At 61.9% G+C, this 57,048-nt stretch carries 54 protein-coding genes and 2 riboswitches (2 of these 56 cut by a window edge); of the genes, 6 read left to right on the top strand and 48 right to left on the bottom strand.

Annotated features, from left to right (window positions below; all coding sequences use genetic code 11):
- The 12 genes from napA to cbiE form a co-directional block, all read right to left on the bottom strand.
- Positions 1–1,848 carry the 5' portion of a periplasmic nitrate reductase subunit alpha gene (gene napA, locus RGQ15_RS11820; protein ID WP_311160428.1) on the bottom strand. The gene continues 660 nt to the left of window position 1, outside the view, so 1,848 of the gene's 2,508 nt are visible here — the first part of the coding sequence; the start codon lies at positions 1,846–1,848; its stop codon lies off the left edge, out of view.
- A 5-nt stretch (positions 1,849–1,853) separates the two neighbouring features.
- Positions 1,854–2,102, bottom strand: a complete 249-nt coding sequence (locus tag RGQ15_RS11815; protein ID WP_311160427.1) for a chaperone NapD — start codon at positions 2,100–2,102, stop codon at positions 1,854–1,856.
- Positions 2,092–2,586, bottom strand: coding sequence for a ferredoxin-type protein NapF (locus tag RGQ15_RS11810; protein WP_311160426.1), 495 nt, complete (start codon positions 2,584–2,586; stop codon positions 2,092–2,094). Before RGQ15_RS11810 ends, RGQ15_RS11815 begins: the two co-directional genes overlap by 11 nt.
- A gap of 7 nt (positions 2,587–2,593) precedes the next feature.
- A complete protein-coding gene (gene napE, locus RGQ15_RS11805; protein WP_311160425.1) occupies positions 2,594–2,791 on the bottom strand; it encodes a periplasmic nitrate reductase, NapE protein in 198 nt (65 codons plus the stop codon).
- Between the two features lie 320 nt (positions 2,792–3,111).
- Complete coding sequence (locus RGQ15_RS11800) at positions 3,112–4,386, bottom strand: solute carrier family 23 protein (protein WP_311160424.1); 1,275 nt, start codon at positions 4,384–4,386, stop codon at positions 3,112–3,114.
- A gap of 222 nt (positions 4,387–4,608) precedes the next feature.
- The gene (locus RGQ15_RS11795; protein WP_311160423.1) at positions 4,609–6,069 is read right to left on the bottom strand and encodes an alanine/glycine:cation symporter family protein; all 1,461 of its coding nucleotides are present in this window, start codon (positions 6,067–6,069) and stop codon (positions 4,609–4,611) included.
- 133 nt (positions 6,070–6,202) lie between these two features.
- On the bottom strand, positions 6,203–6,952 hold the full coding sequence (gene cobF, locus RGQ15_RS11790; protein ID WP_311160422.1) for a precorrin-6A synthase (deacetylating): 750 nt from the start codon (positions 6,950–6,952) through the stop codon (positions 6,203–6,205).
- 70 nt (positions 6,953–7,022) lie between these two features.
- The gene (locus RGQ15_RS11785) at positions 7,023–7,697 is read right to left on the bottom strand and encodes an energy-coupling factor ABC transporter permease (protein ID WP_311160421.1); all 675 of its coding nucleotides are present in this window, start codon (positions 7,695–7,697) and stop codon (positions 7,023–7,025) included.
- Positions 7,698–7,753: 56 nt separating this feature from the next.
- Positions 7,754–7,941: riboswitch (cobalamin riboswitch) on the bottom strand.
- Between the two features lie 48 nt (positions 7,942–7,989).
- A complete protein-coding gene (locus tag RGQ15_RS11780; protein WP_311160420.1) occupies positions 7,990–9,312 on the bottom strand; it encodes a cobyrinate a,c-diamide synthase in 1,323 nt (440 codons plus the stop codon).
- Positions 9,305–10,099, bottom strand: coding sequence for a precorrin-4 C(11)-methyltransferase (gene cobM / locus RGQ15_RS11775; RefSeq protein WP_311160418.1), 795 nt, complete (start codon positions 10,097–10,099; stop codon positions 9,305–9,307). Before cobM ends, RGQ15_RS11780 begins: the two co-directional genes overlap by 8 nt.
- On the bottom strand, positions 10,096–10,506 hold the full coding sequence (locus RGQ15_RS11770) for a cobalamin biosynthesis protein (RefSeq protein ID WP_311160417.1): 411 nt from the start codon (positions 10,504–10,506) through the stop codon (positions 10,096–10,098). Before RGQ15_RS11770 ends, cobM begins: the two co-directional genes overlap by 4 nt.
- A complete protein-coding gene (gene cbiE / locus RGQ15_RS11765; protein ID WP_311160416.1) occupies positions 10,461–11,660 on the bottom strand; it encodes a precorrin-6y C5,15-methyltransferase (decarboxylating) subunit CbiE in 1,200 nt (399 codons plus the stop codon). Before cbiE ends, RGQ15_RS11770 begins: the two co-directional genes overlap by 46 nt.
- Here cbiE and RGQ15_RS11760 point away from each other — a divergent pair.
- On the top strand, positions 11,659–12,411 hold the full coding sequence (locus RGQ15_RS11760; protein WP_311160415.1) for a cobalt-precorrin-6A reductase: 753 nt from the start codon (positions 11,659–11,661) through the stop codon (positions 12,409–12,411). The genes cbiE and RGQ15_RS11760 overlap by 2 nt on opposite strands.
- Here RGQ15_RS11760 and cobJ read toward each other — a convergent pair.
- Genes cobJ through RGQ15_RS11725 form a run of 7 tightly spaced genes read right to left on the bottom strand, consistent with a single transcriptional unit; the run spans position 12,384 to position 20,377 of the window.
- Positions 12,384–13,136, bottom strand: coding sequence for a precorrin-3B C(17)-methyltransferase (gene cobJ, locus RGQ15_RS11755; RefSeq protein ID WP_311160414.1), 753 nt, complete (start codon positions 13,134–13,136; stop codon positions 12,384–12,386). The two genes, RGQ15_RS11760 and cobJ, sit on opposite strands and share 28 nt — an antisense overlap.
- Positions 13,133–13,861 (bottom strand): precorrin-2 C(20)-methyltransferase, encoded by a 729-nt coding sequence (locus RGQ15_RS11750; RefSeq protein WP_311160413.1) that lies wholly within the window; start codon positions 13,859–13,861, stop codon positions 13,133–13,135. Before RGQ15_RS11750 ends, cobJ begins: the two co-directional genes overlap by 4 nt.
- A complete protein-coding gene (locus RGQ15_RS11745; RefSeq protein WP_311160412.1) occupies positions 13,858–14,487 on the bottom strand; it encodes a precorrin-8X methylmutase in 630 nt (209 codons plus the stop codon). The genes RGQ15_RS11750 and RGQ15_RS11745 overlap by 4 nt, the downstream gene beginning before the upstream one ends.
- Positions 14,488–14,490: 3 nt before the next feature.
- The gene (gene cobG, locus RGQ15_RS11740; RefSeq protein ID WP_311160411.1) at positions 14,491–15,654 is read right to left on the bottom strand and encodes a precorrin-3B synthase; all 1,164 of its coding nucleotides are present in this window, start codon (positions 15,652–15,654) and stop codon (positions 14,491–14,493) included.
- Positions 15,651–18,938 (bottom strand): cobaltochelatase subunit CobN, encoded by a 3,288-nt coding sequence (gene cobN, locus RGQ15_RS11735; protein ID WP_311160410.1) that lies wholly within the window; start codon positions 18,936–18,938, stop codon positions 15,651–15,653. The genes cobG and cobN overlap by 4 nt, the downstream gene beginning before the upstream one ends.
- 12 nt (positions 18,939–18,950) lie before the next feature.
- The gene (gene cobW, locus RGQ15_RS11730; RefSeq protein ID WP_311160409.1) at positions 18,951–20,006 is read right to left on the bottom strand and encodes a cobalamin biosynthesis protein CobW; all 1,056 of its coding nucleotides are present in this window, start codon (positions 20,004–20,006) and stop codon (positions 18,951–18,953) included.
- Positions 20,006–20,377, bottom strand: a complete 372-nt coding sequence (locus tag RGQ15_RS11725) for a DUF1636 domain-containing protein (protein ID WP_311160408.1) — start codon at positions 20,375–20,377, stop codon at positions 20,006–20,008. The genes cobW and RGQ15_RS11725 overlap by 1 nt, the downstream gene beginning before the upstream one ends.
- An 88-nt stretch (positions 20,378–20,465) precedes the next feature.
- Positions 20,466–20,670, bottom strand: a riboswitch (cobalamin riboswitch).
- Between the two features lie 39 nt (positions 20,671–20,709).
- Here RGQ15_RS11725 and cobO point away from each other — a divergent pair.
- Positions 20,710–21,318 (top strand): cob(I)yrinic acid a,c-diamide adenosyltransferase, encoded by a 609-nt coding sequence (gene cobO / locus RGQ15_RS11720; RefSeq protein ID WP_311160407.1) that lies wholly within the window; start codon positions 20,710–20,712, stop codon positions 21,316–21,318.
- Positions 21,319–21,350: 32 nt separating this feature from the next.
- Positions 21,351–22,796, top strand: a complete 1,446-nt coding sequence (locus RGQ15_RS11715) for a cobyric acid synthase (protein WP_311160406.1) — start codon at positions 21,351–21,353, stop codon at positions 22,794–22,796.
- Between the two features lie 14 nt (positions 22,797–22,810).
- On the opposite strand, the gene cbiB is transcribed toward RGQ15_RS11715, so the two are convergent.
- Genes cbiB through RGQ15_RS11700 form a run of 3 tightly spaced genes read right to left on the bottom strand, consistent with a single transcriptional unit; the run spans position 22,811 to position 25,135 of the window.
- On the bottom strand, positions 22,811–23,734 hold the full coding sequence (gene cbiB / locus RGQ15_RS11710) for an adenosylcobinamide-phosphate synthase CbiB (protein WP_311161083.1): 924 nt from the start codon (positions 23,732–23,734) through the stop codon (positions 22,811–22,813).
- An 11-nt stretch (positions 23,735–23,745) separates the two neighbouring features.
- Entirely contained in the window at positions 23,746–24,549 is an 804-nt protein-coding gene (locus RGQ15_RS11705; protein WP_311160405.1) for a GHMP family kinase ATP-binding protein, read from the bottom strand.
- 4 nt (positions 24,550–24,553) lie between these two features.
- Complete coding sequence (locus RGQ15_RS11700) at positions 24,554–25,135, bottom strand: histidine phosphatase family protein (RefSeq protein ID WP_311160404.1); 582 nt, start codon at positions 25,133–25,135, stop codon at positions 24,554–24,556.
- A gap of 1,235 nt (positions 25,136–26,370) precedes the next feature.
- On the opposite strand from RGQ15_RS11700, the gene RGQ15_RS11695 reads away from it, so the two are divergent.
- Together RGQ15_RS11695 and RGQ15_RS11690 are read left to right on the top strand one after the other, a co-directional pair.
- The gene (locus RGQ15_RS11695; RefSeq protein WP_311160403.1) at positions 26,371–26,934 is read left to right on the top strand and encodes a hypothetical protein; all 564 of its coding nucleotides are present in this window, start codon (positions 26,371–26,373) and stop codon (positions 26,932–26,934) included.
- A 268-nt stretch (positions 26,935–27,202) separates the two neighbouring features.
- Entirely contained in the window at positions 27,203–27,919 is a 717-nt protein-coding gene (locus tag RGQ15_RS11690; RefSeq protein WP_311160402.1) for a hypothetical protein, read from the top strand.
- Between the two features lie 633 nt (positions 27,920–28,552).
- On the opposite strand, the gene RGQ15_RS11685 is transcribed toward RGQ15_RS11690, so the two are convergent.
- The 3 genes from RGQ15_RS11685 to RGQ15_RS11675 form a co-directional block, all read right to left on the bottom strand.
- A complete protein-coding gene (locus RGQ15_RS11685; protein ID WP_409201319.1) occupies positions 28,553–29,872 on the bottom strand; it encodes a UvrD-helicase domain-containing protein in 1,320 nt (439 codons plus the stop codon).
- A 118-nt stretch (positions 29,873–29,990) separates the two neighbouring features.
- Positions 29,991–31,703, bottom strand: a complete 1,713-nt coding sequence (locus tag RGQ15_RS11680) for an ATP-dependent nuclease (RefSeq protein ID WP_311160400.1) — start codon at positions 31,701–31,703, stop codon at positions 29,991–29,993.
- Positions 31,704–32,113: 410 nt separating this feature from the next.
- Positions 32,114–32,767: a hypothetical protein gene (locus RGQ15_RS11675; RefSeq protein ID WP_311160399.1), complete on the bottom strand. Its 654-nt coding sequence runs from the start codon at positions 32,765–32,767 to the stop codon at positions 32,114–32,116.
- A gap of 1,276 nt (positions 32,768–34,043) precedes the next feature.
- Between RGQ15_RS11675 and RGQ15_RS11670 the strand changes: the two genes are divergently transcribed.
- Positions 34,044–35,357: a peptidoglycan-binding domain-containing protein gene (locus RGQ15_RS11670; protein WP_311160398.1), complete on the top strand. Its 1,314-nt coding sequence runs from the start codon at positions 34,044–34,046 to the stop codon at positions 35,355–35,357.
- A 137-nt stretch (positions 35,358–35,494) separates the two neighbouring features.
- Here the strand turns inward: RGQ15_RS11670 and RGQ15_RS11665 are convergent, their stop codons facing one another.
- The 23 genes from RGQ15_RS11665 to RGQ15_RS11555 all read right to left on the bottom strand — a co-directional run.
- A complete protein-coding gene (locus tag RGQ15_RS11665; protein WP_311160397.1) occupies positions 35,495–35,890 on the bottom strand; it encodes a hypothetical protein in 396 nt (131 codons plus the stop codon).
- Between the two features lie 90 nt (positions 35,891–35,980).
- Positions 35,981–36,577, bottom strand: coding sequence for a glycoside hydrolase family protein (locus RGQ15_RS11660; protein WP_311160396.1), 597 nt, complete (start codon positions 36,575–36,577; stop codon positions 35,981–35,983).
- A 64-nt stretch (positions 36,578–36,641) separates the two neighbouring features.
- Complete coding sequence (locus tag RGQ15_RS11655) at positions 36,642–37,238, bottom strand: hypothetical protein (protein WP_311160395.1); 597 nt, start codon at positions 37,236–37,238, stop codon at positions 36,642–36,644.
- Positions 37,239–37,251: 13 nt separating this feature from the next.
- Positions 37,252–38,133: a hypothetical protein gene (locus RGQ15_RS11650; protein ID WP_311160394.1), complete on the bottom strand. Its 882-nt coding sequence runs from the start codon at positions 38,131–38,133 to the stop codon at positions 37,252–37,254.
- A gap of 12 nt (positions 38,134–38,145) precedes the next feature.
- Positions 38,146–40,416 (bottom strand): hypothetical protein, encoded by a 2,271-nt coding sequence (locus RGQ15_RS11645; RefSeq protein ID WP_311160393.1) that lies wholly within the window; start codon positions 40,414–40,416, stop codon positions 38,146–38,148.
- Positions 40,416–40,703 carry a hypothetical protein gene (locus RGQ15_RS11640; protein ID WP_311160392.1) on the bottom strand — a complete coding sequence of 96 codons (288 nt, stop codon included), beginning with the start codon at positions 40,701–40,703 and terminating at the stop codon, positions 40,416–40,418. Before RGQ15_RS11640 ends, RGQ15_RS11645 begins: the two co-directional genes overlap by 1 nt.
- A gap of 15 nt (positions 40,704–40,718) precedes the next feature.
- The gene (locus RGQ15_RS11635; protein ID WP_311160391.1) at positions 40,719–41,252 is read right to left on the bottom strand and encodes a tail fiber assembly protein; all 534 of its coding nucleotides are present in this window, start codon (positions 41,250–41,252) and stop codon (positions 40,719–40,721) included.
- A 9-nt stretch (positions 41,253–41,261) separates the two neighbouring features.
- Positions 41,262–44,654, bottom strand: coding sequence for a phage tail protein (locus tag RGQ15_RS11630; protein ID WP_311160390.1), 3,393 nt, complete (start codon positions 44,652–44,654; stop codon positions 41,262–41,264).
- Between the two features lie 6 nt (positions 44,655–44,660).
- Positions 44,661–45,095 (bottom strand): DUF6950 family protein, encoded by a 435-nt coding sequence (locus RGQ15_RS11625; protein ID WP_311160389.1) that lies wholly within the window; start codon positions 45,093–45,095, stop codon positions 44,661–44,663.
- Positions 45,074–45,694, bottom strand: a complete 621-nt coding sequence (locus tag RGQ15_RS11620) for a hypothetical protein (RefSeq protein WP_311160388.1) — start codon at positions 45,692–45,694, stop codon at positions 45,074–45,076. The genes RGQ15_RS11625 and RGQ15_RS11620 overlap by 22 nt, the downstream gene beginning before the upstream one ends.
- Complete coding sequence (locus RGQ15_RS11615; RefSeq protein WP_311160387.1) at positions 45,691–46,323, bottom strand: hypothetical protein; 633 nt, start codon at positions 46,321–46,323, stop codon at positions 45,691–45,693. The genes RGQ15_RS11620 and RGQ15_RS11615 overlap by 4 nt, the downstream gene beginning before the upstream one ends.
- The gene (locus RGQ15_RS11610; RefSeq protein WP_311160386.1) at positions 46,320–48,596 is read right to left on the bottom strand and encodes a phage tail tape measure protein; all 2,277 of its coding nucleotides are present in this window, start codon (positions 48,594–48,596) and stop codon (positions 46,320–46,322) included. The genes RGQ15_RS11615 and RGQ15_RS11610 overlap by 4 nt, the downstream gene beginning before the upstream one ends.
- 14 nt (positions 48,597–48,610) lie before the next feature.
- Complete coding sequence (locus tag RGQ15_RS11605) at positions 48,611–48,859, bottom strand: hypothetical protein (protein WP_311160385.1); 249 nt, start codon at positions 48,857–48,859, stop codon at positions 48,611–48,613.
- 59 nt (positions 48,860–48,918) lie between these two features.
- Complete coding sequence (locus RGQ15_RS11600; protein WP_311160384.1) at positions 48,919–49,275, bottom strand: hypothetical protein; 357 nt, start codon at positions 49,273–49,275, stop codon at positions 48,919–48,921.
- A gap of 2 nt (positions 49,276–49,277) precedes the next feature.
- Positions 49,278–49,697, bottom strand: a complete 420-nt coding sequence (locus tag RGQ15_RS11595; protein WP_311160383.1) for a phage tail tube protein — start codon at positions 49,695–49,697, stop codon at positions 49,278–49,280.
- Between the two features lie 24 nt (positions 49,698–49,721).
- Positions 49,722–50,144 (bottom strand): hypothetical protein, encoded by a 423-nt coding sequence (locus RGQ15_RS11590; RefSeq protein ID WP_311160382.1) that lies wholly within the window; start codon positions 50,142–50,144, stop codon positions 49,722–49,724.
- The gene (locus RGQ15_RS11585) at positions 50,144–50,479 is read right to left on the bottom strand and encodes a head-tail joining protein (protein ID WP_311160381.1); all 336 of its coding nucleotides are present in this window, start codon (positions 50,477–50,479) and stop codon (positions 50,144–50,146) included. The genes RGQ15_RS11590 and RGQ15_RS11585 overlap by 1 nt, the downstream gene beginning before the upstream one ends.
- The gene (locus tag RGQ15_RS11580) at positions 50,479–50,829 is read right to left on the bottom strand and encodes a DUF2190 family protein (RefSeq protein ID WP_311160380.1); all 351 of its coding nucleotides are present in this window, start codon (positions 50,827–50,829) and stop codon (positions 50,479–50,481) included. The genes RGQ15_RS11585 and RGQ15_RS11580 overlap by 1 nt, the downstream gene beginning before the upstream one ends.
- A gap of 82 nt (positions 50,830–50,911) precedes the next feature.
- Positions 50,912–52,990, bottom strand: a complete 2,079-nt coding sequence (locus tag RGQ15_RS11575) for a head maturation protease, ClpP-related (RefSeq protein ID WP_311160379.1) — start codon at positions 52,988–52,990, stop codon at positions 50,912–50,914.
- Complete coding sequence (locus RGQ15_RS11570; RefSeq protein WP_311160378.1) at positions 52,983–54,479, bottom strand: phage portal protein; 1,497 nt, start codon at positions 54,477–54,479, stop codon at positions 52,983–52,985. Before RGQ15_RS11570 ends, RGQ15_RS11575 begins: the two co-directional genes overlap by 8 nt.
- Position 54,480: 1 nt before the next feature.
- Positions 54,481–54,681 carry a phage head-tail joining protein gene (locus RGQ15_RS11565; protein WP_311160377.1) on the bottom strand — a complete coding sequence of 67 codons (201 nt, stop codon included), beginning with the start codon at positions 54,679–54,681 and terminating at the stop codon, positions 54,481–54,483.
- Positions 54,681–56,864, bottom strand: a complete 2,184-nt coding sequence (locus RGQ15_RS11560; RefSeq protein ID WP_311160376.1) for a phage terminase large subunit family protein — start codon at positions 56,862–56,864, stop codon at positions 54,681–54,683. The genes RGQ15_RS11565 and RGQ15_RS11560 overlap by 1 nt, the downstream gene beginning before the upstream one ends.
- Positions 56,865–56,874: 10 nt before the next feature.
- Positions 56,875–57,048, bottom strand: the final stretch of a protein-coding gene (locus RGQ15_RS11555; RefSeq protein ID WP_311160375.1) for a terminase small subunit. The gene runs 516 nt beyond the window's last position; 174 of the gene's 690 nt are visible here — the last part of the coding sequence; the start codon falls outside the window, past its right edge; the stop codon is at positions 56,875–56,877.

The following is a 57,048-nucleotide window of genomic DNA, read 5'->3' as shown; positions in this document are numbered from 1 at the left end:
CTCGCGGATCTCGGTCAGTGGAAACTTGTCCACCTGACCGTTGGCAAAGCAGACCTCGTAGATCGTCTTGCCCTTGTATTCGGGATTAGCCTCCAAGATCTCGGCGGGCCAGACTTCGTCCGTGGTGAAGCGCTTCGAGAATTCGACCATCTGCCACATGTCCGATTTCGCATCGCCGGGCGCGTCGACAAGCTGGTGCCAGGCCTGGGTGCGCCGCTCGGCATTGCCATAGACGCCCTCTTTCTCGACCCACATGGCAGCGGGCAGGATGATGTCGGCGGCCATCGCCGTGACCGTCGGATAGGCATCTGATACCACGATCAGGTTGTCGGGATTGCGATAGCCGGGATAGGCTTCGCCCGAGCTGTTCGCGCTGGCCTGCAGGTTGTTGTTCACCTGGATCCAGTAGAAGTTCAGCACGCCGTCATGCAACATCCGGTCCTGCAGCACGGCATGGAAGCCGGGCTTGGTGTTCAGAAGCCCATGCGGCAGCTTCCACAGTTCTTCGGCATGCTTGATATGTTCGGGATTCGTGACCACCAAGTCGGCCGGCAGGCGGTGGGCGAATGTGCCGACCTCGCGCGCCGTGCCGCAGGCCGAGGGCTGGCCGGTCAGCGAGAAGGGCGAGTTGCCCGGCTCGGAAATCTTCCCGGTCAGAAGGTGGATGTTGTAAAGCAGCTGGTTCGCCCAGACCCCGCGGACATGCTGGTTGAAGCCCATGGTCCAAAGTGACATGACCTTCTTGTTGGGATCGGCATAGAGCGCGGCCAGCTCTTCGAGGAAGCCCGGTTCGACCCCGGTCAGCTTGCTGGTGTAGTCCAGCGTGTATTCCGAGACGAGCGTTTTGTAGGCCTCGAAATCTGCGGGCTCCATCTTGTCCGCGGTGGCGACTCCGGTCGCCTTCTGCTCAAGCGGGTGCTCGGGGCGCAGCCCGTAGCCGATATCGGTCGTGCCCTTCACGAAGGTGGTGTAATTGTCGACGAAGTCCTGGTTCACAGCGCCCTTCTCGATGATGTAATTCGCGATGTAGTTCAGGATCGCGAGATCGGTTCCCGGCTTGAAGACGATCGGGATATCCGCGAGATCCATCGAGCGATGGGTGAAGGTCGACAGCACCGCGCATTTCACCCCCGGCGTGCCGAGGCGGCGATCCGCAAGGCGCGTCCACAGGATCGGGTGCATCTCGGCCATGTTCGAACCCCAGAGCACGAAAGCATCGGCATGCTCGAAATCGTCATAGCAGCCCATCGGTTCGTCGATGCCGAAGGTCCGCATGAAGGCCACGGCGGCCGAGGCCATGCAGTGCCGGGCATTCGGGTCGAGATTGTTCGAACGGAAGCCAGCGCGCATCAGCTTGGTTGCGGCGTAGCCCTCGAGCACGGTCCATTGCCCTGAACCGAACATCCCGACGCCTTCGGGCCCCTTTTCCTTGAGCACTTCCTTCACCTTCGCGGCCATGGTGTCGAAGGCCTCGTCCCAAGTGACCGGTTCGAATTCGCCATCCTTGTCGAAAACGCCGCCGGACTTGCGCATCAGAGGTGTGGTGAGGCGGTCCTCGCCATACATGATCTTAGAAAGGAAATAGCCCTTGACGCAGTTCAGTCCCCGGTTCACCTCGGCCAGCATGTCGCCATGGGTGGCGACGACCTTGCCATCCTTGACCCCGACCATGACCCCGCAACCGGTCCCGCAGAACCGGCATGGCGCCTTCGACCATTTGATCTGCAAAGCCTCGACGCCCCCCGGCACGGGTTGCGCCAGAACCGAGGCCGGAAGTCCGGCCGCAGAAGCGGCAAGTGCAGCAGCATGTGCCTTCAGCAAGTTCCGTCTGGTCAGATCAAGACTCATCTTCTCTACTCCAGCTTCTCGGCATGTTCGAACACCATATTGGCGCCGAGAACTCCGTTGATCAGGTTGATTTGAGTAAGCTTTTCGCCAAGTTCGCCGCTGCTGCGACCTTCAATGGTGACGACCACCCTGCGTTCGTCGCGACCATGCACCTCGACATTCTGGTGCTGACCGATTTCCGCAAGCACGGCTTCCATGGCGCCCGGCATCACGCTGACAACCGCCGAGGACACATGCCAGACGTCATCCTTCATCCGAATACTCCCTTGGAATCGCGGTTATCGCCTGGCTGGGACAGGGCGCCACGCAGGCACCGCAGCCGTTGCAAAGCTCCGGATCAAGAACCGGCAGAAATGGACCGCCTATCCGCGGTCGCATCGAGATTGCCGCTTCGGGACAGGCATCGCGGCAGGTCATGCAGGTAATCCCCGCCCTGGCGAGACAATCGCCCGAGATGTCCACCAGATGCGCCATGAGGCGAGATTCGGAAAAGACCGGCTCGGGACAGACCTCGGCGCATTTGCCGCAGAAAATGCACTCGCCCATCTCGGGCAGCAGAACGACCCGCAGATCCCGCAATGCAAGAATTCGCTCGGGACAAACCTCAAGGCACTCGCCACAGCCCGTGCAGGACGCGACCGAAATCGGATCGACCCCGGGCGGCCTTGGCTCGAAGGGCTTCGGCTGCGCCCTGCCCTTCAGAAGCTGTCGGCGGGATATGCTGGCGGCGGCTGGCATATCCGGATCAGTGCCCGACCGATGGTGGGCCTGGTGGTCCTGCGAAGATTTGGTAGATCCAGATCAGGAACCCATAGCCCCCGACGAAAGCGACCGAAATGATCGGCCAGATCGCAAATGCCAGCAGCAAGAACACGGCCAACTCCCGTATCCGCTGTCCGCGAGAGAAATGATTTACCTGAGTTCTGTCGTGAGCGTCTGACAAGTCTACCCCCTTGGCACGGCAAATGGGTATTGGTCGAAAGCTTCAGTAACGAAACAACCATAGCAGCACGCGCACGAGCCGGAAAGGCCAATGTTCGCGAATATGTGTTGGCTGAACTTATCCAGCCAACTGGCAGCATATATGTCTAATTTGCATGTTTCCCGTGCCAGGCAAAGACCAGGTCTTCGATCGCTCTTCCAACCTTTGTGATCAGCTTTTCCGCGTGGGTCCTCCGCTTGCCGAGCGGATTTCGTCATCCGGAAATGAAAATGGCCCGCGCCTTTCGGCGACGGGCCATGACGGCCGCATGAGAGCCAGGCTTACCTTCGCACCATCCCCAGCAGTTGGTACAGGACCAGAGCGGCAAGGGTCGACGTGCCGATGCCACCCAAGGCAAAGCCGCCGATATTGATTGTGAAGTCCCCGGCACCGAAGATCAGGGCGACCCCGACGGTGAAGAGGTTGCGGGGGTCCGAGAAATCAACCTTGTTGTCGACCCAGATCCGCGCCATGGCCGATGCGATAAGTCCAAAGACAGCAACCGCCAGACCTGCCAGAACCGGTGCGGGGATCGTCTGCAGGATGGCTCCGAACTTCGGCGAAAGCCCCAGCAGGATCGCGATTGCGGCGGCGATGGGGAAGATCAGCGTCGAATAGACCTTGGTCATCGCCATGACGCCAATATTCTCTGCATAGGTGGTGACGCCCGTCCCGCCGCCTGCGCCTGCCAGCATCGTGGCAAGACCGTCGCCCAGGAAGCCTCGGCCGATATAGCGGTCCATGTTCTGGCCGGTAATCGAACCAAGCGCCTTGATATGGCCAAGGTTCTCGGCCACGAGGACGATCGCGACAGGGGCGATGAGGCCGATCGCCCCCCATTCGAAGCGCGGCGCGACGAAATGGGGCATGCCGAACCAAGGCGCTGCGGCCACCGCCGAGAAATCAATGCCCGGAACGAACTGCAGAAGGTTCCCGAAAACGAGGACCAGGGCGTAGCCGAAGATCAGTGCAATCAGCACCGCGATGCGGCGGGTTCCCTGACGTCCATAGACCGAGACGAGCGCCATGCAAAGCACGGTCAGCAAGGCGATCGTGAGATGTGTCGCGGTGCCGGCCAGTTGCTTTACCGCAACGGGAGCAAGGTTGAGGCCGATGGCCATCCCTATGGCCCCCGTGACGGCCGGAGGCATCAGTTTCTCGACCCAGCCCGAGCCGATTGCCATGACGACGAGCCCGATCAGAGCATAGATCAGACCCGCGGCGATGATCCCGCCAAGGGCCACCGGAATATTCGGGTTCGGACCGCCGCCCGCAAAGCCGGTTGCCGCCATGATCACCGCGATGAAGGCAAAAGATGAACCCAGATAGCTCGGGACCCGTCCACCGGTAATGAAGAAGAACAGCAGCGTGCCGATCCCCGAAAAGAAGACCGCGACGTTGGGGTCGAACCCCATGATCAGCGGAGCGAGGATGGTCGAGCCGGACATCGCCAACAGGTGCTGCAGGCTCATCGGCACTGCGGCGGCCATCGGAAGCTTTTCGTCTGGCAGAACCGTGGCGCCCGATGCGGGGCGCCAGTCAGGAAAATAGCCCATCACGTCTCTCGGAATTTGTCTTGTCGAGAAGCTAATGGGTAAGCGGCGCGGAAAATGCCAGAGCATTCGGACCATGCTTGCGCATCAGGCAGGCTTTTTCGGCCAGAACGTCTCGTCATTTCCGGCAATCGGCATCATTGCCGATATCCATGAAACGGCGATGGCCCGGCAAGTGCCGGGCCATTCCGATGATGAAACCGTTCAGTCGAACGCGCCGAAATCTCAGCGCTGCCGCTCGCTGATCTTCCATTCCTCCCAGCCGGGATCGCCCGCCATGAAGGCCTCGATTTCGGCCCTGCTCGCCTCCAGTCGCGGATCGTGCTTCAGATAATGCCGCGTTTCGCGCGCGATCAGCCCCGAGAGGATCAGCAGGCCGATCAGGTTCGGAATAGCCATGAGACCGTTCATCACGTCCGAGAAATTCCAGACCACGCCCAATTGCACGGTGCAGCCCAGAAACACCACGATCGAGAAGAGCACCCGGAACGGCATCACCGCGCCATGACCAAGCAGGCGTTCGATGTTGCGCTCGCCGTAATACGCCCAGCCAAGGATTGTCGAATAGGCAAAAAGCACAAGGCCGATGGTGACGATCCAGTGTCCCCACGAGCCCGGAAGACCGTGGCTGAAGGCCTGGCCAGTCATGATCGCCGCCGAGATCTGCTGCCCGGTCTGCGGATCGACCTCTTGCCAGACGCCTGTCGTGATGATGACAAGGCCGGTGCAGGTCACGACGATGATCGTATCAATGAAGGTCTGGGTCATCGAGACCAGGCCCTGACGGACCGGATGCGTGGTCTGGGCCGAAGCGGCGGCGATCGCGGCAGAGCCCATGCCGGATTCGTTCGAGAAGATGCCGCGCGCGACGCCGTATTGCACCGCGATCATGATGGTCGAGCCAAGAAAGCCGCCGACGGCCGAACTGCCGCTGAAGGCCGAGCCGAAGATCTGGCCAATGGCGGCCGGGACCGATCCGATATTGACGAGCAGGATATAGAGCGCACCCAGCACATAGAACAGGATCATCGCCGGAACGAGACCGGCGGTGACCTTGCCGATCGTCTTGATGCCCCCGACGAGAACGACCAGCGTCAGTGCCGCAAGCGCCAGCCCGGTCATCCAGGTGGGCAGCGCGAAGCTCCGCTCAAGGTTCGAGGCGATCGAGTTGCCCTGTGTCATGTTGCCGATGCCGAAGCAGGCACAGACCGCGAAGATCGCAAAGGACAATGCAAGGAACTTTCCGAAGGCGTTCGGAATGCCACGCTCGAGATAATATTGGGGCCCACCGTTCTTTTCGCCGACCTCGTCGGTCGTGCGGAAGCGCACGCCCAGAAAAGCCTCGGAATATTTCGACGCCATGCCCAAAAGCGCGGTCATCCACATCCAGAACAGGGCGCCCGGACCGCCCACGCTGATCGCTGTCGCCACGCCCACGATATTCCCTGTGCCGACGGTTGCAGCCATTGCCGTGGTCAGCGCCTCGAACTGCGAGATATCGCCCTCTGCATCATCGTCATGACGCTTCAGCAGGCCCAGACGCAGGGCGGCGCCAAGCCGCACGATCTGGATGCCGCCAAGTCGCGCGGTCAGATAGAGGCCCGTTCCCAGCAGCAGCGGGATCAGCATGTAGGGACCCCAGACGATGCCTCCGACCTGTCCTAGAAAGCTTTCCAAACTGTCCACGACGCCCTCCTTCAAATGCTTTTGCGGTCGGCGTTATCCATGCCGTTGCACTGAATTTGTCAAGACATATGAAAGGTGGCGGCCCATGAATCCCCGCCTGCGCGCATAATCCGTGCAGCGCTGCTGGGCGGGGTCAGCCTTTGACGGTGTCACGCCGCAGAAGATATGTATCCATGATCCAGCCGTGCCTTTCGCGTGCTTCGGCACGCGCCTTCAAGATCCGGGGCGTTGCCTCGGCCAGGGGACCGGATTCCAGCACCTGCTGTCGCATGCCCAGAAATCCACCCCACCAGATATGCAGCCCTGCCGGGTTCAACCGTTGAAAGCTGCATTCGCCGTCCAGCATGACGATGACCGTCTCGGCCCCGATCGGCCAGCCGTGGTCACGCAATCTGCGGCCAGTCGTGACGGTGACCGCGCCGTTCACCGTGTTGAATGCAATCGCATGGGCCGCGGTCAGTGCCTGAAGCGCCGTGATGCCGGGCACCACCCGAATACGGGGGCGCGGATCGAGCCTTGATGCAATGCGCAGCGTGCTGTCGTAAAGGCCCGGATCACCCCAGACAAGCAGCGCAACCGGGCCGCCTTCCGGACGTGCTTCGGCGATTGTCCGCGCCCATATCGCCGCAATCTGATCGTGCCAACGATTCACCCGCAAGACATAGGGCAGGTTTTCATCCCGGACAGGCATGTCGAATTCGATCACGGCCGCTGACACGCCGATGCGAGCCAGGATGTCATGGCGCAGGTCAGCGAGATCTTCCTTGCCAGCGCCCTTGCGGGGCACCAGGATCAGAGTTGCATTGCGCAGTGCCTCGACCGCCTCCAAGGTGACATGGGCGGGATTGCCCGTGCCGATGCCTACAAGCCACAGATCCTGCATGACGAGCCTTTATGTATGGAAAGGCCGGACCCGACAGAGCGGGCCCGGCTGAAAACGGGTTTTGTCGGGCTCAGGCCGTGTAAAGCCGTTGTGCGACCCAACGGTTCGGCGCCGTGGGGCGCATGGCCTTCGCGGCGGCAAGCGCGATCAGGTCGGCAATCGGCTCGACCAGCACGACCAGCATATAGGCAACGCCGAAGCTTGCGACCGAAGACAGATTTTCGATGCCGAAGCCCTGGCCATAGATCGCCCAGAAGGCAACCCAGGCGACCACCCCACCCTGATAGGCCAGCGACAGCTTCAGAACATCGGCATATTTCAGATCGACATAGGCCGTATCCATGGGAATGACGCGTCGGGCCAATTGCTCGATCGCGAAAAGCGGGACCAGAAGCGTCGTGAGGTTCACGAAATACATCGGCAGATCGGTCGGCGCGAAGAACATGCCCTGGACGAGCAGCCCGAGCGCAAGCCCCAGGGCCGCCGGAGCGGCACCCAGGATCAGGAAAAGCGTGGTTCCCAGGATGAAATGCACCTCGGACACGCCAACCGGGAAATGCGGCAGGACTTCGAAGAAAACGAATGTCGCCGCCCCGGCAGTCAGGCTCCGAACGAACAGCGACGCCGCGCCATGCAGCCCGATATCCTTCGAGGCAATCCGCGCGGTATAGGCAGCGGCACCGGCGGCGGTGGCATATGCAAAGACCATCTTTGCGCTGTCCACGATCCCAGGTTCAATATGCATTCCGTTGTCCTTTTTCTGGATCGCCCCTCCGGCGACCGATGCGCCGCGATTGCGGCATGAGGTCGAATCCGACGGCAGGTCTCCTGACTCGCGGGTCACCGCGCCACCCGGCCCTTCCCAGCCCCTGAAGGGGCCAGTGGTCTGCCGAAGCGCTCTCCGCTCACAGTTGCGGGGGCAGTCCGGGTCCTTCACCCGGTTCCCTTTTCAGCCGCTGTCCGGCGGCACCGTCGCGCCCGACTATCTCAGCCGCGACCTTTTTCGGCAAGTTCAAATGCCGTGCGGGAATAACCGGCTACGCTGTCTCGGCGGAAATCATGTGAAAGAATGTTCCGGTGACCTTTTCGCGTCGTGATCCCGTCTCGGGGACCGGGTTGCCGTCCGCATCGGTCACCGCAGCCAGCGGCGGGTCCGGCTGTTCGATGATTGTCGAGTAGTGGAATTCGTGCCCCCGCAGCACCGCTTCGGGCAGATGACCCGGCATCCGCGCAGCAAGAACTGCGCGGCGATAGCCAAGATGAAGTCGGCGCTTTTCGTAGGATGTGACAAGCCCGAGCAGCCCCGCCATGGGATGGGCCTGCCCGTTCTTGTCGATCAGCGCCTTTCCCAGCGCCATGTAGCCGCCGCATTCGCCATGCACTGGACGGGTTGCCGCATGTTTTCGCAGGCCTTCCGTGTATCTCCGGGCCGAGGAGATCTGACCGGCATAAAGCTCGGGATAGCCGCCCGGCAACCAGACCAGATCGGCCGCGGGATCGGGGGGGTCATCGGCTAGCGGCGAAAACGGCATGATCTCGGCACCCGCATTCCGCCAGCCCTCGAGCAGGTGCGGATAGGTGAAGGAAAATGCCGCATCCTGTGCCAGCGCGATCCTTTGGGCGGGCGGAGGCGGCAGCCTGCCCGGCGCGGGCGCAGGCCCAGAGGAGGCCGCCGCGCGGATCGCCGACAGATCGACATGTTCGCGCAGGAATGCGGCATAGCCCGAGATCGCCGCTTCGAGATCGGGATGCTCAACCGCCTGGATAAGACCCAGATGCCGTTCGGGCAACGTCAGGTCACCGCGACGCGGTAGCGCACCAAGAACAGGGATGCCCGTCTTTTCCATCCCCACCCGGGCCAACCTTTCGTGACGGGGGCTGGCGACGCGGTTCAGGATCACGCCGGCAAAGGGCAGTTCCGGCGAGTATCGGGCAAATCCCAGCGCGGTAGCCGCGGCGGATTGGGCCTGCCCGCTCACATCAAGGACAAGGACGACAGGCCAACCCATGCGCAGCGCTGTCTCGGCACTGGATCCATAGCCCGCAAGACCGCGCGTGGCGACGCCGTCGTAAAGACCCATGGAGCCTTCGGCGACACAGATGTCTGCCCCGGTCGCCTGTTCCGAAATTGCCCCCAGCAAGGACTGATCCATCGCCCAATTGTCGAGATTGAACGACGCGCGTCCGCTTGCCGCGCGGTGAAATGCCGGGTCGATATAATCCGGACCGGACTTGAAGGGCTGGACACAAAGCCCGTCTTCGGTCAGCGCCCGCAAAAGCCCAAGCATGACCGTCGTCTTGCCGGTGCCGGAAGACGGGGCGGAAGCCATGATGCCCGGAGGAAATGCCGTATCAGTCATCGCCAGCGGTCCAGTTCGCCCACCGGCTTTCCGAGGATTGCGGACGATAGCGGCGATCGTAATCGGCTGCGTAAAGCCGGCTTTCCGAGAAATCCGAGGCGCCAAGCGCGCGCCCGACAAAGATAAGCGCGGTCCGCTCGATGCCCTGGCCGATTTCCGCTTCGATCGTTTCAAGCCGAGCTCGGACAATCCTCTGATCGGGCCAGCTTGCCCGCCAGACGATGGCCACGGGACAATCGGCACCGTAATGAGGCACTAGATCTTCGACCACGCGAGACAGGTTCTGGATCGACAGATGGATGGCAAGCGTCGCGCCCGTGGCGCCGAAAGCGGCGAGGCTTTCCCGTTCCGGCATTGACGAGGCCCGGCCCGGTGTCCGGGTCAGGACGACCGATTGGGCAATTCCGGGCAAGGTCAGTTCGGCACCCAGGGCCGCCGCCGCCGCAGCGAATGACGGAACTCCGGGCGTGACGCTGTAGGGAATGCCCAGGTTCTCCAGCCGCCGGATCTGTTCGCCCATGGCCGACCAGACCGAAAGATCACCGGAATGCAGCCGCGCGACGTCGTGCCCGGCATCATGGGCCGTCCGGATCTCGTCCATGATGCCGTCGAGATCCATCGGGGCCGTGTTCACGATCCGCGCGCCTTGCGGGCAATGCCCGAGCACCGCTTCGGGAACCAGCGACCCGGCGTAAAGACAGACCCGGCTGGCCGCGATCAGATCGCGTCCGCGCAGGGTCAGAAGATCGGCAGAGCCAGGTCCGGCTCCGATGAAATGTACGGTCATGATCCGCCTCCTTCGGCAAGGGCACATGTGGCCATTCGATCGCTGGATACCGCCCTAGGCCCAAGCAGTCTTGCTTGCGGTCCGGCCGCCGCCAGCGCGGCAGCTTCGGCAAGGCTGCCCAGCCCGCGGGCCTGGATCGAGGCAGCCGAACGCGTCGCGGGCTTCTGTCGGGCCAGGGTTGCGGCGTCTATCCCACGGCCGCTGATGCCGAGCGTCGCGCAGAATTGGCGGAATGCGTCAGATGAAGCCTTGTCTTCCGCCGTCACGGCAAGGGCGACGGCACGGCCATCCGCAGCCTGGCGAAAGGCGTCTGCCAGGCTTTCGGCGCTGGCGTTCGATCTAAATCCGAAACCGGCGACGATCACAGCCGGACCTGCCACTGCACGACGGGAAAGGCCGCCTTCCATGCCCGCCGCGTGCCAAGCGGGGCCGAATGCGCCAGTTCGACGCGCAAGAGATCCCCCCCAAGCTTCTGATGCCATTCCGCCAGAAAAGCCTCGGATTCCAATGTCACGGCATGAGCGACAAGCCGGGTTCCAGGGGCCAGCCGCTGGCGCAGGTCATCGAGCAGAAGCTTGCAAAGACCCCCGCCGATGAAAACCGCATCCGGGCGTGGTAGACCGTCAAGCGCCTCGGGTGCCGATCCGATCGCGACACGAAGCCGGTCCACGCCAAGTCTTTGCGCATTCTCCGCGATCCGCCCGGCTCGGTCGGCACGCGGCTCGATGCTGATCGCCTGGGTCTCCGGATCGGAAAGCAGCCACTCGATGGCGATGGAGCCGGACCCGCCGCCAATGTCCCAAAGCAGTTCCCCGGACCGTGGCGCCAATGCCGATAGCGCAAGTGCACGGATCGGGCGCTTCGTCATCTGGCCGTCCGTTTCGAAGAAATCATCGGCTATGCCCGAGCAATGCGGAATGACCTTGCCCGATCCGGCCGGTTCGATCGCGACGGCGACCGGATGCAGGAAATCCACACTCGGCATGGCATCTGCCCGCGCCGAGGTGATCCGTTCACGCGGTCCATCCAGCGCTTCGAGGATGTGCAGCCGACTGTCGCCAAAACCCTCGCCGGAAATGTAGCGCGCAAGTTCGGTGACCGCCTTTCCGTCTCGCAGCAGAACGATCGCCCTGCGGTTTGGGATCAGGTGCGGGCGCAGGCGGGTGACAGGCGCGGCATGCAGCCCCAGGCAGGTTGTCCGCTCCAACGGCCAGCCCAGCCGCGACGCCGCCAGCGAAAAGGTCGACGGAGCCGGAAACGCCCGCCACTCATCGGCTGGAAGCCCCTGCGCAATGACAGACCCCGCGCCAAAGCAGAACGGATCGCCCGAAGCCAGCACCACGACCTTGCGGCCCCGCAGCACCATCAGTATTTCGATTCCCTCGGAAAACGGCACTGGCCATTCGATTTGCTCGGCGCTCAGCCCGGGCAGCAGAGCGAGGTGGCGGGGCGGTCCCATCACCACCTCGGCCTCTCCAAGCGCAACCCGGCTTGCCGATGACAGGCCTTCCGGTCCATTTTCACCCAGACCGATAATGGTCAGCCACGGAGTTCTACCCATGCGTCCGAATGTCCTCATTCTTGCCGGCACGGCCGAGGCCTCGGCCTTGGCCCGTCGATTGGCGGCAGAGGGGATATCTGGCAAGGTCTCTCTTGCGGGAAGGGTGGAAACCCCCCTCGCCCAACCGCTTCCGATGCGGATCGGAGGGTTTGGTGGCATCGACGGGCTGGTCGCGCATCTCAGGGCCAAGCGCGTCAGCCATGTGATCGATGCGACGCATCCTTTCGCGGCCCAGATGAGCCGACACGCCCATGCCGCTTGCGGGACACTTGGCATTCCCCTGCTGCGGCTGACCCGCCCAGAATGGCAGCACATCGACGGCGATCACTGGATCAACGTGCCCGACATGCCAGCCGCCGTCGCAGCGCTTGACCGTGCGCCGATGCGCGTGATGCTGGCCGTCGGACGGATGCATCTTGCCGAATTTGCCGTCTGTCCGCAGCATTACTATCTGCTGAGACTGGTCGACCCTCCGAACTCGACACTTCCACTTCCGCATTGTCATGTCATTCTGGGGCGAGGACCCTTCGACCTTGAGGCCGATCGCGATTTGATGCGCAAATATGACATCAACCTGATCGTTTCGAAAAACTCTGGCGGAACGGGCGCTTACGCCAAGATCGCGGCTGCCCGGTCCCTGCAGCTGCCCGTCCTGATGATCGACCGGCCGGCAAAGCCCGACGTGACCGAGGTGCATGACGTGGGGATGGTGATCGACTGGCTTCATGCCGACGCCGATCTCGGGGTATAGACAAAGGGGCCGCCTGATCTTTCGATGACCCGCGTCGCCGAAGATCCGACAAGCACGACGGTCCGCATGTCGGCCATCTCTGGCCGGGCATCAGCCAGGCGGACGACCTTGAGCCTTTCATCCGGGGTAGAGACCGCCCGCGCGAAGATCAGGACCCGTTCGGCTTCGCAGGATTCGCGCAGGACCTCGAGGGCATGACCGAACCCGTCCGGCCGCGACTTGGAGCGCGGATTATAAAGCGCCATGGCGAAATCGGCCTCGGCCGCGAGACGAAGGCGACGCGCGATTACCGGCCATGGCTTCAGATTGTCGCTGAGATTGATTGCACAGAAATCATGCCCCAAGGGGGCGCCAGCACGGGCAGCGGCCGCCAACATGGCCGTTACTCCGGGCAGGACACGGATATCGAGCTCGCGCCAATGCTGCGGTCCCGCCTCGATCGCCTCGAACACGGCCGAGGCCATGGCGAAGACTCCGGGATCTCCGGAACTGACGACGATGACCCGCCGGCCGGACGCGGCCAGTTCCAGCGCATGGCGTGCCCGGTCGAGTTCGACGCGATTGTCGCTTTCATGTCGTGTGAGCCCCGGACGCGCCGGAACTCTCCGGACATAAGGGATGTAGCCCACGATATCCGTTGCATCGGACAGGGCCGCCGAAACCTCGGGGGTGACAAGCCGCTCGTCGCCCGGCCCGAGGCCGGCTATTGCAACCCAACCCATCATGGCCGCCGCCCCTGGCCATGAACGATCACGATCGAGAAATAGGGCACGGTCCGATCGCCCGCCTCGGCCAGGGGAACGGCCCGCTCGGCCGCCATGCTGGCGCATTCGACGAGCCAGGCCCGATCAAGTTTACCCGCCCGCCCGAGCGCCGCGCGTACCTTGGGCAGGTTGCGGCCCACCTTCATCACCACGATTGCATCGGCATCCGCCATGCGGCGGGTCAGTTCATCTTCCGACATGGTGCCAAGAAGAACCGAAAGGACATCGTCGCCCCAGGTGACGGGAATGCCGGTCGCGGTCCAGGCCGCCGACATTCCGGTGATCGCAGGCACGATCTTGATCGGCACGCTATCCCTGAGCCGGGTGTAAAGATGCATGAACGAGCCGTAGAAGAACGGGTCGCCCTCACACAGCACGACGACATCCTCGCCCGCGTGGGCCAGGTCGGCAAGCCTGCTCGTGATCTCGGAATAAAAGCTGGAAAGCGTCTGGTTATAGGCGGGATCATCCAGCGGGATTTCCGTCGTGACGGGATATTCCATGGCGATTTCGATCACGTCGGGGCGCAGCATGCCTTCGACGATGCCACGGGCGCGCCCTGCCCGACCGGCCTTGCGGAAATAGGCGACATGGCGCGCGCCGCGAACCAGGCGGTCCGCGCGCACGCTCATCAGATCGGGGGAACCGGGTCCAAGCCCGACGCCATGGATCGTGCCCGGGGTCATTCGCTGCGGCTCGCGATGGCGTTGATCGCAGCGACCGTCATGGCGCTGCCGCCAAGCCGACCTTCCACGATGAGGCAGCCGACCGGTTGCGCCGTCCAAAGCGCGGCCTTGGATTCAGCCGCCCCGACAAAGCCGACCGGGCAGCCGATGATCGCGGCCGGACGTGGGCAGGACGGATCTTCGAGCATCTCAAGCAGGTGGAACAGCGCGGTCGGGGCATTGCCGATCGCAATGACCGCGCCCTGAAGTCGGGGGCGCCACAATTCAAGTGCGGCGGCCGATCGAGTGGTACCGAGCCGCGCGGCAAGATCGGGCACGTCAGGATCGTGCAATGTGCACACCACGTCATTCGCAGCAGGCAGGCGTTTATGCGTGACCCCCTCGCTGACCATGCGCGCGTCGCAAAGGATCGGGGCGCCGGCTTCCAGCGCCTTGCGCGCCGCAACCACCATGCCCGGCGAGAAACGGATATGTTCCTCAAGGCCGACCATGCCCGCGGCATGGATCATGCGCACGGCAACCTGCTCCTCGTCGCGGTCGAAACGGCCAAGGCTCGCCTCTGCGCGGATCGTCGCGAAGCTTTCGGCATAAATCGCCGCGCCGTCGGTTTCATATACATAGGGCATGCTTCATCCGCCAATGATTATGAGCTCTTGCCCCGGCGGAATTGACCGGAGATCCGGCTCATCCCATGCGGTGCCGTTCCTGACAAGGTCGAAGCGGCCATCCCGCCCGACCAGCGTGATTTCCTCGGGTTTGGGATGCGCGCAGCCTTTGGCGCAACCCGAGACGTGAAGACCTGCCGATGGCGGCAGTTCGCTCGCCAGCGCGCGGGCCAGGGCGCGGGTCTCGACGCTGGATTGCGGGCAACCGGGCGAGCCTGTGCAGGCAGAGATCCGCAGGACCGGGTCGCTCGGGTCGGTGATCAGATCTGCTGAAGGCGGGGCGTTCCCATCATATCCCGGCAGAAACACCATCCGCCACGGGGTGATCCGCAAGATCGGCGCAAGTTCGGCAAGCGAATGCAGGTCATCGCTGCGCAACTGGCCGAAAGCCGCACCAACCAGCAGGCCCCCAAGGCCGAATCCCGGGCTTGCCGGGCGGGCCTCGGGATTGGGTGGCACCGCGCCCGCAAAACGCTCTGCAAGGCAGGCACCCGATGCAAGATGGCGTGCCATCCGACCACGCCCATCCGGCCCGACGCCGCCGGACTGGATGAACCAGCGCGCCAGATCCAGGGCAAGACCCACTGCCACGGGGGGATCGCTCGCGAGGCACCCAAGTCCACAACCGTCAGCGCGGACCACGAGGTTGTCGCCGCTTGCTTCGATGCGGATGTCGCCGCTGATCCCTGCAAGCCTGCGGAACGGCCCCGTATCAATGACGAAGCCGAACTTGGACGGCAAGCGCGACAGATCCTCGGCCGCCAGCCCCTTGCTCAGCAGCATGCAGATCTGGCCTTGCATGCCGTCATGTCCACAGCTTCGGAACGGGTCGATCACGATGTTCCGGCGCCCCTCGATCGCCGGATCGGCATCCAGAAGGCCAAGCGCTGCAAGCCCCGCTGCGACCTGATCGTAAGTGGCAGGGCTGACGCCACGCAATTGCAGATTGGCTCTGCTGGTGAGTTCGATGATCCCATTTCCGCAATTCGAAGCCAGGCTGGCCAGACCCTGCGCCTGTTCGGCGTTCATTTCACCGAAAGGGGGGCGGATGCGAACCACCAGCCCGTCGCCGGACATCATCGGGCGATGCGCGCCCGGACACCATCCACGGATCTCGGGCGCGCTCATTTGCCGGCTTCCAGCTCGGCGAGGATCGAATTCCGCCGGGTCTGCCAAAGGCCCGCCGCATGCAGCTCGGCAAATCGTGCCCGCATGGCCGCGAGGGCGAACGGATTGCTGTGCTCAAGGAATTCGGTAACGGCCTCATCCCCCAGCGTTGCGTGCCAGTAGAGATCGAAGAGATGTGGCGAGACGACGCCCGCAAGATGCGCGAATGCCGCCATGTTCTCGAGGGTCGCCGCAATCTCGGCAGCGCCCCTGAACCCGTGCCGTCGCATTCCCGAGATCCAGCCCGGATGGGTGGCCCGCGCGTGGACGACCCGCGCGATCTCTTCTGAAAGCAGACGTGCGCGAGGGCGCGCAGGATCGCGATGGTCCAGATGATAAAGCGTGGCCTTGCCCCCGGCGACGTGTTGCGCGGCGGAAAAGCCGGCCTCGTGGCTGGCATAATCCTCGGCCAGAAGCAGGTCGGATTCGGCGAGGTCTTGCAGATGGACGAAGGTGTCGGCCTGCGCGACCCGTGCCCGGATGGCATCATCCTCGCGCTGCGCGCGATCCCCGTCGATCGCCCAGGCCGAGGCGGCCAGCCAGGCCTCGCCCGCAGCGCGACGCCCCTCGGCTGAGTAGTCTTCCAGCAAGGGGCCCATCCCAAGTCCGAAGCTGCCCGGCGCCGGGCCGAACACGCGCGAGCCGCAGGTCCCGACATAGGGGTTCCATTCGACCTGCTCGTCGCGTTCGCCAAGCGCCCGGACCGCCTGCTGAAAGACGGTCGTGAGGGTCGGGAACACATCCCGGAAAAGCCCCGATACCCGCAGGGTCACGTCGATTCTGGGCCGCGAAAGCTCGGCAATGGGCAAGATCTCGATCCCGGACACCCGCTCCGACCCCTGGTCCCAGATCGGGCGGACCCCCAAAAGCGCAAGCGCCATGGCGAATTCCTCGCCCGCCGTCCGCATCGTGGCCGAGCCCCAGAGATCGACGATGACCCCCTTGGGCCAGTCGCCCTGATCCTGCAGATGACGGCGAACCAGCTCATCGGCAAGCCGAATCCCATGGGCATAGGCGGCACGGGTCGGAACACTGCGCGGATCGGTGGTGAACAGGTTGCGGCCGGTCGGCAGCACATCGCTTCGCCCACGATAGGGCGAGCCTGACGGGCCGGGCTCGATCCTGTGGCCGGAAAGGGCATCGATCAGGGACCGTCGTTCGCAGGCGGCGGAGGGCGTGGCTTCGAACGCCCCCTCCTGTGCCGGTGGGCGGCCCCAGACATGCAGTCCATCACCGAACTGGCTTTCCTTCACATCGCAGACGAAGCTGTCGATCCGCGTGATGGCCTCGGCCGGGGACACATTCGCAAGCATTCCGATATCCTGTTCAAGGCCAACGGCTTGGGCCTCGTCCATGATATCCAGCATCAAGCTTTCCCGTCGCCTCGGGTCAAGCCCATCGGCATTCGAGAACTCATCAAGCAGGTTCTCGATTCTGGCCAGCCTGTCGGGAAGTCCGGACTGCCGCAGGGGCGGCGGGATATGCCCCAATGTCACCGCGCCGATGCGCCGCTTGGCCTGCGCCGCCTCGCCCGGATCGTTGACGATGAAAGGATAGATCACCGGTAGCGTCCCAGTGAGGGCCTCGGGCCAACAGGAACCTGACAGGCCGACCGATTTGCCGGGCAACCATTCCAATGTGCCATGCGCGCCGATATGGATGACAGCATCGGCCTGATCCTGCAGCCAGAGATAGAAGGCGACATAGGCGTGGCGCGGCACGCGCGACAGGTCATGGTATTCCGTCTCGCGGCGATCCGGCGTGCCCCGTTCCGGCTGCAATGCGACAATGGCCTTGCCGCGAGATACGGCCGCGAAGGAAAAGCCATTCTCGTCGGCATCGGGGTCGCTCTCGGGCCTGCCCCAAACCTGTTCCAGTTCGGCACGAAGGGCATCGGGCAACCTGGACAATGCCTTGCGGTAGCGGGTCATCGGCCAGAATTCCCGATGGTGCTGCAGGGCCTGATCGAGCCCCCGACCGGAGCGGGTCGAATGGCCTGCCTCAACCAGATCATCCAGGATCGCCTCGGCCGAGGCGAGCGGGTCCAATCCGACCGCGTGCGCCATGTTCCATTCCCGGCCGGGATAGGTCGACATGACCAGCGCAATGCGCCGTTCGGCGGGCGGCAGCGTGGCCAGCCGGTGCCACGCGGCAACACGCGCGGCAATGGCCTCGATCCGTTCGATCTCGGCGCGGTGGCAAATATGCGCGAATTCGAGCTCTGCGTCCCGTCCGGTGGGTTCCTTGAACGAGGCGACGCCGGCAAATATCCGGCCATCCACTTCGGGCAGGACGACATGCATCGCGAGATCCGCCGGAGAAAGGCCACGGGTCGAACCCTGCCACGCCTGACGGTTCGATGTCGCAAGCGCAACCTGGAACACGGGAACCCCTGCCGCATCCAGAGGGGAAACCCCGGACTCGTCCGCGCCCGAGAAGGCAGTGGCATTGACGATCACGGTCGGGCCAAGATGTGTCAGTTGATCGGCGATCCAGCCCTTGGCCGTCGCGGATTTGAGCGAATTTGCGAAAAGGCCAAGGACGCGAAAGCCGCGATCCCGCAAGGCCCGGAAAAGCTCGTGGATCGGAGCGAGATCTGCCGAGACCAGGTAAGAGCGATAAAACACGACCATCGCCAACGGATGGGCATCCCCCTGCCCCATAGCCGCGCCATTCAAGACCCCCTCTTCAGGTGTCCATATGCCCCATTCCGGCAAGGCTTCGGTCTCGGCAAGGCCGAAAACCCCAAGCCCCGCAGCGGCGGCCAGTTCACCCAGCGCCGCACGTGCCGCCTTCGCGCCGCCCATGTCGCAAAGGCGCGTCAAGCGCCGCAATTGCTGAGCGGGCAAGGAAGATATCTCGTCCAGGCGGGGATCGGCCTGACCGTCCACGGGCAGAACGGCCAGGGCAATCCCATTTTCCCGGGCCAGTGTTGCGACCTGCTGCAGACCATACGACCAGTAGGAAACGCCGCCGATCAGCCGCACGAGAATGGCTCGCGCACCTGACAGTGTCTGCTCGACATAAGTATCGACCGAGAGAGGATGCTTGAGACTGGCCAGATTGGCCAGCCGCAGTCTTGGCAGTGGATCGTCAGACAGGCGGGCGTCATGCCAGCCAGCCGCGAAAGCCCCAAGGTCGCTGTCCGAGAAGGACAGCACCACCAGTTCGGCCGGGCTTTGCCCGAGATCCGTCGGCGTCTCGGTTTCCTCCAGACCATGGCTTTCGCGAAAGACGACATGCATAGTGAACTTGCCCTATTCGGCAGCCACTTCGCTGGGCACCAGAGCCGCGCGGATCGCCTCTTCGTCGACATCGTCATGCTCGGCGATCACCACGAGTCGGCTGCGGCGCTCCTCTCCCGGCATCCAGGCACGGTCGAACTGGTGGCGAACCCGCGCACCCACGGCCTGGACCAGAAGCCTCATGGGCTTGCCCTTCACCGCGGCATAGCCTTTCACCCGCAGGATATTCTGCGAGATCGCCAGCTCCTCGATCCGGGCGACAAGCCTTTCCGGGTTGTCGATTTCTGGAAAGTCGATCACGACGCTTTCGAAATCATCATGCTCGTGATCCGCCGCGCCGTCGTGATGCGAAGGGCGCGACGCCAGATCATCCTCGGCCGCGGCCCCAAGCCCAAGAATGACGCGCGGGTCGACCGCGCCTTCGGCCACCTCGAGCACGGGCAGAGGCCGGGGCGCCTCGGCATGGATCACGGCCTTGGCTTTTTCCACACCGTCGGGCCCCGCGAGGTCTGACTTGGTCAGCAAGACGATATCCGCGCAGGAAATCTGATCCTCGAAGACCTCCGAAAGCGGTGTTTCATGATCCAGGCTTTCATCGGCCAGTCTCTGGCGATCGACCGCAGCGACATCCGGCGCGAAACGCCCCGCCGCGACCGCTTCAGCGTCGGCAAGCGCGATCACCCCGTCCACGGTGATGCGCGAACGGATCGCCGGCCAGTCGAATGCTTTCAGGAGCGGTTTCGGCAAGGCCAGACCCGAGGTTTCGATCAGGATGTGATCCGGGCGTGGCTCAAGAGCCATCAGCGCCTCGATCGTGGGGATGAAATCATCCGCCACGGTGCAGCAGATACAGCCATTCGCCAGTTCGACGATGTTCTCGACCGGGCATTCCGGGATCGCGCATTGCCTCAGGATCTCGCCATCGACACCGACCTCGCCAAATTCGTTGACGATCACGGCAAGCCGCTTGCCGCCGGGATTACGCATCAGATGAGAGATCAGCGTCGTCTTTCCCGAACCGAGAAAGCCGGTGATCACGGTAACGGGAAGTTTCTCAAGATTGGCCATCAGGCGGTCTCCATGGGCGGTATGCGGGCAATACAGTTCTTGCGGAAATGCTCCGGGCGGTCGCGCCAGGCAACCAGCCCATCAGGCGTCACGAGATATTTCCGCGTTCCTTCGCGGATCATGTCAAGATCGACGCCCTCGTCGAGATTGCCGTAGATATAGGTCCAGCGGCCCGGTCCTCGCAACGCGATCGTGCAGCCGCGATTGCAGTTCGACAGGCATTCGACGGGGGTGATCTTGACTGCTTCGATACCGCTTTCGGAAAGGCGTCGATAAAGAATGCTGCCGGGACGTTCCTCGCCGCCGACTTCGTCGGCGCGGCGGCATTTCGTACAGACCAGTAGCTCGACTGGCGCGTTGTTCTTTGTCATCCGCCTCGCCCGGCAAATCAGGGAACGGGGACAATGGCGATCATGCGGCCCGCAAAGGCCGCCTATCCCCACCAGAACACCCCGTCCGGTTTCTCGCGTTCTGCTGGCAGGTCTCCCGGCTTGCGGATCTCGGAGCCCTGCTCCTGCGGTTGCCCTGCCTTCCCGAACCGCACGCGGCCAGTGACATTGGGCGCCCTCTCCGTTTACGGTCGCGGGGGCGGCTGCGCTCTGGACCTTGGTCTCGCGCATTCCCTTTTCACCTGTTTGCACAGGCACCAACCCGGCTGGTATGGTCCGCTCGGACCAAGACTGTCAAGCGCCAAGGACCTGCCATGGAAGACTCGACCCTTCGCCACAAGCACAAGATGCAGCGCATCAAGGCTGCCCGTGACGAGATGATGAAGACCAAGACCGGCGAAAAGGGCCTGGTCATCGTCCATACCGGACCGGGAAAGGGCAAGTCCTCGTCGGGATTCGGGATGGTCATGCGCTGCATTGCCCATGGCATGCCCTGCGCGGTGGTGCAATTCATCAAGGGCGATCGCGACACCGGGGAAAAAAGCTTCCTGCGCGACCGCTTCCCGACCGAATGCCGATTTTTCGTTTCGGGCGAAGGCTTCACCTGGGAAACACAGGACCGCGATCGCGACATCGCCGCCGCCCGGAATGGCTGGCGGATCGCGAAGGAACAGATCCTAGACCCCGAGATCCGTTTCGTGCTTCTCGACGAAATCAACATCGCGCTGCGCTACGATTACCTCGACCTTCACGAGGTGATCGACTTTCTGGTCAACGAAAAACCGGAAATGACGCATGTCTGCCTGACCGGCCGGAATGCCAAGCCAGAACTGATCGAGATCGCCGATCTCGTGACCGAGATGACCTTGGTCAAGCATCCGTTCCGCGCCGGCATCAAGGCCCAGATCGGTGTCGAGTTTTGATGTCATCGCAGCGAAACGAGATGGCCTGACCCATGGGCCGCGCATTGATGCTTCAGGGCACCGGCAGCAATGTCGGGAAATCGCTTCTGGTTGCGGGTCTGTGTCGGGCCGCGCGTCTGCGCGGGATCTCGGTTGCGCCGTTCAAACCCCAGAACATGTCAAACAATGCCGCCGTGACTTCGGATGGCGGCGAAATCGGACGGGCGCAGGCATTGCAGGCAATGGCCTGCGGGCTCGCGCCCCATACCGACATGAACCCGGTTCTGCTGAAGCCCGAAACGGATGTCGGGGCGCAGGTCATCGTGCAGGGCAAGCGGCTGACCACGGTCAGGGCAAAGGACTACGCTACGCTGAAGCCGCGATTGCTTGACCACGTGCTTGAAAGCTTCGACCGCCTTCGCACCGCGCATGATCTGGTGATCGTCGAAGGCGCCGGAAGCCCGGCCGAAGTGAACCTGCGCAGGAACGACATCGCCAACATGGGTTTCGCGTGCGCAGCCGACCTGCCCGTCGTGCTCGTCGGCGATATCGACCGAGGCGGCGTCATCGCCCAGATGGTCGGCACAAAGACCGTTCTCGATCCTCGCGACTCGAGCCAGATCGAAGGCTTTCTCATCAACCGTTTCCGCGGCGACCCGAGCCTGTTCGACGATGGTTATGCATTGATCGCCCGGACAACCGGCTGGCGCGGCTTCGGGGTCTGCCCCTGGTTCGGGGATGCATGGCGCCTGCCGGCCGAGGACGCCTTGGATATTCGTCCTCCGAGACAGGCCAGCGGATTGCACGTGGTCTGCCTTTGCCTTTCACGTATCGCGAATTTCGATGACCTCGATCCGCTCGGTCAGGAACCCGGCATCCGCCTGACCATGCTGCAACCCGGCAAGGCCATCCCCGGTGATGCGGATCTGGTGATCATCCCCGGAACCAAGTCCACCCGCGGTGATCTTGCCTTCTTGCGCGAACAGGGGTGGGATATCGACCTTGTCGCCCATCGACGCAGAGGGGGGCGTATTCTGGGTATCTGCGGCGGCTATCAGATGCTTGGCCGCGAGGTCGCGGACCCCGATGGCATCGAGGGAAAGCCCGGGGTCACGCCCGGTCTTGGCATGCTTGATGTTTCGACCGTGATGACGCCGGACAAGCGCCTGACCCAAGTGCGCGCGGTTCATGTCCCCACCGGGACCCCTTGCCACGGATACGAAATCCATGTCGGCAGAAGTGCAGGCCCCGACTGTCGTCGCCCCTTTGCCCGGATCGAAGCCCAGCCTGATGGCGCGATCAGTCCAGACGGGCTTGTCGAGGGCACCTATCTGCATGGGCTCTTTTGCGAGGATGGCTTTCGTCATGCTTATCTGGCGGGGTTCGGCATCGCTTCGCACAGGGGTTATGACGCGGCGGTCGATGGGGTGCTTGACGGGCTGGCCCGACATCTCGAATTGCATCTTGATGTTCCCGGCCTTCTCGCCCTGGCCCGATAGCCCCGGGCCAAAGCTCAGAACAAGGCGCAAAGCAAAAGCAGGGCCCCTGCCAGCATGACGACACGCCGGTAAAGGGAAAGCCCCTGCCCAAAATCCCTGGCCGTGGGGTTTGGCGCGGACCCGTTCAGCCAAGGCTCATGGGCGACGCGATCGCCATAGATCCTAGGGCCCGAAAGCCGAACGCCCAGAGCACCTGCCATGGCTGCTTCCGGCCAGCCCGCATTTGGCGACCGATGGTGTCTGGCATCCCGCCACATCACCCGCAACGCCGCACAGCAATCCCATGACGCAATCGCGAAAAGCACACCCGTGAGCCGTGCCGGAACAAGGTTCATCACATCGTCCAGCCGGGCCGCGACCTTGCCGAATGTTTCGTGGCGCGGCGTGCGGTGGCCAATCATCGAATCCATCGTATTGACCGCCTTGTAGATGGCAATGCCCGGCACCCCTCCGATCAGCCCCCAGAAAAGCGGCGCAATGACACCGTCCGAGCAGTTCTCGGCCAGGCTCTCGAGCCCTGCCCTGGCAACGCCCGCCTCATCGAGGCGCTCGGGATCTCGCCCGACGATCATGGCGACCGCCTTGCGGGATCGCGCAAGGTCACCCGCAGCCAGCGGGCCTGCCACAGCGGCGACATGCTCATGAAGGGATCTTGCCGCGACGAGCGGCCATGCGAGAATGCCGCCGAACACGATCCCCGCCCATCCCTCGGGCAAGAGTCGTTGAAGCATCGCGGCTGGCAAGGCCACGGCGATCGTGACGACGAGCACGGTAAAGGCACCGGCAAAAAGTCCGACAGCAGAATCTCCGAACCGGTTCATCTTTCGATCGAGCCAGTCGATCAGGCCCCCGATCCAGGTCACGGGATGCCCGATCCGTTCGAAAAGCCGATCGGGCCAGCCGAACAAAGCATCGACCAAAAGCGCCACCAGCATCATTGTGGCAAATGTCAATCGTGTCCCCCGGTAACAAAACGGATCACCCCGGTCATCCCCGACCGGGCAAGCGTCTCGGCGGCGCATCGCGGGACGGTGCCCGTGGCAAAGATCAATCCCCGTGCCGAGCCGGTATGCGCCCGAACATGGCCCAAGGCTCCGAGCCTTGCAGCAAGCTCGGCCGTGGGATCATGTGCCGGTCCCCGGAGAGCAGCGCAGCGTTCGGCCGATTGCGATGCGAGCCGGGCCGCTTCGGCGAGGTCAGGGCCGGCACGCCATTGCGCCACCAAATCGCTGACATCGGGAAATTCGAGATCCCGAGGATCGGTCCTTTGCGGCGCCCCCCAGAACCCACCGAGGATTTCGGCCTCGGGCGGCGGGGGCAGCGTTTCAAGCAGGACGGCCTCTCTCGGGGCCCAGAGAACCCGGTCGGGCGCTGGGAACATGAGAGGATCGGTCGCCCCTTCAACGGCAAGGCATGCTTTGGCAAGCTCGGCAGGATCGAAAGATCTGCCGTCCCGTTCGCCCGCGAGCGCCAAGGCGACCAGCGCCGCGGTCGAGGCCCCGGCTCCACCGCCGGGCGGCATCCCGGCCCTGAGCCGGAACTTCGCCGGCAAGAGATCGAGCGCACTGAAATGCGACGCAATCTGCTTGGGATCGAGCACATGCGGTTCCTGCAGGACGGCCAGTTCGCCCGCGCCAACGAGCTCCGCCTCGACCGCCAGATCCTTGCAGACCAGCGTTACCAGGGCAAGCTGGCCTTCCGGGCCAAGGCGGCCCTGTATCCATTCCCCGAAATGCCCTGAAACTCGCGCCACCATCCTATCCAGCCATCCAGTTCGTCGCACCGATGACGAAGCCTTCTTGCAGGCAGCCCAGGCGGGTCAGCGATAGCGGCGCGACCTCGAAACGAAGCCCAAGGCTGGGTTCGCCAAGTGCCATGCCGATTGCCGCCCGCACCGTACCGGCATGCGCGACGACTGCAACAGGCCCCAGCTCGATCGCGCGCATGGCATGATCGAGGATGGCCGGCCCTGCGCGTCGGGCCATGTCATCAAAGCTTTCGCCCCCCGGAGGGCGATATGCGGCAAGCTCCCTTCCCTCCAACGCGCCGATATCGGGAATATCTGCAAAGGGCATGCCTTCATGGGCACCGAAATCCTGCTCCCACAGGCGTTGATCCTCAAGCACCGGGCGATGCGGAAACAGCCAGTCTGCGGTAAGGCGACAGCGTCGGGCGGGACTTGAGACAATGATCCGACATCCCCCGAGAAGAGCTCTGAGACGCTCAGCCTGCGCATCTCCGGGCAGAATCGCTCCGACGTCGCTCCGCCCGGCCAGCCGCCCGGCATGATCCGAGGGAGCATGGCGGATCAGGACAAGCTCGTTGGCGCCAGGTTGCATTCTCTAGGTAAATCCGATCGCTCCGCGCCTGATTTGCACAACGGGCCGGCAAAGTCGATGATGTTTCGGACCAGGCGGATCGTGCTGCTCTGCCGCTCCGTCATGGTTTGGCAATGTGGGTCCTTTCGGAAGCAGTGGAAACAGCGTGGCGCCTGCAAGGTCGATGCGGCAGCCGTTCCCCCAATGAACCGAAACGCACGAGCGCGTGTGAAGACATGAATTCACTCTGCCGGAAAAGCTGTGAAAATCGGCCTCGGCGAGCGCTTCAACGGCATGCCTACCAAGTCAGGAAAGATGGAAGGGCAAACAAGTCACCCTCGATGGACCGGCATTTGGCCAATTTCTCAGCCCATGCCCCCGCCACAGGCCAAACCCGCATCAAGTCAATCGCGATGTCCTCGGCGTTGTTACGATCAGTTCCGACCGAAGTGTTTGATGTACTGTGGAGCGATGATCCGAATTTCATGACCTGAGGCCTCGAACTGCCGCTGCCGGAAAACGGCACCGATGCAGACTTCGGTCCAGATCCCTCAGGCCGGGATCTCCTCAGGGTCCAGGACAGCTTCTTCCGCCACACGCCTCGGAGGAGGAATATCTCTCCTTAGGCTTTACAGACCCGCATTGCGCGTCTGTGAGCGGCGTTTCCACTTCCGAAGCGTTGGTATCGAATCCAACATACCAGACAGGACCAAACACGCGCTGGCGCCGGAGAGAAAAATTGGACAGCTGGCTGCGTCAAGAGGATCTAAAATCTATTTGAATCAAGATATTGGTGAAAGGATGATCATGCGCTATCTCGTGGACAGCTGAAAGTCGCCAAGATTATCGCAATTCAGTCACTTGATGCCTGAAATGGGCTCGACGTGACGCATTCTTGGTAGGCGCGGAGGGACTAGCCGCATGTCGAAATTATCATGAAAAATCAACGACAAGGTGTCCCGCCTGCCCTGCTGCTCGCGCATATAAGAATCAATGGGTTAGATGGCAGGTGTCCCGAAGTTGGACGTCCTCCTTCGACCTGGCCTTGACGATCACCAGCGCGGGGATTGTTGGGCTCTGGCGCCGGACTGAACAGACCTTTGCCGAGCCGCAGCCAACTGGCAGGACCGGCCCAATGGCGCCGCACCTAAATAGGACACGAGCTGCAGCGCAGCATCACGGAACCGGACGTTCAAGCCTTGCGTAACGACTGGTAAGGAGGATGCTTCACCTCCAAAAACGAGAAGGCATAGAGCATGACCCTGTTTCTTGGTTACGACCCAGGCGGAAAAGGAAAAAACGGTGTCGCGGCGATTCAGGTAGTTTCTGGTGCGCCAAGAGTTGTGGACAAGGCGACTGTTCGCGATGCAACCGAGGCACTGTCTTGGCTTGAGTCACATTCAAGAACAGCGGTTGCACTCGGCATAGACACTCTCTTGGCCTGGTCCCCCATGGGCGGGCGGGCCTGCGATAATGCTCTACGACGTAAGTATGGCGGCAACTCGATTGTGGCGCAGAACTCCTTATACAGTTCCATGACCCTGAATGGCGCGATTGTCGCCAAGCGGCTTGGATTGCCGGTCTACGAGAGTCACCCTAAGCTGTTGCTCCGCGTATCCGGCGAGAATGCAATCCGTGAGGCCTATCAAGACGCAGTGGCCAATTCGGGAGCAGATCATGAGGGTGACGCGATCGTGGCGGCGTGGTGTGCAGCCATGGGGCACAATCGAAATTGGACTGTCGATCTCTTCGCGGATTTTGAAGATGACATAGAACTTGTCGTGCCCGGAGCTCGCTACCCTTGGTTTGAGGGCCTATAAGACATCCCAGCCCGGGGCATCAGCAGGCCAAAGCTGGACGTTGACGCGGCCGGCCCTTAGCTGCCACACGGCCGCTGCCGGGCGCTTCCTTGCAACATCCCCAGACCAGACGTTCGTGCTTGCCGCGGCGCGATTGACCAAGCACAGTCTACTCAGGGGATGGAGGTGGAGTCCGCTGCTCGAACGCGATGATCTGCCCAACGGCACCTGCCGCTGAAGTCGCAGTATCGTTTCGTGGGCGGATTAACAGGGTTATGATGATACTATGATGATTAAGATATCGCACCAAATCGAGCATGTTCATAGTTGTAGTGAGACGGAAGTCGCAAATATCGTAAACTGCTGGGTGAGGTTTAACCACTGCAAGCACGAACTCCCATTCAGTGCGTCGTCAGCAGACCCCGAGCCTCACGGTCGAAAGCTCTATGAACGCATACGATCCGGCGAGTTTGGAGAAATCCACCCATACGGCAGTTTCGCTAGCGATTTTTGCAGAGTGACTAGCCCGAGAGAAATTTATCTGACGCCAGAAACATTTGGCTTTTTACGTCAGGGAATTGAAGAAGCTAATCTTGAGAACTCACGCGGCACACCACGCGGTATTGTCCTTGTCTGGAGTGCCCTATTGGAAATTGCACTTGGCGAGGTCATCCGGTTTAAACTGCCCGGCGTTAATATGGCAAAGACACTGGGTGGGAAAATTAACCAACTACACAAGAAGGGAGCCTTGTCGGATGCCGATGATTATAATGACTTGGTAGCCATCAGGGACATAAGGAACCACGCCGCCCACAACCTTCGGTTCTCGCATTTTGAGCATCTGAGCGAAGATAAGGATGCATTCCGCGCGTATCGTCAGCTCTATGCTGGATACGCCGAGGAAATGTATTATGAGGTTGCCGATCTTCTTTTCATAGCCCGAAATGTATTCAGTGTTTCGTGCCTGGGGGCAATTGAACGAGCGTGGCGCCTCAGAACTGGATGATCGTTATTGATGCCGATTAGTTCGGAAGCTGTAGCGAAGAGGCACGTCGCTCTGTGGACAGCCGCTTTGCCCTCTTAACGTCGACGAGCCGCCCTTGTCGACGACAAAGGCGCGCGGCAACCTCTTACCCGCGGACACGGCCCATTGCGGTCGTTCGCGATACCGCGAAACGCCGCGGTGCGGCCTTCGCAAAGCGGACGCTTACTGTGCAGTAACCTGGGATGTCACGGCTTTCTTTGGGTGTGAGCTTGATCGATCGATGCAACAAACTCAAGTTTTTGACCTCTTGACGAGCTTAACTTAGCTGCCAAACTCAATATCGTATTGGTCGCGCTCTGATACAAACCCCTTTCATTATCGGGGCAGTAAAATTTGCTGCCTCGCGCGCCATATTTTTTGTAGACTTTCCTAATACCCAAGTGATCACACAAGTTCGAGATTATCTTTTCCAAGCTATCTCTCTGCGAAAGACCTGTGTATTTAGAAGAGGTAGAAAAACTTCCACCAGGCTCCCGACTCACTGTAATTTCCACCATTATTCTGCCCCTTTCATTTTCTAATTTCCTCATCGTCGAGCTCTTTGCTCCGAGTTAAGGTTGGCCCAAAACTGACTTCCGACAGAATATGGTGAAATCAGGCAGGCGGATTCAACACGGGATTGGTCGATACAATCGTGAGTGTCCGAGCACCACGTGTCAGCGCAACGTAAAGCTCCTTTCGCGATAATGTCGTTGCATCCAGAACGATGGCGTGGTCGTACTCCAGTCCCTTGACAAGAAGCGTCGTGCCAATTTGCCGAAGATGGCCAACCGGCCGCCCCTTGAAACGAAACTCACGTTGGTATTGCTCTACGGCTTCATCACATGACAGTTCGGGGTGCATCGTGTGTTTCTGTAAGACACCGAGGACGCGGTTAAGAAGGTCGGCTCGCGTCACGTTCGTCTGTGCAAGGCCCTTGATTGCCTTCAACAGCTCCGCAAGACCGGCGCTATTGGGACTACTCAAGTATTCATTGGCGATCTTGGCAACTTCGGGACTGCGGGTAGCTGCGCGAATAGTGACCGCTTCCCCCCGGATGGTGCCGGCCGGTAGGTTCGCATTTACATGGGTCATACACTTTCCAGCAAACGCGATGGCTTCTTGAAGCCGGCGGCTATTGCTGTCAGCAGCAGTCATACGGCGGAAGAACGCAAACATATCACGCCCCTCAACCTCCTCAATTGACGAGTACCGCCCAGACAAATTTTGCGACAGTCGATGGCATCTCGCCTTGAAATCCTGACTGCCTTTGTGAATGGCAATGACCGTATGTTTTGGCCCGCAATTGAAATAGCGGCATGTGTTAACCTGTGTTCGCAGAAGATCTTGCGGTACATTTCTTGCCCCAACATACCTGACCCCTTCAGGCAGACGTCGCCTAAGATCTATTTCCGTTCCGTTTTCAAGATTTGTGCGAACGTTGCGTAGCCACTCTCCGAGTTGACCTGCACCTGCTTGGGCCCAACGATGTGGGACATCAAGCTGGCCAACCTGTGCGAAGACGCCCTCAATATCACGAGCCCAGTCGACTGGCTGTTGCCCTCCGAAATCGAATATTCCCTGAAGTGGATCACCCAACACGCGGCAGGGGAGATCCCGGGAAATTTTCATGACGATAGCGTGCTGGCTAACTGAACAGTCTTGGTACTCATCCACGTAAAGGCCGACATATGACGAACGGATGATCCGTCTAACGAACTCATGATCGAGAAAGTCACCAACGGCGGCATAAAGTGCATTCCATTGTTCGTTATCTGCAGGCCGTTCAATGGCCCAGCCAGAAGTATGTCTGTAGGAAAGACACAAATGCAGCGCCCAGCTCGCAATGGTATCGACGTGGAACTGCTGCTCCTTGACCCCTAAAGTTCGCAACTTTCGCCTGATGGCATTCACGCCGGCATAAGTATGCGTCAAGATAAGTTGTCGACCATCTGAAAGCGCTGTCGCTTCAGCTATGAGGTGTGTCTTCCCGAAGCCCGCAGGGGCCACAACATAACCCGGACCTCTATGCTCTGCGAGGGCTCTCGCAAGGTCACACATGGTCAACCCATTGCCGCAAGCCACTCAACTTTTGAACCAAATCACTTGCACTAATATCTCTATTTTCCAAAGATGCGGCAACTTCGTTGGCCCAGATCTGGCCAAAATCTTGGCGTTTGAACCAGCCCTTATCTTTTGCGGTTCGTCCAAGAGCATCTCTCAACTCCGGCGTATCGACCCATTCTGCAAAATTGGGTTCAAATCCGGCGCCGAAACGAGCCTGAATCTGAGCAATTAACGAGGTGTCATTTCCAATAATGGCACGAGCCGCGCCGAATGAAGACATGACGCCATCCCAAGGTAAATCGCGAAAAACGCGCTCTTCAATTGAGAGGCCGTCGCTCCATTTGGCCACGAATATTCCATTGGCGCGCAGTTCTTCCGCATGGGCGTCGCTGAAATGAATATCTTCGTCTGAATCGGCCAAGACGGCAACGTTGTATCCAAGCTCTTTCAATCCCGAGGCCGTAGCTCTTATGTTTCCGGCACCATCAGCATCGAAGAGGGCAACCCCAAGATAGGCAAACGCCTCTAATCCGCGGTCGTCAGACCAGTGGCCATCCAGACCCCGCAGAAACCCAACTTCAGTTGCGCCTTCACATACGATGATGTTGGGAGCGAGAAAGGCCTCAGCGCCTGATCTAATTTTCCCCTGCATGAGGTCTGAAATACCTGGCTTATTTGCCTCAATAACCTCAACGCGATCGGCGTTCCAATGGACGACATGGAGATCTGCGATTGCCAGTTCTCTGAGCACTACCGGAGAATGCGTGGTTAGAAAGTACTGTCCAGAGGTATCATCCTTTAAGTGTTTCAGTAGGCGGGCAATGCGATGCGGTTCGAGTCCAACTTCCACCTCGTCGAACAGAGTAGTATGAGGTGCCATAAGGGCCTGTTTTTGCATGCCGGTACTCAACATTCTCTTCGAACCCAAACCCAAAAGGCGCAGTGGGATATCACCGTCATGCAATGCCAGGCCTGCTACACGAACGTTGATTGCGTCGGCATCGAGGTGTGCATTGAAAGATGATTGTACCGCAACGCCCAGAGAACGCGCGGTAATCTCAGCCTTCGCGGCTACGGCGTCGAAAGCGTTCAGGTCTTCAGTGCGGCGTGTCTCCAGTGCTGCTTTGGCAGCCCGCGCTGCGCCTGCGAGAGATGAGTTTATGTTCCCTGTCTCTGTAAGCTGGCTCAATATCGAGCCGCGGGACCAAGTTAGGTGTCGGTCCGACGTCGTTCCAATAAGGTTGACAGATACTTTGGCCCTGTCTGCGGCCTTGAACTGCATACCGGCAGCATCGGCGTCTTTGATGACAGACCAAATGGGCTCGAGATCTTCACCGACTGACAGACGAACCGTCAATGCGTCTTCGAGGCCTTCTCCTGGATCTTCTACCCTGCTACCGGTCGCAACGTCCCATCCACTGAGCCAGTGTCCATATTTCTCAAGATCTCTGAATTCGTCAGGAAGGTCCCCAAGCACGGCCTCAATGAGAACGTGATTTTCTGGTCTGCATTGGTAAAAATCAGCATCGTCAAAAGATAAATTCCAATGCGGATGAAACAAGCGCCGAACGGCTTCGAGGAGCGTGGACTTTCTGGTGTCACCACGACCAACTAAACAAAGGAGCTTTCTGTCTGGAATAATCCAGTCAAGTTCACGGATGCCCCGAAAGTTCCTTATTTTTAGATGTCGAATGCGCATTACTCTGAAACATCCTTTTGAATCAAATCAGCTATTCTGAATCAGTCTTAGCCTGCGGCACGGCTATCAAGATGTCCAACGAGAATGTCTGCTTCGAACACATAACATAGCCGTGTTCGCTTCAACAGCGAAAGTCAGCTCACCGCCCTGCTCGACGGATGCTGCATGGAGCACGAACGCGAGCAATGGCGCAAGTCCGGCCCTTGGTGGGCAACTAGCGGCTCACCTCAGCTTGGCCTTCGCCAGATTTCCAGCCTCTCCGTCGTTAGCCTTGGTGTCTCCATCGCTTCAGGCACGGATTTCGTCGCATAGACCGGAAGTCCGGCAAGCGGCTCGTCGTACGACGTCTATACGGGATTGCCGACGTTCGGAGCCTCCGTCATGCAGGGATGGACTAAGGACGAACGATTTTAAAGTTCGATAAAGAGGTTGGATTCGTGCTTTTTTCCAACTTTTTTGTCAAAATTGCGCCGCCCTTTGCAAGGCCAGTTGGGGACAAAGACCTTACCCAGCCTAACTGCCTTACCCGGCCTAACTGCCTTACCCGGCCTAACTGCCTTCTCAGTCTCACTGGGGGCGGCGAGCTCTAAGACTTGCCCTTTACGCGTGATCTCGGGCACTCCCGTGCTATCTGACAAATGGATAGCCTCGCCTGTAATACCCGTCACTACCGTGTAATGGATGACATCGCGATCACCAGATTTCTTGCCTAAATCCGTTGGCTCAATGAGGGACACGATAACGCAAAAGCCGGGCTCGTCAGCTCGCTCCCGAAATAACGCCTCTAGCTCGTCAGCCTCAGGATCTTCGATGGGCTCTCTCCACTCACGCCAACTCAACTTAACAAGAAGTTCGTTGTATGGATCTTCGTCTATTCCGTAGCAGATCGAAGCGGCGAGGTCCCAATCCTGGCTGGCCTGCATTGTATTCATGGCCAGCCTGAAAGGGATCGAAGCTTCGTCGAGCTCATCGATCTCACCCCGGACATACATTGCGTTGATTGCAGCATAGATGCCGCAAAGAAAGTCAAGAGAGCCTTGCTGTAAGGGAAAATCTTCCACCATAAACTTAACCTCGAGGAATAGATTGTGTAGGGCCTACACGACGATGTGCCCCGACGAGTGCGGAAGGATCAGCGACAGATTTCCGTTGAAGATGTTTACCAACGCGAAAGTCAATCTCGCTTCGAGGAATACGGAAGGCGTGCCTGTCGCAATATGAAGGTGGAATTGCAAGTCTGCTTTGGGTCGTCCTTCAGCGCTGGGATCGCAACCCGCATGGTGGACGAAGCGAGATCTTCGGACAATGCCAAAATTCGCCTTCGCGAAGGTCTGGGCGGCAAGCTGAACTTCGCTGCGCCGGACCCAAGCGTCATTCCACTTGGCAACTGGTAGAAACCTGGCGTCTTGAGGTTCTCGGCAGGCGCTGCATCCGAGATCTCTTGTCCATTTCGCCAACTTCCCGACTCACGTTAGCAATGACAACAATGGCCTTGTATCGATTGTTTGGTTGCAAGCCGGGTGGGAGCGTTTGTGGTCTGCCCGGCAGCAGCGACGGTCAGCGTGACAAAGCGCCAACTTCTCTCGACACCGCCGTAAACGCGTCAGCGCTCCGCAGCGACTTGTTTCTCTCGAGAGAGCAGCGTCTTGCAGCTTGGCATTTGCCAAACTGGCAATCATCTCAGCCGAGGTCCTTTCTGCCTCGTTAGCGCGCCAGGAACGGTTTTCGTCACATAGTCCATCTCAACATCAACGGTCGTCTGGGGGTTAGGCGTCTCACCACCCCCCGCTTCTCCCGCTGTTCCTTGTAATCCGCGACCGGATCGCAGTTGCTGCCATGTCCGGAAGTGGGACGGATCACCGCCTGCGGCCCTAACCTACCGCAGACAGAGCACCAGGCGAGCAGCCGTAGCTGATCTCTGGCTGGATGGAGTGACGATCACTGTCGCTCATCTGCCCATTGCAGTCACCACTCCCCTTTATCGCGGAGCTTCTGATACTCGGGCAGGAGCGGCAGATTGCCGGCGGCTTTCCTGACCCCCTCCAAGGCCTCGTCGAACGTGTCGACGCGTCCCTGCTGCCATGGGTCAGTTACCGTCGACCAGTGCCATGCCTTACCGTGCTCGGTGTAGGGAAGAGGATGAACGCTTCCGACAGGGACACCGTCGCGCATGACGGTCCAGAAATGCTGTGCACCTGGTTGCTTTTCGTTTGGCCATGTGCGGCGGCGGGTCCAATTCACGCTCAAACCGTCACCAAACGAAGCTGGAAGCCCGTCGTTTGATGCTTGATCTCAGTATGCTCGTCAGTAACGTCTTGGTGAGTTATCCCGGAGATCAGTATGCGTTCCGTATTCATCGGCCTGCCAGTTCTTGCCATCCTATTGTCCACCGCGGCCACCAGCGCGGTCTCTCAAGTCGCCACTGTCCCCGCCGCAGCCGTCGATATCAATGCTCTCGATAAGGAACTCAAAGAGATCGATCGGGAGATCTCTGCGGCCGAAGACGACTTGAAGAATTATGAGGGCGGCCTGTTGGTGGCCCTCGTTCAGGCGCGCATCGAGACGCTGAAGCTAACGCGCGCGATCATGCAGAACCGAATTGCTGCCGAACGGGGCGATACTGTCACCAAGGTCACCCTGCCGATCAGAACACTGGATCCAGAGCGGGCCAAGGAAATCAGTGAGGAAATCGAAAAGCAAAATCAAGTGATCGCTCAGGCCGAAGCAGATACTGCGAATGCTGGGGGATTGGTTGGCGCACTGGCGATCTCGCGTGTTTTAACCGAGAAGCTAACCCTTGCCGGACTGCGCGGGGCCTTGATGGAAGCGAAATACGGCAGCGTCCTGCCTGTTGATGTCGCTGCAGTCCCGCCCCCCGCTGCACATCAAGCCACGCCCCAAGCAACAGTGCCTAGTGGCTCGTCCAATCTGGCAAGCGCCGCACCGGAATGGGCCGATCCCGAGCATCCGGATATTGACTACAGCGCTGAAGTCTTCGCCTCGCTGCATAATGAAGGCTTTAAAATGCACGGCTGGTGGGCCGTGCTGGAATCCAAGGCCGAGATTGACGATAGCCCGCGCATTTTCGCGGTGAATGCATCGGCATACGAGAAGCACGGCTTCATGACGAGTTTCCCCAAGCTTACTATCTCCTGCCGCGAGGGTGAGGCTTCGGCGATTTACGACACTGACGAATTTATCGTCGGCGATTTCAGTTCGGACACGCTTCGCACGACCATTCGAATCGACGACCAGACAGCCCAGACCTCCGGCTGGTCGAAGCTGACTAGCAGTAAGGGATCGGGCCTATTCGGCGGCAAGGCGCAAGCGCTGATGCGCGATCTTATTGATGCGAAGAAGATTTTCATCCGCCTTGAGGAGCAGAAGAACCATGACGAGACCTTCACCCTTGCCGGCATCGAGCCTGTCGCCGAGAAAGTCGCGGCCGCCTGCGGCTTCAGCCTTCTGGACCTGACAAAGGAGGATTACCGGGCAATCCAGACGATGTTGAACGCCGCGGGTTTCGATGCAGGATTGCCGGATGGGGTTTGGGGTACGGGATCGGCGAAGGCTCTACGGGCTTGGCAGGAACAGAACGGCCTGCCCGCAACTGGAGCGCCAGACCGTGCGACACTTACTGCCATTGGGCACTAATAGATGGGAGATTGCGCGGCGCTGTTTGATGTCCGTCTGGGCCAGCGTGATCGTTGTCGAGCCAACGCCGAGTGCTGACGGAGCGAAAGTGCCGGGCCGGGTGAGAACATTTGTTACCCACCCGGCAGCAGCGACGCTCAGCGTGACAATGCGCCCACCTCTTTGGACACCGCCGTCAACGCATTGACACCCCGCAGGGACTTGATCCCCTCGAAAGCGGCCTCTTGCAGCTTAGCCTTCGCCAGATCGGCAATCGTCTCAGCCGACGGCTTGAGAGCCCCGATCGCGTCAGGTACGGATTTCGTCGCATAGTCCAGCGCGGCATCAACGGCGGCCTGAGCAGTCAGGCCCTTGCTGAGCGCCAGATTGATGCCCGTCATGATCGCCGAGTGCAGCGCCTCGCGATGCCTGGCCTCGATCTCGATCCCCCACTTGGCCTTTGCCTTGGCTGCAGCCCAGGTCAGCACAGCAGTCAGGATCAGCCCGGCAATTTCCAGCAGTTGCGGCAGAACCGCATGCATGAACGCGTCCATTTTCGTCCTCCTTCAGTTCTTTCAGGATTTTGCGCGCCCGCTGTCGTGCCGCCTCGTCATCGACGTAGCGCGGCAAGACGGGTGACAGCTTCACGCCAGCGCCAGGATGCGTTCGGCGGCGAGCTCGAACTTCTCGAGCGCAGACCGCGACAGCGGGCCCCAGATGCCGTCGATCTTGGCGGTGTAGAGACCGAGGGCCGCGAGCTGGCGCTGGAGTTGTTTCTGTCGGCTTTCCGCCGGCGTTCCCGCGATCGGCTTCTCGAATAGGGCCCGTTCCTTCGCGCGCCTGGTCACGAGCCCGTTTAATCTGACCCCGTCATCATAGATCCAGCGATCGAACTCGGATGCTGGATCGGCGCCGGCGTTCAGCTTGCGTAGCAAGGTGGAGGCAGCGAACTGGCCACGGCCGATGTTGAAGACGAAACTAACGAGGGCTGAGAACTGGTTCTCGGTCAGATCGATCGTCACGAGCTCCGCAACCCCGGCCTCGGCCCCTGCCACATCGCGCCGCAGGATCTCATCGGCCTCGGCCGCCGTGATGGTCATGCCGACCGCGACCCTCGGAGACCCGGCCGCCGAGGTGTGGCCATAGCCGATCGTGAGCACCCTGCCCGAGTCGTAATAGGCCGTCAGGCGCAGGCCTTCGCTGTCTTTGATGACCTGCAAACCAGCGTCATTGGTCTTCATGCTGTCCTCGCAAAAAGAAAAACCCGCCAGTGGCGGGTGTGGTGGGGTGCAATTGTGGGTTGGGTCAGGGGCGCGGCATCAGCTGATAGGTGACCACGTCGGTGCGGTCGAAAACCCGCCGTCCGTCGCAGTCATATTCCAGCGCCAGGTAGAGCTCGATGCGACCCGGCCGCAGCGTCTCGGGTGGTGTCAGCCCGATGCGCAGTCGCGTCTGCTCTTCTCCGATCTGCCGCGTCGGGCCGACCGGCGACCCCGGCGTGATGACGCCCCCCGCCTCGGTGAAGAGGCTTTGCCCGCTGGTGAAGATGCAGCGCGATCCAAGCGCAGTCCGCTCGATCACCAGGTTGAGCACGACCTTGTCGCCGACCCGGACAGGCTCGGTCACATAGCTCAGTCCCGGGGTTTGCCGGATCACCCGGTTATCCCCCGTCGCTGCGGCCAGATCCGAGCGCAGCGCCACCAGGTCGTGCTGCAAGGCCGCCAGTGTTGCCGGACTCTGCCAGATCGCCTGCACATTGCCCCAGAATGGCGTGAAAATGGCGAGGAAGATGGCACCGATTACCCAGAAAAGGATGCCTGTAATCCACACCCAAAGGCGGTCAAGGAAGAAGCCGAGGGTCGGGACGATGCGCCGCCCCTGGCTCTCGATCGATTGTGTCATGACCGTTCCTTCCTTACGCGGCGTAGCCAGCGACCGCCAAGTTGCGATTGGCGGCGATCTTCGCCATGCCGGTGAGGATCGCCGTGACCTCGTCATCGCTGCGATTCCCGTCGAACGCCCCAGCGCAGACCAGGGTGCCGAGCGGACCCGCGACGGCGCGCGGGTTGCCGTTTGGGTTGATCCCGACGACCAGGTTGCCACTCCGAGCGGCGAGGTTGGTGACGAAAAAGTCCCTGATCCAGGTATCGCCTGTGATGCCGTCGCTGCGGTCTTCGACTCCCTGCAAGGTGTGAATCTTCGCCCGACCGGTCGGGCCATCGATGTTCAGCGCCACCGGGAACCAGGTGTTTTGAACGGCCAATCCCGTCGGGATCTGCGAGTTGGTGCTCGATGATCCAGCTGGGGCGAGGCCGTTTGAGAAGCCCATCAGCGACTGGTTGTTGTCATTGAGCGAAAAACCAATGCCGGGAAAGCCCGTCATGCTCGTGTTCGCCGTCGGGTCGGCTTGGATCGTGTTGCTGTCGGTCGCGGTGAGCAGGCCCAAGTTATAGGTGGCCGGGCTGCCCGAAGCTTTCGGCAGCATCCGCAGCAACGCCGCCAGGACGTAAGACGACCTCTGAGTGCTGATGCCGGTATTGATGAGAAGCCCATTCACGCTCTCGACCTGCATGCCGGCCGTGGTCCGCAAGGGCGCGGCGCGGGTGCCGATGATCGAGCCATTCACGCCGCCTGCGAGGTTGGTGAACGCGCCCGAATAGGCCTGCCCCACGATCCCATCGGAGAAATCGTAGAAGAACAGAGGATCGAGCGCCGGAACCTCAGTGCCCGGGAGATAGCGAAAGTTTCTGCCGGCACCTGACTGGGGTGCCGAGACGCCGGGGATGATGATCTGCATGGATCTGACCTCTCAGAGCGGTTCGGAGATGAAGGGAACAAGCGGCAGCCCGGGCACGCCGGGCCGCGCATCGCTGTCACGGATGAATGCGAAGGACATCGCCTCCGGATAGTAGCCGGCGGGAAATGCAAGCTTGCAGCCCTCGACGTCTTCCGCATCCGCAGTGAAGCGGATCGTCGTTTCGTTGATCACCTCGGCGCGCAGCAGCGGGATATGCTCGTCCGTCGCGTCGCCGCCGGCGGCAATAAGCGTGAAGCCATAGGGGTAAGGACCGCCGGCGACATTCTGGCTGATATTTCCACGCGGCATGACCATGCGACCCGTCGCGGTGAAGACGGCGTCGAACTGTCCGTTGCCAACGTCGGTGACGGAAACCAACGTCGGCCCCATGTTCTGGGACTGTCCCAGCATGGCGTTTGCGAAGGCCCTGCCGTCCCGATAACCTTGGTTGAAGTAGCCGAGGCCGTTGCCGTGGATCTCATTCGGCCCCCGTTGCAGATCATAGCGCGTGCCGCCCATATGCGCCCAGTCGTAAGCCGCGATGTTTTCCAGCGTTGCCTGACGCGCGGCCGTCCCGCCCTTGCGACGACGAACGTCGGGACTGTCGTAAGATCCGAGCAAGGTCATGATCACCTGAGGGTTGGTAGCCCCAGCGGCGATGCAGGCGGCGCGCAGCCGGGTCAGAATCCAGGCCTGCCCGGCCTTCACTTCTTCGATGCTGAGCGTGCCGTCTTCGAGCCAGCGCGTCTCGGCCTCATCCTTGTCCCAACGGATCACTTCTGGTGCAGGCTGACCAAGCGCCAGTCCGGTGCTGAGCGCGCGGCGGCATTTTTCCATGGCCGGGCCATCGGTCCAGGCCAGGGGATCGTCGTCATTGATCCAGTGGGCATTGTCCGAGCGATCGGACTTGAAAAGCGCCGTCGCCCCGGTCGCGCCCTCCATGAAGAAGAACGACGAGAGGTCACGGTTGGCCGAGCTGCCCATCCAACCGTCATCTCGCAACCCCTCGACAAAGCCCGCGGGGCCCGAGGTCTCGGCCCAGTTCACGCAGTTCGATTGCCCCGCCATCAGGATCGACTTGTCCATGACCGGAATGGCCTCCGAACTGAACACCGGGGAACCAGCCAAAACCACCACCAGGACGTTGCCGTTAATCGCATAGACCCGAACAACGTCGCCCGCGTTCATCGTGAGCATGTTCTCGCTGCGGTTCATGAAGTTCCGCGCCGTGATCTCGCCACGATTGACCTTGTCGATGCTCCCCTCGATCTTGATTCCGGACCAGACCCTCAGATTGGCGTGGTTGGCGATGATGTCCGCGATATGGCCGCCCGGCATGTGCGTCAGGTCGAACGCATTGTTTGCGCCATTCGTCAGGTAGATCGCCTGCTGCGTCGGACGCGCGATGGGAAACCAGCCCGAACCCGGCGTGGTCACCGGGTTTGCCAGGAAGTAGTTATCCGGCACTGGAAGCGTGTGCGCGTTGCGCGCTGCCGCTTCCTGGCCGATCTCGCCAATAGACTCGTCAACCGTCGTCGTCGCGCCACCGACCTCTTGCCCGCCGACGATCAGCTTGACATCGCCCGAGGCGTCGGGGCGGGTGACGGCGAAGAAGCTATAGCCGTCCTCATCGTCGATCGAGAACAGGAAACGGGCATTGTCGGTGGTGACGACCGGCTTATCGATGCCGAGCCGGATCGCGAGGCCGAACAGCCATTCCCAAGCCTCGGTATCGAGCCCGAGCAGGACGTTCTTGCTCTCGTCGAGGATCGAGAAGCCAACAAGCTCGGGGCGCGAGGTATCGTCGTTGAAGATCGACGCAATGCGGGCCTCGACCTGTTCGGTGATCGCCTGGATGATCGCGATCCGGGTGCGTGGGTCGAGTGGGTCTTTCAACCAGATGCCGCCGCCCCAGAAGTAAAGACCATTGTTGCTGTCCGTCCCGTCGGCGTAGACGTAGCCGCGCGCATTTCCCGTTCCGGCAACGGCTTGCAGGGCCGACAAGGTGGCGTAGGACGTGGCCCCGAGGGTCAGGGCAGCGGATTCAGCCCCGGCGCGTGCGATCTCGGCAGCTGTCCGTTCGGATTGCGCAACGGTCTGGGCTGCCACTGCACCCGATCGGGACGTCTCTGCAACAGCACTAGCCTCGATCGCTCTGCCGGCCTCGACAACGGCTGTACCCGAGGCCTGCGTTGCAGTTTCGGTCAGTTGACGAATTTCGGTCGCATCGGCGACACCGGTCGCGCCGCGGCGCGCTACCTTGATCCTTACAATGTCCGGCATCAGCAGCCCTCGGAGATTTCAATGATGAGGTCGCCCTCGAATTCGGGGCCTGGGCCCCAGTTGAGATAAAGCGATGCGGTATATTGGCCGGCCGGCAGATCAAGCGGCTGCAAATCAATATCGATTGCGTCCGGCAATGTGACCCCGGCCAACGGGATGCAGGTTCCATCGGCCGATACGCGAAGCTCGCCAGTCAGCCCCTCGAGGGTCGGAACTTCGCCCTCCTCGGTTTCCGGGATGAAGGAATAGACCCGGCGGGTGCCGCGCCGGTGGGTGAGAATGGTCATGTCGGGGGTCTCGCTTCAGGATGCGGGGGGAACTGGCCAGGTCGGGCTGGCCGGATCGCTGGTCATCTCGGGCACATCGCGGAGCGCCTGGCGATAGACCCGCCAGGCCTCGCGCTCGGCCTCGCTGAGCGCATTGTCCGGCACCTGCGTCCAGTCGCAGGCGGCGAGGCGGCGATCGCGGGCGATGCGCAGGATGGTGAAAGCCTCTGCCCGCTCGGCCGCGAGATCGGCTGCGCTGCGCGGATCGGTCCAGGTCCGGGCCGCGAAGTCGAAGGCGGCCCAGGGACCCGGCCGGGCTGGATAGGCTGCGAAAGCCTCGCCGTCCCAGTAATGCGTGCCGTCGGTGACGTCCTCGGGCGCCTCGAGTGACAGAAGTTCCCCGCCCTGCAGCTCGATCATGTCGGCGGGACAGGTGCCCGTTTGCAGGATGCAATGCCCATCGGGCGCGATCACCGCGTAATGCAGGACAGGGTTCGGCGTGCCCTGCATCAGCAGCTCGGCAAGCCTCATCTCTTCGGCTAGCCGGGCCGCCTCTTCTTCTTCATCCATGGCCGGGCCTCACTTCTTCACATGCATCGCCATCAGCGAGCGGTTCACGATCTGCGGGTCGCCGGTATATTCGCCCGAGGTGAAGCGCTCGACGCGCAGGCTGTAGGTCGTGGCCCCGGTTCCGAGATTGGCATCCCGGAAGGCGAAGGAGGCCGAGGTCTGGGCGCCGTCATTGCCCGAGACCGAGGGGAACTGCGCGATCAGCGTGCTGTCGCGGTAGAACCGGAACATCGCGATTGACGAGGTGATGTATCCCCCGATCTGGGCCGTGCCCCAGAGCATGGTCGGCGCCCCTTCCCGGACCATCGAGACCGAGAGCAGCGTCACCTCGCCCGTCGTGTCGTAGAGCCGCAGGTCCGAGCTGTTCGAGGCCCCGACCGGGATCGTCACGGCGTTATCCGCGATCCGCAGCGTGTCGACCGCGAGCGTCTGGATATGCCCACGGGTGATCAGCGCCCCGTCGATCTGGGCCGAACCGGTGATGATCCCGGTGGATGCCAGGAGACCGCCGGTCAGCGTGCCCACGACGATATGCGTGCCGCGGATCGTGCCGTCGACGATCAGCTCACCCACGCCTTTGCGCCGCATGACGGGCTGCGAGAAGACGATCGACCCTCCGGCGGCATAGCCCGCATCATCGACGCGCAGGACAAGGCGCACCAGGACCGCCCCGGATGGCGCGACCCCCGAGGTACTGATCCGCTCCCAGGTCATCGAGGTCTTGGCGACCGCGGCAGCGCCGAGGATTGCCCCGGACAGATCCGCAAACTGCAGGATCAGCCGCGAGCTATGCGCCGCCGTGGCCCCGATCCGGCAAGATGCGAAGATCTCGTCACCCGGTGAGATGCTGGCCCAATCGCTGGTGATCGAGGTGAGCGTATTGTCCGGGCGCGGGTTGACGACGAAGGTGCCGCGGCATTGCGCTTGCGCCGTCGTCACGCCGCCGCTCGGGTTATGCGTGACCCATGTCGCCGTGGCGTTCGTGCCCCAGCTCGCCAGATCCTGCATCTGGTTGTCGAGCACCAGGTTGTCGAAGGCGGTGATCGCCACCTTGTTCGCAACCATGACCCTTGCCGCGAGCTGCTCGACGCCGATTGCCCCGGCCGCGATCTGGGCCGCAGTCAGCTGCCCGACGATCTGATCGGCCGCGTTCTGGTCGACCCATGCGGTGCCGGTCCAGCGATAGAGCCGACCGGTCGAGAGCAGCACGACCAGATCTCCGGTGCCGATGCCGGAAGCCGGCAGCGAAACCACCAGCCGTGGCGGGCGCATCTCCGCGGCGAAATAGGTCTCGTCGAGGACGCCCTCAAGGCTGCGCGCGATGAAGTGGATCCATTGCGTGCCGTCCCATTCGTAAAGCGAATTATCCGCCCGCGACCACGCCAATTGCCCGACGAATGCGCCGGGGGTTGACCGATCCTCGATATCATAGGTCGCCTTGAGGCCCGCGCTTTCAAAGAGGCTCGTGATGCTGTCTTCAAAATCGTCGTCGGTCAGGTAGATCGCGCCGGTCGTCACCGGCTGCCACGTGGTCCAGATGCCGATCGGGGCAATGTTGGAAACGAGCTGCCCCCGCACCTCGTAGGCCGTGCGCTGCGCGACGTTATGGACATACCAGCTGTGCGGATCTCGCCACGGCATCACGCCGTCGATGACCGCATCCGTCTCCCCGGCCTTCCGGACCTGGGCCCGCATCCCGGTCACGCCGACCTCGTCGCCGTCGCACCAGACGCGGATCGCCACGCGGCGGGCCTCGCCGTTGCTGTCATGGATCAGGACCGGTTCGGCCCCGAAGCCCGTGACAGTTTGCAAGACCGGGCGTGGCACCTTCGGCGGGGTCGCGGTGACTTCCACCTCGAAATCGGATGACCAGTCGTAATCGGACGGGTCGACCTCGCGCAGCGTGACCGCGACCAGCATGCCCGGCGTCTTGGCGACTTCCTCGACCACGAAGAGCTTGTTGATGTAACCGTTGCGCGCGCTGGTCCAGGATACCATGTCGACGCCCGGTTCCAGCGCATAGGCGTCCGGCGGCAGGTGGAACTGATGTCTCCGCACCCTGCGGAAGTCACGCAGCTGCGCCCGCTTGAGGCGCTGCACCTGCTTGCCATAGGGCGCGGCGGGGTAGCTCACCGACAGCGGCAGGTAGCGCCCGCCATCGGCGGCGGTGAGATCCGCCGCGACATATTCGCCGGCATCCTTCATCGTCCATTTCTCGACCGGCTCGGGATAGGTCGCGGAAATGGCGTTGTAAGTTTCCGAAAGCGGGGTGAAGGGCTTGAAGCTCTGCCCCTCGGTGATCACCACGTCCTCGTCGGTGAAGGAGAAGACGGCAGCACCGGGAAGACCGCAGACGACCTTGATGCGCCCGCCCACCTCGGGAAAGCGCAGGTTGGCGCAGCGCGCGATCTCTTCCAGCACATCGGCCGGTTCCATGTCGGCCGTGACTTCCAGCCCGACGCGGTAGGCCGCCTCGTTCGATCCATCGGACATCGCGACCGGGGCCTGGGCCTCGTTTGCCGCCACGATCCATTCGGCAGAGGGCAGACGCCATGCCGCGAGGTTCTTGCCGCCCCAGACCCACTCGCTGCCATAGTAGATGCCGCGAATGATGTTATAGGCGATCACGACCGGGTTGCGGCTCGGCTCCCAGGTGGAAGGATCGTTCCAGCGATGCGTGCCGGAACCCCCATTCGTGCTGTCCTTGCGGATGTCGTAAAGCGCCAGCGGCGCGGGCTGGAACATGAAGGCCGGATAGCTGGTCAGCGTGTCGCTGTCGTATCGCGTGGTGATCACGACATAGGTCTTGCCCGTCCCGACCGCCGCCGCGCTCCAGGGATAATCCGGATCGGTGCTGAAAAGGTTGACCAGCATGGTATCGGCCGCCGCCTGCGTGCCGTCATGCCACCTGATCCACATGCGGTGGCCGTCATCGTCGTAATTGGTGATCGGATGGCCGAGATTGTAGCCGGTGCCGTTGTCGTCTTCCTCGCCCCAGAGAACGGTGCCCAGCTCGTCATCGACCCAGACGGCATTCAGGCCGGGTTGCGGCAGTGACGAGATCTCGATGACCTCGGTGATGTAGCGGTTATTCTTGCCCCAGCTCCCGATATATTTCCGCTTCCCGGCGGTGACGTAATCGCCGAGCGTGAATGACAAAGGCAGGTCATCGCCGAACTGCACGTCGAAATTGACGTTGACGCCCTGCTTGCCCAGCTTCGCCTTGGCGAGCGCCGAGGTGATCAGAGAGCCCGCAAGCCCCAGCCCCAGGTTCAGCAGCGCAGCACCTATGCTACCGGCAAGCGTGCTGCCCACCCAGGCCGCGATGCCCACAACGGGGCCCGCATGTGCAGGACCGGCCGCCAGCGCGAGCGCTGCGGTCAGGAAGACCAGGAATCTCATGAAGTGCTATCCGACTTGAAAGGCGCGGGTCATGCGGTCACGCGGCGCGCGGCCATGACCGGTTTCGGTGATCACGATCAGGCCCGAGGCATCGACAATGCCGATCGCATGGCCGAGCGGGCCGTCATCCGTAATCAGCGCAAGATCCCCGATCCGGGCCAGGGCGGGTTCGATCTCGGGCAGATGACCCGCGACCAGGTCCGCGACGCCATCGTATCCCTTGGCCCTGAGCGCCTTCAGCGCGCTCTTTGGCGACTTGTACTTGCTGCGCCAGCCCACGGCGAGATCGGCCCCGGTGATCGCCTCGACGGCCCCGCAGGCCAGCCCGATCACGCAATCCTGCCGGCCCCAGGCAAAGGGCAAGCAGCGCTGCCGGTCCATTTCGGCCGCGAAGCGCGCGCGCCAGTCGGGAAGGCGGGTCAGTCGTCCCGATGATACCATTGCACCCTCCTGCTCGCGATGACGCCGGAAAAGCGGCTGAAGCGATCCCCCGCCGAGCGCCTGTTCTGATGCGCGTTCGAGGATTTCGCCGGGTTGGTCGCGGTCAGCATGGTCATGATCTCCGAGCGCACCGTCAGCTCGATGCTGCCCTCGCTTCCCGCCGCCGGCGTCGTGACGGGGGCGTCATCCACGATCCCGACCCATTCGAGCTGCGGGATGCTGGTCAGCGCACCGCCCGTCCAGGTCGTGGCATGGATCTCGACATAGGCAAGCCGCACGTCATAGCCGCGCACGAGCTGCTGGGCCGCATCCGCGATCTGCGACAGGCTGGCCGTCACCGGCACGTCGGTCAGGTCGGCCACGTATTTCAGGCCAGTGACCGAGAGGTTGCAGCCCCCGACATAGGTCCGGGTCTGCACGCCACCGGTCGGGTTCTCGACATCGAGCGTTATCGTCTCGTCGCCGGACCAGAAGCCTAGGAACTCGTTCGCGCCGGTGTCGCGGTTCTTGGCGACGAAGCGGGCGAAATAGACCGGCGCAATGCCGCTCTCCCGCGCTGCCGCGAGCGAGAGTTGAAAGGCGGTGTCGTAGTTTTTCATGGTTTCTGCAGCAACCTGATCGAAGCGCCGACGGCATTGCCGTCCGGTGTTTCCTCGAAGGGCGTGAAGCCTCCGGGCGGGATGAAGGCGAACATCTTCGGCTGCCCTAACTCCACCACCGCCCCGGCCGAGATCCCGAGCGGCAGATAGGGCCGGATCTCGATATTGGCGATATTGCCGGAGCCATTCGCGGTCAGGGTCTCGGCGAAGGCGCCGAAATAATAGCGCCCGGAATAGCCGATCGAGAGATAGTCGCCCGCTGTCACCACGCGACCGGATGGCAGCCCGGTAAGAGAAATCCGCCCGCGCTCGGAGGCGATCGCCGACACGGTCACGCCGGGAAGCGTGGTCGCCCCCGCAGCGGGCGCATAGACGGGATTGGCCCAGACGAAGGTCTTGTTGCTGCCATCGAGCGCCGCCGCCTTGGCATTGATCTCGCGCGCCTTGGCCGCAGACCTTGGGCGCAGCGCGCCCGAGACCTGCCAGAGTGGCCGCGCCAGCTGTGCCGCCCAGATCCGGCCATCGCCGGAACCGGACTGCTCGTCAAAGCGCAGCAGCTCAGGCCGGACGCTGGTCAGCTCGAGCTGATCGGCGAAATAGCTCAGCGTATAGGGAAAGGAGACGGTCATCGCGTCCTCGGCTTCATGGAGATCTGCTGCATGCGTTGGGGCATCTGCTTGTCGTATGCGCCGACAGCCTGTGCTGCGACGTTCCCGCTCACGCCCTCGACGAAGGCCGTCAGGTTGCCGGTATCGGGGTCGACGCCGACACGGATGTCGAGCTGCCCGGACTGCGCCGACCGATCCGCCATGCGCTTCGATATGTCGTGCGGGATGATCCTTGTCCCGCGAGGCAGATCGAGGATTTCGCCGCCGCGTTCGTTCAACCGGGTTGGCCCGCCTTGCCAGCTGTTTGTCCCATTGGCATTCGCGCCAACCAGCGATCCGAGTCCCTGGACAAGGCCGCCGCCCCAGGATGTTTGACCCAAGAGGGCCATGGCTCCTTTCGCCAGCTGGACCTGGGCAATCTGGGCCAGCAAGCTGATGACGGCAGATTTGGCCGAATCCGCGCCTTGCAGGATCGCACCGAAGAAACCTTCGATGGTCTCACGCCCGCGTTCGGTTTCAGTTTTCATCTGCTTCATCGCATCGATCTGCGTCACCAGTCCTGCGATCGCCTGGCCGTTCTGGCTCGCGGCCGAGACCCCGGCCTCGCGCTGCTTTTCCCAGATCTCGGCATCAAGTTCGCTCATGCCCATGGTGGCCCGGAGCTTGTCGGCTTCCTCCCGCAGCGCCTTCATGACCTTCTGAAGCTCGGATAGTTTTTCCTTGGCCTTGCTTCCCTTCTCTCCGGCGCTGTCGGTAGCAGATGCAAGCCCGCCCGAAGTTCCCTCGCCGCCCGAAAGTGCTGCGGCCGCTTCCTCGGCACTTTCCGCGAGCAGGTCGTTGATCGCAGCAACCGATGCGAGCGGTGCACTGACATCCGAAAAGGTCTTCGCAAGGGCGCTCGCCGCCGCACTGGCCTCATCGGAAGCGGTTGATGACGCCGAATGCAGGGCGGCGATGGTATCCTGGAACGGTTCGGCCTCGCTGAGGCTCGTCCCGAAGATCTGGTTGAAGCCGGACGCAATGCTCGAAATGAACCAGGAGAAATTGGAAAGCATGTCATGGAGGCCGCCGAAGAAGAGGCTCTTCATCTTGGCGACACCTGCCGAGACGGCTTGCGGAACGAGATCGAAGGCCTGGCCTATCCGGTCAAAAACCTCAACGGCGACATCCTTCAGCATGCCGAAGGCCGCTGAGGCGCTTCCGGTGGCCTTGATGAGCGCCGCGAAGCCAGTGATCATCCGATAGATCAAGCCCACCGGAGAGTTTTCAATGATGGTCCTGAAGACCGTGGACAGGCCGGTGAATTCGTCAACAGCCGATATCGCCGATCGGGCCAGTGACCAAAGCTCCGAGATCACGGACGAAATGATCGTGATCAAGGATGAAAGGAAATTCGACAGCGTCCTGATCGCCCCCGTCAGGCCATCAAACACCAGACGCAGTGCGCTGCCCCTCGTCATCAGGGATACAAACGTCTTGGCAACGGCATCGACAGCCGGGGCGAAGGCTGCCCCAAGCGTGTTTCGTACGCCGCGCATGACAGTTCCAACATCCGTCAAACTGGCCTTCATCGCGGCAAGCGACCGGACAGTCTGGTTCGACATGACGCCGCCCAAGGCCTCCGCGCGGGCTGCGTATTCCTGCATCGCCTTTCCGCCGTTCTTCAGCAGCGGCAGAAGCGCCGTGCTGTCGGATGCGATGGCCTCCATGTAGAATGTGAAATCCTGCTGGTTCACGTTCGCCTTCTCGAGGCTGTCCACATAAAGCTGAAGCGCCTGCGGCCCCGAGAGCTTGCGGAACTGATCCGCTGTCACCCCGACCTTAGGGGCGATCACCTCGAAGAAATCCTTCATCGGGCCGCCCCCGGTCGAGATGAAATCCCCGACGCGGTCGTTCATGTCCTTGAGGATGTCGGCAAGCTTGTCCTGTTCGATCCCGACGGAACGAGCGCCGGCGGCCCAGGCCTGAAACTCCTCTGGCATGGCATTTGACAGGCGCGACAGGTTCTGAATTTCGCCTGCCGCGTTGATCGCGGAGAGCGAAAGACCGGCCAGCGCCGTGGTGGCGATGGCTGCCCCCTGCCCCAGCGCGGCGGCAGCATTCGTGCCGATCGACGTAAGCGCCGATTGCAGCGCGTTGACGCCGGGCACGTTTCCCAATGCGCCAAGTCGCTTTCCGACCGTGCTCGAGAACTGCGAAAGACCTGATTTCGCCTGCTTGATGCCTTCCTGGAATGCCGCCTTGTCAAGCGAGAGGCCGACACGAAGTCGACCGACGAGCGCAGAGCCAGCCATTCAGGAACTCCCGATTACTCAAACTTGGACCGCCATTGATCCATGGTGATGGTGGGAAGGCGCGCCCGGGCGCCGTCGAGATACATCCGCAGGTCCTGCTTGCGGTCAGATCCCCGCCGCAACAGCTCTGCAAGCTTGGGAAGCTTCCTTGCGCGTTGCAGCGCCGCTGAAGCCCAGGCCGCAGTGAGGACCAGCTCATCCTGCCGCTCGATCCGCTTGCTCGCCGCATCCAGTTCGATGAGCAGGAGCCGTGGCGTGATCAACCAGAACCGCTCCGGACAGAGCCCTACCGAGAGCCAGGCGTCATAGAGAACGGCGAGGTTCAGCGCCTCGCCTTCGCCTTTCCCGAGGGCTTGTCTCCGGCAGGTTTACTGGCTGCGGGCTTGGCCTCGGGGAATGCAGCCTTCAGAAGCTTCCCCGGCAATGCCATATCCTCGATAAGAAGATGCTCCGAGAGATCAGCGCCGGCATTCGGATGGTGCCGTTCCAGCGCGATGTCGACAATGTTCAGGAGAACGTTGAAATCGGGGATCTCATCTTCGCCCTGGCCCATATTCCGGATGGGATCCAGACGGGCACCATACTGGTCCTGCAGCTTTGCGATGCCGCGAAGACCGAGCATGAGCCGATATTCGACGCCTTGATGTTGAACGATGACTTCACCAGTCAGCATCTGCATGATCAGCTCCCGCCTTCGATGACGCCCGACAAGCGGAACGTCGCCTCGGCCGTCATCTTGTCGTCGACGGGCGCGGTACGCCCATAGCCCTTCAGGAAAGCCGCATATTGCTCAGGTTCCGTCGCACCCGGAACGGTGATCTCGAGGATGACCTCTTCGCCCGACGCCCTGATCTCCTGCAACATCACATCGGTCGGCGACTCGGGGATGTAATTCATCGGGATGGAGATCTCGCCACTGTCGATCAGGCCCGCGATGTATTGCCGACGTCTGCCGGGGGAAGCCATGTGAGTCACTTCCACATCGTCAACCTGCTCATCCGGCAGGTCGATATCGCCGATCAGCGAGATGGGCGTCCAGGACGGGGTCGCGCCGCGGCCGACACGGACGCTAGTGCCATAGCCAAGCATACCTTCAGGCATGGTCTTTCACTCCAGGCTGAAATTTCAGGAAATGGTCGCGGGCGGACGCCAGGACCGCACGCGGAAATTCATGACGAGCGTGCCGATGTTCGATCGCGCGTCGGTGTTTGAAACGACTGTCGTTTCTTCGAGATTGCAGGCCATCTGCAGGTCTCGCATGGCCGCCAGAACGACTGCCTCAATGGTTTCACTGTCATCGTCGAGATCATCCTCGACCTCATCATGCCCCGCCCGCCGCACCGCCACCTGAAGCAAGGTGCCGCGCTCGGTCGAGGCGTGGCTATCCTTCTGGCACCGGTCCTGAGGGGTGAGCACTCCGATCACTGGCAGCGTCTCGGCATCGATCGAGCCGGGCCAGACGCGGAAGATGGTGAAATCCGCGAAGCGGGCATTGTCTCTAAGTGCGGCGCGAATGGCAGCCCTGTACGCGCTGCGATAATGCGGCATCAGACGGTCCTTCCGGAAAAGCTGCCCATTTCACAGAGATGGAAGGCATCGTCGCTGGGCGAGCCATTGCCATGGACCCGGTCGACACGGAAGGTCCTGCCATCGGGCAGCGTGATACGATCCCCCCGCGCGACCTCGGCCACAAGGTTCTTCGCGACACGCCATGTCGGGGCATCAATCAAGACGGTCTGCCCATCCGCGCCCGGTATCTCCAGGGGTGTTTCACGGAAGATCGATCGGATCTCGACCATCTCGCCATCCTGGGGAAAGAACTTGATGTTATCCCCCAGGACGCCGCTGAAGATCCTCGTCATGCCGAGGAACAGCTTCGTCATCAGGTGCCGACCGCCGCCGGCGCCGAGCCATTGAGGCGGATCCTGCCGGTGGCCGACGGGTTCGCGGCCGCCTCGATCGCAACGCCGACGAAGACAGTCCCGGCGGCTGCGGCAGTGGTGCAGAGACCGTTGCTCGGGTTGACGTGGATTGCTTGCCCCACGGTCCAGGCCTGCGCCGAGACCTTGGCCACCTCGTAACAACCTTCGAGATGAACTTCGACCCGCTCGCCAATGGCGGCATCGTGACCGGCCACGCCGGCAAGAACGCCGGCCACGACCATTGCACCAGATGCAACAGCCGCCGTTGCGGGAATGCTGACCGAGCTTCCCTTTTGCAGATAGTTCTTCATGTTCCGCTCCGGATCTGAATGGGATTGAACGACAAGGAGCCGCCTCATGGGCGGCTCCTTGTCAGGGTCGTGATGGACTGGATCAGCCCGGGTTTTTCCACCCGCCGCGATGGTCGGCTGCGCCGAAGCCGAAATCGTGCTCGACGGTCATCGAGAAACCTTGCGTCCCGAAGGGCTCTTCGGTCCGGACACGCGGCGCTTCCTGCCCTTCAAGGAAGCCATAGACCCAGCACGGGGCCCGGGACGAAAGCAGGTACCAGGCGCCGTCTTCGATCTCGGTGGTGACGATCGGCTTGAGCTTGCCCGAGAACGGGTTGACCGCATCCGTCGCGTTCGGCGTGATCTGGGCCACGAACATCTCGGCCTCGGTTTCGCTCTCGGGACCGACCAGAAGGATCGACGGCGACAGGTTGAGCTTGAGCCCGTCAACCGATTCCTGAACCCGCATCGCAGCGCGCCCTGCCGAAACCGTGTCCTTGTCGATCGCGCCACCAGAGGAAGCCAGGTTCCCGTGGGTGGCGTGAAAAAGTGCATTCCCATCCGACATGACCGCGCTCAATGCGCCGGCATAGAACGTGCGTTCCTCGAAATGGGCGATGGTTTCGCCGTAGCTCGACAGCATGTCATTGATGGCGCCGAGGTCATCGTTGATCATCATCTGGCGGCTGATCGTCAGGCCGCGTGCGTAGGGCACGATCACCGCGGCCTCGCCGCTTTCACCGAAGCTGCCCCACTTTATCTCGCCCGTCTCGCCAACGGGAAGCAGCATCGGGAAGTCACCCGAACGGACCAGAGGCATCGGCCGGAAATCGCGGAAGTTGCGCTTTTTCGCGATCGCCCGATAGGTCGGGGTGAACTCGCTGTAACGCTCGAGGAGGACCTTGTTCAGCGCATTCTGGAAAATCGCCGGGAAGTCCGAGGTCGAATGCGAGGCTTCCATGAAGACGTTGATCTTGTCGCCTGCCGAGCGGATCCTGCCGCGATGACCGACCGAAGCGGCCGCCATTTCGACCAGCGACATCTCCATGTAGGGATGCGCAGCGGTGGTGGAAGGTTCGCGCCCCGAGATCTGGGCATGAAGCGCTGCCGTAATCGCCGTGCGGCGGGTCGATCGTTCATCGCGCAAGATCCCGGTGCGCGGGGCACCGGGGCGCGCCATGGTGGTGCCGTTGGCGTGTTTCATCCTGTACTCCTCGGTGGCCTGCTTGACGGTCAGACCGCGACGGATCCAACCCATGGCGACATCCGCGCCGATCTTGCGCGATGCCGCGAAGTTCATGATCGCGGTCGCATGCGCATTTGGGGCGGTCTCGTCATCCTCACCGTCGGGAGCGTCTTCCTCCGCCGTCGGATCCTCTTCCGTTTCCGCCGAGAACTCGCCGTCCTCGGAGAGTTCAGTCTCGTCTTCGCCTTCGAGGGTCATCTCCTCATCGGCCTGCATCTCTTCGTCGCCATCGACCTGTGCGGTGGCGCGCCCGTTATTGCCCTTCGGCATCGTGTTCCCTTTCCCCTGGGGTTTAGACGGCGCGGCCATCATCGCCGCGATCATCGATCCATTGGCCTGCCGTGCCAGACTGTCACCGATCTGCCGAAGGTTTTCCGGAGCCTTCGGATAGAGACGGTAGTCGAAGAGCGCCGCGGCGGCCGCATCGGTGCTCTCGTCGGTTTCGGTGGCAAAACCTGCATCCACGGCGCCAGCTCCGTCGAAATAGGTTTCCGCCCTCATGATCTCCCGCGCTTCTTCGACAGACTTTCCGGACCGCGCGGCGTAAACGCCTGCATAGGCATTGGCGAGAACCGAGAGGGACCTGGCCATCTGAAGGTGATCGTCCTCGGTGCCCCGGCCTTGCGTCCACCAGTTCGCCGGATCATGCACCATCATGATCGCGCCGAGCGGCATGACGATCTTGTCACCGGCCATGGCGATCAGGGAGGCAGCGGACGCGGCGATCCCTTCGACGATCACCGTCACCTCGCCCTCGTAGTTCTTCAGCGCGGTGTAGATTGCCTGTCCTTCGGTGGCGAGGCCGCCGCCCGAGTTGATGCGAACCGTCAGCGCGCCGGTCATCCCGGCGATCTGCTCGCGAACGCTCTTGGCGGTGAAGCAATCTTCTTCCCAGAAGGACGAGCCCACCGTCCCGGTCAGGATGATTTCATTCATCGGTTCTGTCCTTGTCAGTAAAGGTCGGGTTCTTTCTCGAAATGTCGGCCCGCGGATCGCTGTCGAAAGGAAGGCCGAGGCGGTCGGCCTCGTCCTTGTCCTGCAGCTGCTCCTGGACGAGCCGCTCGGGATCGATGCCCAGCTGGCGCACGACGCCCTGCCGCGATTGGAACCCCGACCGAACGGCCTCTCGCAACGCGCTGAACTCGCGCGCCGGGTCGACCAGGATGCGATGTGGCGGCACCCAGCTGAGACGAACCGTGCGAGGATCCTCCCAAAGCAGCCGCTGGAAGGTTTCATTGCCCTCGGCCTCGGCCCAGGCCTCGACGAACCAGCGACCGAACGGTTGCAGGAACATCGGGACCATCGTCAGCCATTGCCACTTTGAAATGTTGCGATCCATTTCCAGCCGGCCGATGCGTGCGGAGCTGAAGTTTACCCCGCTCAGATCCCCGGTCAGGGCCTCGTAGGTGATGCCGACCCCCATCGCAGCGGAGCGAAGAACCCCCCTCTGGAACTCATCGAAACCGCCCACGTCCGGCGGATCGGAGAATTCCATATCCTCGTTCTCGCCGATCTCCATGATGACGCCAGGCTGCAATGTCCCGCCGAGTTCAGATCGCGGCTTGGCGTCCGGGCCCATCCGGTGGAAGGCCGCGAAACAGGCGGCGATCTTCTGCCGCATCAGGTGCGCGTCTTCGGAATCGTCGAGGTTCAGCAGTTTTTCGGCGATGGGCGTGTACCAGCTGACCCCCCGGGTCTGCCCAGGTCGATCGACGCGAAAGACATGGATCAGGTCCTCAGCCGGGACCCGCTCCGAGACATAGGGAGAGGATCCCGGCCGCCATTCTCCACCCGGATGCTGGGTATAAAGCCAGTACGCCACGCGGTCGCCGCTGCCGCGATCATATTCGATCCCCTCTCGGATCTCGTTGCCCTCGGGCGATCGACCGAACCTCGTGTCATCGATGTAGTCTGGTTCCAGGACCTCGATCTGAAGCGGAATCGCGAGCCCGGAACTGGCCGGGCGATGCCTCCGGATCAGGACCTCACCGGCATCGACGATGGTATTCGCCGCGACCGTTTGCAGGCCATAAAGGTTCTGAAGGCCATGCCGATCAATAGCTGTCGTGTCGAGATGATCCTCGACCAGCTCGAGCCCGCGCGCACGTATGCGCTTCTGAACCTCATCCGGCAGATCCTTCGACGGTTGGATCTTCGGGATGATTCCATCCCCCACCACGTTTCCCGAAATCACCTGCTGAACTCGGGTCGCAAATGGCGTGTTTCGGATCATGTCCCTTGCGTAGAACGCGATCGTCCTGCGATTGCGACCGGCCAGGTCGGCATCGGAACCGCTTGGCCGGATGCCGTCATTGCGCAGACCGAGCCGGGCCGCGCGGTAATGCATGGCGATCGTGCGGGATTTCTCACGCTCCATCGCCCGGCGGGGAGACAGCGCCAGGATCACTCGATCAAGGAAGTTCATGTCAACCCCGCGAGAAGGTCGGGTGATGCAGACCAGAACGAGTCTGTCCGCCAGGTTCGATCTCTGCCTCGATCACCGCAGCCAGCTTCAACATTTCGTTCAGAGACCGGAACTGGACCTTTTCCCCGGCAACCTCGATTGAGGTCACGCCCTTGGCGATGTTTGCCTTGAGCTCGGCAAGATCTGCTGCGGTATATGCCATTACAGCCATTTCCCTCGGTTCTGGATCCATCCACCGCGACCTGGTGCCGGTCGAAGCGAATGAGGTGCGACGCTCGGTCGAACTGGTTTTGGTGGCTCTTGCCTGGCCACCCGCGAAGCATCAGGCGCATCTGCGATGCTGCCGTCGGGCTCTTCAGAGGGGACTGTCAGCGCGAGCTGCAGGTTCTTCTCCGACCAGCTGGACCAATCCATCGGATCGGCCCAGTCAATGCGCTCGCCACCCTTCAGGATATGCAGCGCCCGCGCCTGCACCAGGTGATCGAGGCTTTCGTTGCGAACCATGCCTGGACGCTTCGCCCAGCCATCCTCCAACCTGCGCTCCGCGGTGAACTCGGTCAGGTGATCATCCCCCATCCATTCCGGAATGAGGCAGGCATTGATCATGCCTGCCTCTGCGCGGAGCGATGCCATGACGGCATCCTTCAGGCGATCGGTCGCCATGAAGAGAATGTTGATGTCCTTCGCGACCCGGCGACGCTTGTTCGACTTCTGGCTCGCGCTCTCCGGCGCCTTGAGCCAGACCCGGTCGGGCCGCTTGAGACCGCCTTCGCCTCGCGTCAGGAACCATGTCCCGCCCTGCCCTGCGCGCCGCCGTGCGCGGTAGAAGCGATACGCATTGTCCGTCGTCGCGCCGCCGCCGTGCATGTCGATCGCAATGGCGACCGGCTTCATTTTCCCGTCGGTTCCGGAGATCGGCCAATACCGATCGGCGAGCGGCTCCAGGACAGCCCAATCCTCTGCCAGCTCGAAAGGCTTGATCGTCCGATCGGCATCGCCCGGCGCCTGGAACAGATCGAACCGGTCGATCGGCATGTGCTGCCCGTTTTCGCCCCACGCCGTGGCACCAACAACGAAGCGTGTACCCTGAACATCGACCGAGACGGTGATGTAGCGTGTCCAATGAGGCGCGACCCCCTTGGGAAGATCGAGCCCGCGGGCCTTTTCCCGAAGTCCCTGCACGGTAACCTCGAGCTCCGAGATCGCCGAGCGCGGAAAATAGGGCTGGGCCTGCCCCGTATTCATGGCTGTCTTGAGCTTCTCTTCGTCACCCGTGGCCTCGAAGGTGCGGACCGCCTGAAGATAGGTCGTCACCAGCTCGCGCCAGGACGAAAAGGCCGCCGCAGCGCCATCGAGCCAGTAGCTGAGCATATCGGTGCGGCGCACCAGGCCGCTGTCGATCGCCACCAGCTTCGGCAATCCCAGCTCATCAAGTTCGCGGCTCTCGTGCAGCCAGCGCCCAGCCCCGTTGAGCTCGCGCTTCAGCTCGTGACCGAACCCGAACCCGCAATGCGGGCAGATCATCTCGGCGGCCTCGCCTGCCTCCATCGGATCCGCGCTGTCCGGATAGCGCAGGCGACGGAAGGTGGGCTCAAGTTCGGCCTCGCAATGCGGGCATGGCCAGTACCACCTCCCGCGCGTCCCATCGGGGTAGAGCGAAAGCACCCCATAAGCGACCGGAGGGCAGTCATGCGGCGTCACGGGCCGCCAGGTCTCATCCTTCAGCGGCGCGCCAGGACTGCTTTCGACGACAACCATGCCGCGTGACAGGTAGGTTCTCGCGCGGGCCCGCATCAGCGAGTACGCATCCCCTTCTCCGTCAATGCTTTCCGGGAAGTGGTCGTAATCCGTACCGAGCACCAGGCGGATGGTGGCCGAACTGAGTTTCGTGATCGTTGGCCAGTCGAGGGTCAGCTGCGTCCCGCCGGAAAAGAGCTTGTGATAGATGTTGTCGGCGCCCCGACCTTGCGACTGACGGTTGCGCAACTCCGGGCTGTTGCGGACCATCGGAGCAATCTTGTTCCGTTCAAACTCGGCAGCAGCCTCGCGCGTCATCTGGAACAAGGCGACCCGTCCCGGATCCGCACAGATCGTGTAGGCGATGGCCGATTGCAGCATCTGGGTCTTGCCGGACTGCGACGGTCCGCAGAAGGCCAGGCCGCGATAAGCCCGCGTGGCGATCATGTCCGAAGGTTCGACCATGTAGGGGGTGACGTCACGCCGGAAGGGCTGCCACTGCCCGGACACGTTCACCCGCATGTATTTCTCGGCCGCCTCGGTCACTGAAATCTTTTCGGCGGGCCGCCAGGCCGGCAGAGCATGCTTCAGGCCGATGCGCGGGTCGGCATAGGGCGGCAAGGGTTCGAAGCTTTCGAGCGTCCGCATGCCGTCTCCTTCAAATCATGAGGCGCGCCCCCGGATCGATGTCCGCCAGGTCGCGCCCCTGCAACTCTTCCTCCTCGATACGATCGGAGATCGCTGTCAGGATATCCGCACCGATCCGCCCGACAGTGGCCACTCCCGCAGGGCTGAGGTCGAGCTCACGCTCCATCCTGTCGGGCATAGATTC

Source organism: Paracoccus sp. MBLB3053 (genome assembly GCF_031822435.1).
GTDB lineage: Bacteria > Pseudomonadota > Alphaproteobacteria > Rhodobacterales > Rhodobacteraceae > Paracoccus > Paracoccus aurantius.
This window is presented reverse-complemented; position numbering and strand designations above follow the sequence as displayed.

Bases quoted from the DNA above. Each gene is read 5' to 3' on its own strand.
- RGQ15_RS11815 (WP_311160427.1), bottom strand. From the start codon at position 2,102: ATGAAGGATGACGTCTGGCATGTGTCCTCGGCGGTTGTCAGCGTGATG.
- RGQ15_RS11810 (WP_311160426.1), bottom strand. From the start codon at position 2,586: ATGCCAGCCGCCGCCAGCATATCCCGCCGACAGCTTCTGAAGGGCAGG.
- RGQ15_RS11800 (WP_311160424.1), bottom strand. From the start codon at position 4,386: ATGGGCTATTTTCCTGACTGGCGCCCCGCATCGGGCGCCACGGTTCTG.
- cobF (WP_311160422.1), bottom strand. From the start codon at position 6,952: ATGCAGGATCTGTGGCTTGTAGGCATCGGCACGGGCAATCCCGCCCAT.
- RGQ15_RS11785 (WP_311160421.1), bottom strand. From the start codon at position 7,697: ATGCATATTGAACCTGGGATCGTGGACAGCGCAAAGATGGTCTTTGCA.
- RGQ15_RS11780 (WP_311160420.1), bottom strand. From the start codon at position 9,312: ATGACTGATACGGCATTTCCTCCGGGCATCATGGCTTCCGCCCCGTCT.
- cobM (WP_311160418.1), bottom strand. From the start codon at position 10,099: ATGACCGTACATTTCATCGGAGCCGGACCTGGCTCTGCCGATCTTCTG.
- RGQ15_RS11770 (WP_311160417.1), bottom strand. From the start codon at position 10,506: ATGGAAGGCGGCCTTTCCCGTCGTGCAGTGGCAGGTCCGGCTGTGATC.
- RGQ15_RS11760 (WP_311160415.1), top strand. From the start codon at position 11,659: ATGCGTCCGAATGTCCTCATTCTTGCCGGCACGGCCGAGGCCTCGGCC.
- cbiE (WP_311160416.1), bottom strand. From the start codon at position 11,660: ATGGGTAGAACTCCGTGGCTGACCATTATCGGTCTGGGTGAAAATGGA.
- cobJ (WP_311160414.1), bottom strand. From the start codon at position 13,136: ATGATGGGTTGGGTTGCAATAGCCGGCCTCGGGCCGGGCGACGAGCGG.
- RGQ15_RS11750 (WP_311160413.1), bottom strand. From the start codon at position 13,861: ATGACCCCGGGCACGATCCATGGCGTCGGGCTTGGACCCGGTTCCCCC.
- RGQ15_RS11745 (WP_311160412.1), bottom strand. From the start codon at position 14,487: ATGCCCTATGTATATGAAACCGACGGCGCGGCGATTTATGCCGAAAGC.
- cobG (WP_311160411.1), bottom strand. From the start codon at position 15,654: ATGAGCGCGCCCGAGATCCGTGGATGGTGTCCGGGCGCGCATCGCCCG.
- cobN (WP_311160410.1), bottom strand. From the start codon at position 18,938: ATGCATGTCGTCTTTCGCGAAAGCCATGGTCTGGAGGAAACCGAGACG.
- cobW (WP_311160409.1), bottom strand. From the start codon at position 20,006: ATGGCCAATCTTGAGAAACTTCCCGTTACCGTGATCACCGGCTTTCTC.
- RGQ15_RS11725 (WP_311160408.1), bottom strand. From the start codon at position 20,377: ATGACAAAGAACAACGCGCCAGTCGAGCTACTGGTCTGTACGAAATGC.
- cobO (WP_311160407.1), top strand. From the start codon at position 20,710: ATGGAAGACTCGACCCTTCGCCACAAGCACAAGATGCAGCGCATCAAG.
- RGQ15_RS11715 (WP_311160406.1), top strand. From the start codon at position 21,351: ATGGGCCGCGCATTGATGCTTCAGGGCACCGGCAGCAATGTCGGGAAA.
- cbiB (WP_311161083.1), bottom strand. From the start codon at position 23,734: ATGATGCTGGTGGCGCTTTTGGTCGATGCTTTGTTCGGCTGGCCCGAT.
- RGQ15_RS11700 (WP_311160404.1), bottom strand. From the start codon at position 25,135: ATGCAACCTGGCGCCAACGAGCTTGTCCTGATCCGCCATGCTCCCTCG.
- RGQ15_RS11695 (WP_311160403.1), top strand. From the start codon at position 26,371: ATGACCCTGTTTCTTGGTTACGACCCAGGCGGAAAAGGAAAAAACGGT.
- RGQ15_RS11690 (WP_311160402.1), top strand. From the start codon at position 27,203: ATGATTAAGATATCGCACCAAATCGAGCATGTTCATAGTTGTAGTGAG.
- RGQ15_RS11680 (WP_311160400.1), bottom strand. From the start codon at position 31,703: ATGCGCATTCGACATCTAAAAATAAGGAACTTTCGGGGCATCCGTGAA.
- RGQ15_RS11675 (WP_311160399.1), bottom strand. From the start codon at position 32,767: ATGGTGGAAGATTTTCCCTTACAGCAAGGCTCTCTTGACTTTCTTTGC.
- RGQ15_RS11670 (WP_311160398.1), top strand. From the start codon at position 34,044: ATGCGTTCCGTATTCATCGGCCTGCCAGTTCTTGCCATCCTATTGTCC.
- RGQ15_RS11665 (WP_311160397.1), bottom strand. From the start codon at position 35,890: ATGGACGCGTTCATGCATGCGGTTCTGCCGCAACTGCTGGAAATTGCC.
- RGQ15_RS11660 (WP_311160396.1), bottom strand. From the start codon at position 36,577: ATGAAGACCAATGACGCTGGTTTGCAGGTCATCAAAGACAGCGAAGGC.
- RGQ15_RS11655 (WP_311160395.1), bottom strand. From the start codon at position 37,238: ATGACACAATCGATCGAGAGCCAGGGGCGGCGCATCGTCCCGACCCTC.
- RGQ15_RS11650 (WP_311160394.1), bottom strand. From the start codon at position 38,133: ATGCAGATCATCATCCCCGGCGTCTCGGCACCCCAGTCAGGTGCCGGC.
- RGQ15_RS11645 (WP_311160393.1), bottom strand. From the start codon at position 40,416: ATGCCGGACATTGTAAGGATCAAGGTAGCGCGCCGCGGCGCGACCGGT.
- RGQ15_RS11640 (WP_311160392.1), bottom strand. From the start codon at position 40,703: ATGACCATTCTCACCCACCGGCGCGGCACCCGCCGGGTCTATTCCTTC.
- RGQ15_RS11635 (WP_311160391.1), bottom strand. From the start codon at position 41,252: ATGGATGAAGAAGAAGAGGCGGCCCGGCTAGCCGAAGAGATGAGGCTT.
- RGQ15_RS11630 (WP_311160390.1), bottom strand. From the start codon at position 44,654: ATGAGATTCCTGGTCTTCCTGACCGCAGCGCTCGCGCTGGCGGCCGGT.
- RGQ15_RS11625 (WP_311160389.1), bottom strand. From the start codon at position 45,095: ATGGTATCATCGGGACGACTGACCCGCCTTCCCGACTGGCGCGCGCGC.
- RGQ15_RS11620 (WP_311160388.1), bottom strand. From the start codon at position 45,694: ATGAAAAACTACGACACCGCCTTTCAACTCTCGCTCGCGGCAGCGCGG.
- RGQ15_RS11615 (WP_311160387.1), bottom strand. From the start codon at position 46,323: ATGACCGTCTCCTTTCCCTATACGCTGAGCTATTTCGCCGATCAGCTC.
- RGQ15_RS11610 (WP_311160386.1), bottom strand. From the start codon at position 48,596: ATGGCTGGCTCTGCGCTCGTCGGTCGACTTCGTGTCGGCCTCTCGCTT.
- RGQ15_RS11600 (WP_311160384.1), bottom strand. From the start codon at position 49,275: ATGCAGATGCTGACTGGTGAAGTCATCGTTCAACATCAAGGCGTCGAA.
- RGQ15_RS11595 (WP_311160383.1), bottom strand. From the start codon at position 49,697: ATGCCTGAAGGTATGCTTGGCTATGGCACTAGCGTCCGTGTCGGCCGC.
- RGQ15_RS11590 (WP_311160382.1), bottom strand. From the start codon at position 50,144: ATGCCGCATTATCGCAGCGCGTACAGGGCTGCCATTCGCGCCGCACTT.
- RGQ15_RS11585 (WP_311160381.1), bottom strand. From the start codon at position 50,479: ATGACGAAGCTGTTCCTCGGCATGACGAGGATCTTCAGCGGCGTCCTG.
- RGQ15_RS11580 (WP_311160380.1), bottom strand. From the start codon at position 50,829: ATGAAGAACTATCTGCAAAAGGGAAGCTCGGTCAGCATTCCCGCAACG.
- RGQ15_RS11575 (WP_311160379.1), bottom strand. From the start codon at position 52,990: ATGAATGAAATCATCCTGACCGGGACGGTGGGCTCGTCCTTCTGGGAA.
- RGQ15_RS11570 (WP_311160378.1), bottom strand. From the start codon at position 54,479: ATGAACTTCCTTGATCGAGTGATCCTGGCGCTGTCTCCCCGCCGGGCG.
- RGQ15_RS11565 (WP_311160377.1), bottom strand. From the start codon at position 54,681: ATGGCATATACCGCAGCAGATCTTGCCGAGCTCAAGGCAAACATCGCC.
- RGQ15_RS11560 (WP_311160376.1), bottom strand. From the start codon at position 56,864: ATGCGGACGCTCGAAAGCTTCGAACCCTTGCCGCCCTATGCCGACCCG.